Source organism: Sphingomonas sp. Leaf32, assembly GCF_001421765.1.
GTDB lineage: Bacteria > Pseudomonadota > Alphaproteobacteria > Sphingomonadales > Sphingomonadaceae > Sphingomonas.
Genome location: NZ_LMLA01000003.1, coordinates 55,588 through 110,592, shown reverse-complemented (window position 1 = coordinate 110,592; position 55,005 = coordinate 55,588). Strand labels below are relative to the sequence as shown.

59 protein-coding genes and 2 tRNA genes (2 of these 61 cut by a window edge) are annotated in these 55,005 nt (G+C 67.0%); 28 read left to right on the top strand and 33 right to left on the bottom strand.

What is annotated here, in order from left to right; all coding sequences use genetic code 11:
* Both glmS and glmU read right to left on the bottom strand, forming a co-directional pair.
* Positions 1–697, bottom strand: partial view of a glutamine--fructose-6-phosphate transaminase (isomerizing) gene (gene glmS / locus ASE83_RS06615; protein ID WP_055786248.1) — the beginning only. Its footprint begins 1,127 nt before the window's first position; 697 of the gene's 1,824 nt are visible here — the first part of the coding sequence; its start codon is at positions 695–697; the stop codon falls past the left edge of the window.
* A gap of 31 nt (positions 698–728) precedes the next feature.
* Positions 729–2,087 (bottom strand): bifunctional UDP-N-acetylglucosamine diphosphorylase/glucosamine-1-phosphate N-acetyltransferase GlmU, encoded by a 1,359-nt coding sequence (glmU, locus tag ASE83_RS06610; RefSeq protein WP_055786250.1) that lies wholly within the window; start codon positions 2,085–2,087, stop codon positions 729–731.
* A 62-nt stretch (positions 2,088–2,149) separates the two neighbouring features.
* Between glmU and ASE83_RS06605 the strand changes: the two genes are divergently transcribed.
* The 4 genes from ASE83_RS06605 to wecC all read left to right on the top strand — a co-directional run bounded on the left by ASE83_RS06605 (position 2,150) and on the right by wecC (position 6,220).
* Entirely contained in the window at positions 2,150–2,824 is a 675-nt protein-coding gene (locus ASE83_RS06605) for an HAD-IA family hydrolase (protein WP_055787624.1), read from the top strand.
* 26 nt (positions 2,825–2,850) lie between these two features.
* Entirely contained in the window at positions 2,851–3,636 is a 786-nt protein-coding gene (locus ASE83_RS06600) for an SDR family NAD(P)-dependent oxidoreductase (RefSeq protein ID WP_055786253.1), read from the top strand.
* A gap of 210 nt (positions 3,637–3,846) precedes the next feature.
* The gene (wecB, locus tag ASE83_RS06595) at positions 3,847–4,974 is read left to right on the top strand and encodes a non-hydrolyzing UDP-N-acetylglucosamine 2-epimerase (protein ID WP_443024310.1); all 1,128 of its coding nucleotides are present in this window, start codon (positions 3,847–3,849) and stop codon (positions 4,972–4,974) included.
* On the top strand, positions 4,967–6,220 hold the full coding sequence (gene wecC / locus ASE83_RS06590) for a UDP-N-acetyl-D-mannosamine dehydrogenase (protein ID WP_082443165.1): 1,254 nt from the start codon (positions 4,967–4,969) through the stop codon (positions 6,218–6,220). The genes wecB and wecC overlap by 8 nt, the downstream gene beginning before the upstream one ends.
* Before the next feature lie 164 nt (positions 6,221–6,384).
* Here wecC and ASE83_RS06585 read toward each other — a convergent pair whose 3' ends face one another.
* The 4 genes from ASE83_RS06585 to ASE83_RS06570 are packed head-to-tail and all read right to left on the bottom strand — an operon-like array spanning position 6,385 to position 8,921.
* A complete protein-coding gene (locus ASE83_RS06585) occupies positions 6,385–7,389 on the bottom strand; it encodes a nucleotidyltransferase domain-containing protein (RefSeq protein WP_055786256.1) in 1,005 nt (334 codons plus the stop codon).
* Positions 7,386–8,249: an HprK-related kinase A gene (locus ASE83_RS06580; RefSeq protein ID WP_055786261.1), complete on the bottom strand. Its 864-nt coding sequence runs from the start codon at positions 8,247–8,249 to the stop codon at positions 7,386–7,388. Before ASE83_RS06580 ends, ASE83_RS06585 begins: the two co-directional genes overlap by 4 nt.
* Positions 8,246–8,518, bottom strand: a complete 273-nt coding sequence (locus ASE83_RS06575; RefSeq protein WP_235513112.1) for an HPr-rel-A system PqqD family peptide chaperone — start codon at positions 8,516–8,518, stop codon at positions 8,246–8,248. Before ASE83_RS06575 ends, ASE83_RS06580 begins: the two co-directional genes overlap by 4 nt.
* Before the next feature lie 7 nt (positions 8,519–8,525).
* Complete coding sequence (locus tag ASE83_RS06570) at positions 8,526–8,921, bottom strand: hypothetical protein (protein ID WP_055786264.1); 396 nt, start codon at positions 8,919–8,921, stop codon at positions 8,526–8,528.
* A gap of 296 nt (positions 8,922–9,217) precedes the next feature.
* Here ASE83_RS06570 and ASE83_RS06565 point away from each other — a divergent pair, with 296 nt between their 5' ends.
* The 8 genes from ASE83_RS06565 to ASE83_RS06530 all read left to right on the top strand — a co-directional run bounded on the left by ASE83_RS06565 (position 9,218) and on the right by ASE83_RS06530 (position 16,834).
* Complete coding sequence (locus ASE83_RS06565; RefSeq protein ID WP_055786267.1) at positions 9,218–10,420, top strand: ATP-binding protein; 1,203 nt, start codon at positions 9,218–9,220, stop codon at positions 10,418–10,420.
* Positions 10,421–10,454: 34 nt separating this feature from the next.
* The gene (locus ASE83_RS06560; RefSeq protein WP_055786271.1) at positions 10,455–11,519 is read left to right on the top strand and encodes a substrate-binding domain-containing protein; all 1,065 of its coding nucleotides are present in this window, start codon (positions 10,455–10,457) and stop codon (positions 11,517–11,519) included.
* Entirely contained in the window at positions 11,519–12,901 is a 1,383-nt protein-coding gene (gene pstC / locus ASE83_RS06555; RefSeq protein ID WP_055786274.1) for a phosphate ABC transporter permease subunit PstC, read from the top strand. The genes ASE83_RS06560 and pstC overlap by 1 nt, the downstream gene beginning before the upstream one ends.
* A 79-nt stretch (positions 12,902–12,980) precedes the next feature.
* Positions 12,981–14,192: a phosphate ABC transporter permease PstA gene (pstA, locus tag ASE83_RS06550; RefSeq protein ID WP_082443169.1), complete on the top strand. Its 1,212-nt coding sequence runs from the start codon at positions 12,981–12,983 to the stop codon at positions 14,190–14,192.
* Positions 14,192–14,974 carry a phosphate ABC transporter ATP-binding protein PstB gene (gene pstB, locus ASE83_RS06545; protein WP_055786279.1) on the top strand — a complete coding sequence of 261 codons (783 nt, stop codon included), beginning with the start codon at positions 14,192–14,194 and terminating at the stop codon, positions 14,972–14,974. Before pstA ends, pstB begins: the two co-directional genes overlap by 1 nt.
* 10 nt (positions 14,975–14,984) lie before the next feature.
* A complete protein-coding gene (gene phoU, locus ASE83_RS06540) occupies positions 14,985–15,686 on the top strand; it encodes a phosphate signaling complex protein PhoU (RefSeq protein ID WP_055786282.1) in 702 nt (233 codons plus the stop codon).
* Positions 15,687–15,688: 2 nt separating this feature from the next.
* Positions 15,689–16,381, top strand: a complete 693-nt coding sequence (gene phoB, locus ASE83_RS06535) for a phosphate regulon transcriptional regulator PhoB (RefSeq protein ID WP_055786285.1) — start codon at positions 15,689–15,691, stop codon at positions 16,379–16,381.
* A 78-nt stretch (positions 16,382–16,459) separates the two neighbouring features.
* Positions 16,460–16,834 carry a hypothetical protein gene (locus ASE83_RS06530; protein WP_055786288.1) on the top strand — a complete coding sequence of 125 codons (375 nt, stop codon included), beginning with the start codon at positions 16,460–16,462 and terminating at the stop codon, positions 16,832–16,834.
* Positions 16,835–16,891: 57 nt separating this feature from the next.
* Here the strand turns inward: ASE83_RS06530 and ASE83_RS06525 are convergent, their stop codons facing one another.
* Complete coding sequence (locus ASE83_RS06525) at positions 16,892–17,467, bottom strand: nucleotidyltransferase family protein (protein WP_055786293.1); 576 nt, start codon at positions 17,465–17,467, stop codon at positions 16,892–16,894.
* A 141-nt stretch (positions 17,468–17,608) separates the two neighbouring features.
* Between ASE83_RS06525 and ASE83_RS06520 the strand changes: the two genes are divergently transcribed.
* Entirely contained in the window at positions 17,609–18,634 is a 1,026-nt protein-coding gene (locus ASE83_RS06520) for a hypothetical protein (protein WP_055786296.1), read from the top strand.
* Between the two features lie 165 nt (positions 18,635–18,799).
* Here ASE83_RS06520 and ASE83_RS06515 read toward each other — a convergent pair whose 3' ends face one another.
* Both ASE83_RS06515 and epsC read right to left on the bottom strand, forming a co-directional pair.
* Positions 18,800–19,141, bottom strand: a complete 342-nt coding sequence (locus ASE83_RS06515; RefSeq protein ID WP_055786298.1) for a DUF2794 domain-containing protein — start codon at positions 19,139–19,141, stop codon at positions 18,800–18,802.
* Positions 19,141–19,824, bottom strand: a complete 684-nt coding sequence (epsC, locus tag ASE83_RS06510) for a serine O-acetyltransferase EpsC (protein ID WP_055786301.1) — start codon at positions 19,822–19,824, stop codon at positions 19,141–19,143. The genes ASE83_RS06515 and epsC overlap by 1 nt, the downstream gene beginning before the upstream one ends.
* 150 nt (positions 19,825–19,974) lie before the next feature.
* Here epsC and ASE83_RS06505 point away from each other — a divergent pair, with 150 nt between their 5' ends.
* A complete protein-coding gene (locus ASE83_RS06505) occupies positions 19,975–20,736 on the top strand; it encodes a sulfite exporter TauE/SafE family protein (RefSeq protein WP_055786304.1) in 762 nt (253 codons plus the stop codon).
* Between the two features lie 211 nt (positions 20,737–20,947).
* Here the strand turns inward: ASE83_RS06505 and ASE83_RS06500 are convergent, their stop codons facing one another.
* Positions 20,948–21,469: a carboxymuconolactone decarboxylase family protein gene (locus ASE83_RS06500; RefSeq protein WP_055786307.1), complete on the bottom strand. Its 522-nt coding sequence runs from the start codon at positions 21,467–21,469 to the stop codon at positions 20,948–20,950.
* A 112-nt stretch (positions 21,470–21,581) separates the two neighbouring features.
* Entirely contained in the window at positions 21,582–22,124 is a 543-nt protein-coding gene (locus ASE83_RS06495) for a peroxiredoxin (RefSeq protein WP_055786310.1), read from the bottom strand.
* 125 nt (positions 22,125–22,249) lie between these two features.
* Here ASE83_RS06495 and ASE83_RS06490 point away from each other — a divergent pair, with 125 nt between their 5' ends.
* Positions 22,250–23,152: a hydrogen peroxide-inducible genes activator gene (locus tag ASE83_RS06490; protein ID WP_055786313.1), complete on the top strand. Its 903-nt coding sequence runs from the start codon at positions 22,250–22,252 to the stop codon at positions 23,150–23,152.
* Positions 23,153–23,258: 106 nt separating this feature from the next.
* Entirely contained in the window at positions 23,259–23,930 is a 672-nt protein-coding gene (locus ASE83_RS06485; protein ID WP_082443163.1) for a fasciclin domain-containing protein, read from the top strand.
* A 402-nt stretch (positions 23,931–24,332) separates the two neighbouring features.
* On the opposite strand, the gene ASE83_RS06480 is transcribed toward ASE83_RS06485, so the two are convergent.
* The 3 genes from ASE83_RS06480 to pgsA are packed head-to-tail and all read right to left on the bottom strand — an operon-like array spanning position 24,333 to position 25,599.
* Positions 24,333–24,779 (bottom strand): molybdenum cofactor biosynthesis protein MoaE, encoded by a 447-nt coding sequence (locus ASE83_RS06480; protein ID WP_055786317.1) that lies wholly within the window; start codon positions 24,777–24,779, stop codon positions 24,333–24,335.
* Positions 24,776–25,033, bottom strand: a complete 258-nt coding sequence (gene moaD / locus ASE83_RS06475) for a molybdopterin converting factor subunit 1 (protein ID WP_055786321.1) — start codon at positions 25,031–25,033, stop codon at positions 24,776–24,778. The genes ASE83_RS06480 and moaD overlap by 4 nt, the downstream gene beginning before the upstream one ends.
* Positions 25,033–25,599: a CDP-diacylglycerol--glycerol-3-phosphate 3-phosphatidyltransferase gene (gene pgsA, locus ASE83_RS06470; RefSeq protein ID WP_055786324.1), complete on the bottom strand. Its 567-nt coding sequence runs from the start codon at positions 25,597–25,599 to the stop codon at positions 25,033–25,035. Before pgsA ends, moaD begins: the two co-directional genes overlap by 1 nt.
* 125 nt (positions 25,600–25,724) lie before the next feature.
* Here pgsA and ASE83_RS06465 point away from each other — a divergent pair, with 125 nt between their 5' ends.
* Positions 25,725–27,029, top strand: a complete 1,305-nt coding sequence (locus ASE83_RS06465; protein WP_055786327.1) for an MFS transporter — start codon at positions 25,725–25,727, stop codon at positions 27,027–27,029.
* Between the two features lie 4 nt (positions 27,030–27,033).
* Here the strand turns inward: ASE83_RS06465 and ASE83_RS18785 are convergent, their stop codons facing one another.
* The 4 genes from ASE83_RS18785 to ASE83_RS06450 form a co-directional block, all read right to left on the bottom strand.
* Positions 27,034–27,186 (bottom strand): hypothetical protein, encoded by a 153-nt coding sequence (locus tag ASE83_RS18785; protein ID WP_162237159.1) that lies wholly within the window; start codon positions 27,184–27,186, stop codon positions 27,034–27,036.
* Positions 27,187–27,266: 80 nt separating this feature from the next.
* A complete protein-coding gene (locus ASE83_RS06460; RefSeq protein ID WP_200931505.1) occupies positions 27,267–27,971 on the bottom strand; it encodes a Crp/Fnr family transcriptional regulator in 705 nt (234 codons plus the stop codon).
* A 180-nt stretch (positions 27,972–28,151) separates the two neighbouring features.
* Positions 28,152–28,227 (bottom strand) — tRNA-Ala (locus ASE83_RS06455).
* A gap of 118 nt (positions 28,228–28,345) precedes the next feature.
* Positions 28,346–28,663, bottom strand: coding sequence for a TIGR02300 family protein (locus ASE83_RS06450; protein WP_055786330.1), 318 nt, complete (start codon positions 28,661–28,663; stop codon positions 28,346–28,348).
* A 101-nt stretch (positions 28,664–28,764) separates the two neighbouring features.
* On the opposite strand from ASE83_RS06450, the gene aroA reads away from it, so the two are divergent.
* The 5 genes from aroA to ASE83_RS06425 all read left to right on the top strand — a co-directional run bounded on the left by aroA (position 28,765) and on the right by ASE83_RS06425 (position 33,112).
* Positions 28,765–30,096 (top strand): 3-phosphoshikimate 1-carboxyvinyltransferase, encoded by a 1,332-nt coding sequence (gene aroA, locus ASE83_RS06445; RefSeq protein WP_055786333.1) that lies wholly within the window; start codon positions 28,765–28,767, stop codon positions 30,094–30,096.
* On the top strand, positions 30,093–30,716 hold the full coding sequence (cmk, locus tag ASE83_RS06440; protein WP_055786336.1) for a (d)CMP kinase: 624 nt from the start codon (positions 30,093–30,095) through the stop codon (positions 30,714–30,716). The genes aroA and cmk overlap by 4 nt, the downstream gene beginning before the upstream one ends.
* Before the next feature lie 378 nt (positions 30,717–31,094).
* Positions 31,095–31,937, top strand: a complete 843-nt coding sequence (gene nadC / locus ASE83_RS06435; protein WP_055786339.1) for a carboxylating nicotinate-nucleotide diphosphorylase — start codon at positions 31,095–31,097, stop codon at positions 31,935–31,937.
* Positions 31,938–31,964: 27 nt separating this feature from the next.
* Positions 31,965–32,396, top strand: a complete 432-nt coding sequence (locus tag ASE83_RS06430) for a hypothetical protein (RefSeq protein WP_055786342.1) — start codon at positions 31,965–31,967, stop codon at positions 32,394–32,396.
* Entirely contained in the window at positions 32,396–33,112 is a 717-nt protein-coding gene (locus tag ASE83_RS06425; protein ID WP_055786345.1) for a ribonuclease T2 family protein, read from the top strand. The genes ASE83_RS06430 and ASE83_RS06425 overlap by 1 nt, the downstream gene beginning before the upstream one ends.
* Here the strand turns inward: ASE83_RS06425 and ASE83_RS06420 are convergent, their stop codons facing one another.
* Positions 33,113–33,538, bottom strand: a complete 426-nt coding sequence (locus tag ASE83_RS06420) for a DUF4112 domain-containing protein (RefSeq protein WP_055786348.1) — start codon at positions 33,536–33,538, stop codon at positions 33,113–33,115.
* 5 nt (positions 33,539–33,543) lie between these two features.
* Positions 33,544–34,935 (bottom strand): ABC transporter substrate-binding protein, encoded by a 1,392-nt coding sequence (locus ASE83_RS06415; protein ID WP_055786351.1) that lies wholly within the window; start codon positions 34,933–34,935, stop codon positions 33,544–33,546.
* 240 nt (positions 34,936–35,175) lie between these two features.
* Between ASE83_RS06415 and ASE83_RS06410 the strand changes: the two genes are divergently transcribed.
* The 3 genes from ASE83_RS06410 to ASE83_RS06400 are packed head-to-tail and all read left to right on the top strand — an operon-like array spanning position 35,176 to position 39,074.
* Positions 35,176–36,204, top strand: coding sequence for a glycosyltransferase family 2 protein (locus ASE83_RS06410; RefSeq protein WP_055786354.1), 1,029 nt, complete (start codon positions 35,176–35,178; stop codon positions 36,202–36,204).
* Entirely contained in the window at positions 36,201–37,667 is a 1,467-nt protein-coding gene (locus tag ASE83_RS06405; protein WP_082443160.1) for a lipopolysaccharide biosynthesis protein, read from the top strand. The genes ASE83_RS06410 and ASE83_RS06405 overlap by 4 nt, the downstream gene beginning before the upstream one ends.
* A gap of 27 nt (positions 37,668–37,694) precedes the next feature.
* Entirely contained in the window at positions 37,695–39,074 is a 1,380-nt protein-coding gene (locus ASE83_RS06400) for a hypothetical protein (RefSeq protein WP_156352807.1), read from the top strand.
* A 68-nt stretch (positions 39,075–39,142) separates the two neighbouring features.
* On the opposite strand, the gene ASE83_RS06395 is transcribed toward ASE83_RS06400, so the two are convergent.
* From ASE83_RS06395 to ASE83_RS06355, 9 genes are all read right to left on the bottom strand, one after another.
* A tRNA-Leu gene (locus tag ASE83_RS06395) sits at positions 39,143–39,228 on the bottom strand.
* Between the two features lie 39 nt (positions 39,229–39,267).
* Positions 39,268–40,155: a 3-hydroxyisobutyrate dehydrogenase gene (gene mmsB / locus ASE83_RS06390; protein WP_055786363.1), complete on the bottom strand. Its 888-nt coding sequence runs from the start codon at positions 40,153–40,155 to the stop codon at positions 39,268–39,270.
* Between the two features lie 169 nt (positions 40,156–40,324).
* Complete coding sequence (locus ASE83_RS06385; RefSeq protein ID WP_055786367.1) at positions 40,325–41,101, bottom strand: enoyl-CoA hydratase; 777 nt, start codon at positions 41,099–41,101, stop codon at positions 40,325–40,327.
* Between the two features lie 122 nt (positions 41,102–41,223).
* Positions 41,224–42,264 carry an enoyl-CoA hydratase/isomerase family protein gene (locus tag ASE83_RS06380; RefSeq protein ID WP_055787639.1) on the bottom strand — a complete coding sequence of 347 codons (1,041 nt, stop codon included), beginning with the start codon at positions 42,262–42,264 and terminating at the stop codon, positions 41,224–41,226.
* A gap of 145 nt (positions 42,265–42,409) precedes the next feature.
* Positions 42,410–43,549, bottom strand: coding sequence for an acyl-CoA dehydrogenase family protein (locus ASE83_RS06375; RefSeq protein WP_055786370.1), 1,140 nt, complete (start codon positions 43,547–43,549; stop codon positions 42,410–42,412).
* The gene (locus tag ASE83_RS06370) at positions 43,546–43,941 is read right to left on the bottom strand and encodes a RidA family protein (RefSeq protein ID WP_055787642.1); all 396 of its coding nucleotides are present in this window, start codon (positions 43,939–43,941) and stop codon (positions 43,546–43,548) included. Before ASE83_RS06370 ends, ASE83_RS06375 begins: the two co-directional genes overlap by 4 nt.
* The gene (locus tag ASE83_RS06365) at positions 43,941–44,858 is read right to left on the bottom strand and encodes a polysaccharide deacetylase family protein (protein ID WP_055786373.1); all 918 of its coding nucleotides are present in this window, start codon (positions 44,856–44,858) and stop codon (positions 43,941–43,943) included. Before ASE83_RS06365 ends, ASE83_RS06370 begins: the two co-directional genes overlap by 1 nt.
* An 11-nt stretch (positions 44,859–44,869) precedes the next feature.
* On the bottom strand, positions 44,870–45,289 hold the full coding sequence (locus ASE83_RS06360) for a hypothetical protein (protein ID WP_156352804.1): 420 nt from the start codon (positions 45,287–45,289) through the stop codon (positions 44,870–44,872).
* A gap of 4 nt (positions 45,290–45,293) precedes the next feature.
* Entirely contained in the window at positions 45,294–46,823 is a 1,530-nt protein-coding gene (locus ASE83_RS06355; RefSeq protein ID WP_055786379.1) for a CoA-acylating methylmalonate-semialdehyde dehydrogenase, read from the bottom strand.
* Positions 46,824–46,960: 137 nt separating this feature from the next.
* Between ASE83_RS06355 and ASE83_RS06350 the strand changes: the two genes are divergently transcribed.
* A complete protein-coding gene (locus ASE83_RS06350) occupies positions 46,961–47,239 on the top strand; it encodes a DUF2798 domain-containing protein (protein WP_082443159.1) in 279 nt (92 codons plus the stop codon).
* Between the two features lie 90 nt (positions 47,240–47,329).
* Positions 47,330–48,562, top strand: coding sequence for a glycoside hydrolase family 27 protein (locus ASE83_RS06345; protein ID WP_082443158.1), 1,233 nt, complete (start codon positions 47,330–47,332; stop codon positions 48,560–48,562).
* A 126-nt stretch (positions 48,563–48,688) separates the two neighbouring features.
* On the opposite strand, the gene ASE83_RS06340 is transcribed toward ASE83_RS06345, so the two are convergent.
* Entirely contained in the window at positions 48,689–49,819 is a 1,131-nt protein-coding gene (locus ASE83_RS06340) for an SGNH/GDSL hydrolase family protein (protein ID WP_082443168.1), read from the bottom strand.
* Between the two features lie 113 nt (positions 49,820–49,932).
* Between ASE83_RS06340 and ASE83_RS06335 the strand changes: the two genes are divergently transcribed.
* Positions 49,933–50,952 carry a cupin-like domain-containing protein gene (locus ASE83_RS06335; RefSeq protein WP_082443157.1) on the top strand — a complete coding sequence of 340 codons (1,020 nt, stop codon included), beginning with the start codon at positions 49,933–49,935 and terminating at the stop codon, positions 50,950–50,952.
* 120 nt (positions 50,953–51,072) lie between these two features.
* On the opposite strand, the gene ASE83_RS06330 is transcribed toward ASE83_RS06335, so the two are convergent.
* The 3 genes in view from ASE83_RS06330 to ASE83_RS06320 are tightly spaced (each overlapping or abutting the next) and all read right to left on the bottom strand, a layout consistent with a single transcriptional unit that may run on beyond the window.
* Entirely contained in the window at positions 51,073–52,566 is a 1,494-nt protein-coding gene (locus ASE83_RS06330) for a tryptophan halogenase family protein (RefSeq protein WP_055786390.1), read from the bottom strand.
* Entirely contained in the window at positions 52,563–53,876 is a 1,314-nt protein-coding gene (locus ASE83_RS06325) for a tryptophan 7-halogenase (protein WP_055786394.1), read from the bottom strand. The genes ASE83_RS06330 and ASE83_RS06325 overlap by 4 nt, the downstream gene beginning before the upstream one ends.
* On the bottom strand, positions 53,873–55,005 hold the 3' portion of the coding sequence (locus ASE83_RS06320) for a tryptophan halogenase family protein (protein ID WP_055786397.1). It continues 361 nt past the right edge of the window; the window shows 1,133 of its 1,494 coding nt (coding positions 362–1,494); its start codon lies off the right edge, out of view — the gene reads right to left on this strand; its stop codon occupies positions 53,873–53,875. Before ASE83_RS06320 ends, ASE83_RS06325 begins: the two co-directional genes overlap by 4 nt.

The window sequence follows — 55,005 nt, the reverse complement described above, 5'->3', positions numbered from 1 at the left end:
CCGGACGGTCGACCGGATTATTGTCGCGATCGAAGATGTCGGTGCCGTCGCGGCGGCAGACGACCCAGTCGCCCTCCTCCAGATAGGCGATGCGCTGGGTCAGCGGCGCCAGCGCCAGCGCGTCAGAGCCGAGATACACCTCGCCCTCGCCATAACCCACGACCAGCGGCGAACCGAGCCGCGCGCCGATCAACAGGTCGTCATGCTGGCGGAACAGGATGGCGAGCGCGAAGGCGCCGTGTAGGCGCGGCAGGATCGCCTGCACCGCTTGCGTGGGCGACTTTCCGGCCTCGACCTGTTCGCTGACCAGATGGGCGACGACCTCGGTATCGGTCTCGCTGGTGAACACCCGGCCGCGCGCGGTCAGTTCCTCGCGCAGCGGCTTGAAGTTCTCGATGATGCCGTTGTGGACGACGGCGACTTCATCGGTCGCGTGCGGGTGGGCGTTGTCGGTGGTCGGGCCGCCATGCGTCGCCCAGCGGGTATGGGCGATGCCGATATGGCCGGGCAGCGGATGCTCGCCCAGTTCGGCAGCGAGGTTCTTGAGCTTGCCCGACGCGCGGCGACGCTCGATCGCGCCGCCTTCGACCGTGGCGATGCCCGCCGAGTCATAGCCGCGATATTCGAGGCGCTTCAGCCCATCGAGCAAGCGGTCGGCCACGCTTTCGGTGCCGATAATGCCAACAATTCCACACATATCCGTCTCTCCGGCGGGAAGGCCCGCTTGCTTATTTCCTGGCGGCCTTTGCAGCCGATTGCTTGTGGCGGAAACGCTGTGCCCAACCGGGCTGATCGACCCGATCCGCCCGGACCAGCGCCAGCGCGTCGGCATCGACATCGCGGGTGACGACCGAACCGGCGGCGACCAACGCGCCCTCGCCGATCCTGACCGGTGCGACCAAAGCGCTGTTCGACCCGATGAACGCGCCCGCGCCGATCTCGGTGCGGTATTTGAAGAAGCCGTCATAATTGCAGGTGATCGTGCCCGCGCCGATATTGACGTTCGCACCGACGGTCGCGTCACCCAGATAGGTCAGGTGATTGGCCTTCGCCCCTGTGCCCAGCGTCGTGTTCTTCACCTCGACGAAATTGCCGACGCGGCTACCCTCACCCAGCACCGCACCGGGGCGCAGGCGGGCATAGGGGCCGACATCCGCCTTCGTCGCCACGGTCGCGCCCTCCAGATGGCTGAAGGCGTGGATCGTGACGTTATCGGCGATGGTCACGCCGGGGCCGAACACGACGTTCGGTTCGATCGTCACATCGCGGCCGAGTTGTGTGTCGTGCGCGAAGAACACGGTTTCGGGCGCGACCAGCGTGACGCCATCGGCCATCGCCTGCTGCCGGCGCTTGCCCTGCCACGCGCTTTCCACCGCCGCCAATTCGGCGCGGCTGTTGATGCCAGCCACTTCGTCGGCCGCCGTCTCGATCACCACCGCGCCGCGCCCGTCGGCGATGGCGAGCATCACGATATCCGGCAGGTAATATTCGCCGGCGGCATTGTCATTGCCGACCCGCTCCAGCAGCGCCCACAGATCGGCCGAGCGCACCGCGGTCACGCCGCTGTTGCACAGGTCGACCGCGCGTTCGTCCGCCGAGGCGTCCTTATACTCGACCATCTTGGCGATGTTACCGGCATCGTTGGCGATGATCCGGCCATAGGCAGCAGCATCGGCGGGGCGGAAGCCCAGCACCGCGACCGCTGGCGCGTCCGCTTCGTCCAGTCGCGCGGTCAGCCGGGCGACGGTATCGGCCGACAGCAGCGGGGTATCGCCGAAACAGACCAGCACGATGCCGTCATGGTCGGCCAGCGTTTCCTTCGCCTGCAACGCGGCGTGCGCGGTGCCCAGCTGCTCGCGCTGCCACGCGATCTCCACGCAGCGCCCGGCGACCGCCTTTTCCACCTGTTCGCCGACCGCGCCGACGATCACCACCCGGCGGGTGACGTTCGCGGCGGACAGGCTGTCGAGCAGATGGAACAGCATCGGCTGCCCCGCCAGCGGGTGCAGCACCTTGTGCTTGCTGGACTTCATGCGGGTGCCCTGCCCGGCGGCGAGGATCACGGCGGCGATCGGTTGTGCGCTCATGGGGGCCGTCTGTGGCACACGACCCTTGCCAATTCCATATCGCCCGCGCCAATGCGGCGATGATGACAAAGATTTCATTCGATATCGTCGGCTTCGATCTCGACGGCACCTTTATCGACACCAGCGGCGACCTGACCGATGCGGTGAACCATGCGCTGCGCGATGCGGGCCGGCCGCTGCTGAGGCGCGAACAGGTCATCCCGATGATCGGCGGCGGCGCGAAGCACATGCTGCGCCAGGGGATGCAGGCGACCGGCGGCTGCGAAGAGGCGGAGCTGACCCGTCTCCACCGCCTGCTGCTCGATTATTACGAGGCGCATATCGCGGTCCATTCGCGGCCGTTTCCAGGGGCGATGGTGGCGCTCGATCAACTTGATGCGATGGGCGTGACGGTCGCGATCGTCACCAACAAGCTGGAAGGGCTGGCGCTGCGGCTGCTGGACGAACTCGACCTCACCCGCCGCTTCGCCTGCGTCATCGGCGGCGACACGCTGGGGCCGGGCAAGTCGAAGCCGAACCGCGCGCCGATCGACGCGATGATCGAACGCTGCGGCGGCGGGCGCGCGGCGTTTGTCGGTGATTCGCATTTCGACATCGACGCCGCGAAGAATGCCGGCATCCCAAACATCGCCTGCTCGTTCGGATTCCTGATGCAGCCGGTCGCCGAATTGGGAGCCGATGCGGTGATCGATCATTTCGACGAGCTTATCCCGACGCTGGTGCGTTTGTCGGCCTGAACTGTCCCTATCGCCAAGGAATTGCCATGTCCCGCCCCGTCGCCCTCATCACCGGCGCTTCGTCCGGTATCGGTCTCAGCTTCGCGCATCACCTGGCGCGTACCGGCCATGACCTCGTCATCGTCGCCCGGCGCGAGGACCGGCTGCGCGACCTCGCCGAACAGCTGTCCGCCGAACACGGTATCGACATCGAGGTAATCGCCGCCGACCTCGCCGACCCGGACGATCTCGATGTGGTCGAGGAACGGCTGGAGGCGGGCGAGCCGATCGCCCTGTTCGTCAATAATGCCGGCTTCGCCGCGATCGGCAAGGTCGGTGAAGGCGACCGGGACGACATGACCGACATGCTGCTCTTGAACGTCGTGGCGTTCAGCCGGCTGGCCGATGCGGCGATGGCCGGCATGAAGCGTAACGGGCAAGGCACGATCATCAATATCGGGTCGGGCACGCTGTTCACCAAGATGCCGACCTATGCCGGCTATGGCGCGACCAAGGCCTATGTCGCCTATTATACCCGCGTGATGCAGGCCGAGACGAAGGACGGCAACATCCGCGTCCAGCTGCTGATCCCCGGAGTCACCGCGACCGATTTCCACCATGTCGCGGGCAAGAGCGTTGACGACTTCCCGCCCGAGCGGGTGATGGAGCCGGACGATCTGGTCGTCGCCTCGCTGCGCGGGCTGGAGCTGGGCGAGGCGGTCTGCATCCCGTCGCTGCCCGATGTTGCGGACTGGGAAGCGCTGGAGGCAGCCGAGGCGAAGATCGCGCCGAACGCGTCGCGGGACAAGGTGGCGGAGCGGTATCACGGATGAGTTCCTCCCCGGCACGGGGAGGGGGACCGCCGCGAAGCGGTGGTGGAGGGGGATGGCGACGCAACGCAACCGGTCCGTACGCGGACACCCCCCTCCACCAGCTTCGCTGGTTCCCCTCCCCGTGCCGGGGAGTATTTGCACGCCCACCAATTATTAAGCTCCCGCGGCTAATTCCGGCGTGGTAGCGGCCAGTTCCGGTCGCGGGGGCGTATGATGGGCAAGCAGGTGCAGCGGATACTGGTCGTCTTCGGCACGCGGCCCGAGGCGATCAAGCTGTTTCCGCTGATCCATGCGCTCCGCGCCCACCCCGGCTTCGACACCCGCGTCGTCGTCACCGCGCAGCACCGCGAGATGCTGGATCAGGTGATGGAGTTCGCCGGGATCGTGCCCGACATCGACCTGAACATCATGACCGCCGGCCAGTCGCTGGACGGCCTGACCGCTCGATTGCTCCACGCGCTGGGACCGGTGTTCGACGCGGAGCAGCCCGATCGCGTCATCGTGCAGGGCGACACCGCCACCGCGATGGTCGCAGCCCTTGCCGCCTATTACCGCAAGGTGCCGGTCGCGCATGTCGAGGCGGGCCTGCGCAGCCACGACATCTATCATCCCTGGCCCGAAGAGGTGAACCGCAAGATCGTCGGCAGCATCGCCGACCTGCACTTCGCGCCGACCGAGACCGCCGCCGACGCGCTGCTGGCCGAAAACGTACCGGCCGAGCGCGTGCTGGTGACCGGCAACACCGTGATCGACGCGCTGCACATGGCGCGCGAGCGGATCGCCGCCGAGCCGCAGCGGACACAGGCACTCGATGCGCTGGCGGAGCGCTTCGCCGGCAAGCACATCGTGCTGGTGACGACCCACCGGCGCGAGAATTTCGGCGGCGGCATGGAGAATATCGCCCGCGCCATCGCCCGTATCGCCGAACGCGAAAAGGTTGGCGTGATCTTTCCGGTCCATCCCAATCCGCAGGTGCGCTCCGTCATGGACGCGATTCTCGGCGACAATCCCCGCGTGGCGATGATCGCCCCGCAGGATTATCCGCATTTCGTCCGCCTGCTCGACCTCTGCCACCTCGTCCTGACCGATTCGGGCGGGGTGCAGGAGGAAGCGCCGGGTCTGGGCAAGCCGGTGCTGGTGATGCGCGAGACGACCGAGCGTCCCGAGGGCGTGATGGCCGGCACCGCGAAGCTGATCGGATCGGACGAGGACCGCATCGTCGCCGAGGTCGCGACGCTGCTCGACGACCCCGCCGCCTATGCCGCGATGGCAAAGGCGCACAACCCCTTCGGAGACGGCCATGCGTCCGCCCGCATCGTGGAGACCCTCTATGCTTGAACAGCGCATCGCCGCCGCCGACACCTATGACGTCTGCGTCGTCGGGCTGGGCTATATCGGCCTGCCGACCGCCGCCGTCGTCGCCCGGTCGGGCGCGCGGGTCATCGGCATCGACGTCAGCCAGCATGTCGTCGACACGGTGGCGCGCGGCGACATCCATATCGAGGAGGCCGATCTCGATACGCTGGTGCGCGACGTCGTGCTGCTCGGTCGCCTGACCACTGCGACGACCCCTGCCCCGTCCAATATCTTCGTCATCGCGGTACCGACGCCGTTCGGGCCGGGCCATGTGCCGGACCTCAGCTATGTCCTGAACGCCACCCGCGCCATTGCGCCGGTGCTGGCCAAGGGCAATACGGTGATCCTCGAATCGACTTCGCCGGTCGGGACCACCGAACAGATTCGCGACCTGCTGGCGGAGCTGCGCCCCGACCTCGCCCTGCCCGGCGTGTCGGACACGCCCGACATCGCCGTCGCCTATTGCCCGGAGCGGGTGCTGCCCGGTCGGATCATCCTCGAACTCGTGTCGAACGAACGCTCGATCGGCGGGATCACGCCGGCGTGCGCGGAGGCCGCCTGCGGCTTCTATCGCCGCTTCGTGGAGGGCGCCTGCACCGTCACCACCGCGCGGACGGCGGAAATGGTCAAGCTGGTGGAGAATACCAGCCGCGACGTCGCCATCGCCTTCGCCAACGAATTGTCGATCGTGTGCGACAAGATGGACCTGAATGTCTGGGACGTGATCGAGCTGGCCAACCGCCATCCGCGCGTCAACATCCTGAAGCCGGGTCCGGGCGTCGGCGGGCACTGCATCGCGGTCGATCCGTGGTTCATCGTCGATGCCGCGCCCGAACAGACGCCGCTGATCCGCACCGCGCGCGAGGTGAACGACGGCAAGGTCGACCATGTCGTCACCCGCGCCGCCGCAATGCTCGACGCGTCGCCGGATGCGCGCGCGTCGCTGCTGGGGCTGGCGTTCAAGGCCGACATCGACGACCTGCGCGAAAGCCCGGCGGTGAAGGTCGCCCAGGCACTGATCGCCCGCTACGGCGACCGGATCGATCTGGTCGAGCCGTTCGTCACCGCCCTCCCCCGGTCGCTCGACGGCGGGCGGCTGGTGTCGCTCGACGAAGGGCTGTCGAACGACATCCTCGTCGTGCTGGTCGACCATAGCGTGTTCAAGACGGTGCCGGTCGAGGCGCGCGCCGACAAGCAACTGTACGATACGCGGGGGATGTGGCGGTAAGAAGATAGGGGTTCGCGCGGAGACGCGGAGGGGTTGCGCTTGGCGCGACGTCCCCCGCGCCAGCGGCTTCAGCACTCGGCCGCAGCGGGAATGACGTCTTCCGTTCGCGAAGGTCCCGCCCGGTGCGCACCCTCTCCGCGTCTCCGCGCCTCCGCGCGAACCCCCTACTTCTTCTTCCGAAACTTTGTCCAAAGATGCCGCGCCAGCATGGCAGGCGGCATCCGCAGCCAGTGCGAGCGGACATAGAAACCGAACTCGGTGCCCTTGTGCCGCAATCGCCCCCAGCCATCGCGCGCCAGCAGCCGCCGGGCGAACAACGCATCCGACGCCACCGGCTCCCCACCGCCCGGCGTCCCATAGATCCGCCGCGCCAGCCTGAGCGCCCGCGCCACCGCGTCCGACAGTTGATGCCGCGCCGCCCGCTCGGTCAGCGCCGCGACGAACCCGGCATCCCGCTCGACAAACTCGCGCACCAGCCGGTCGATGTCCCACAAATTGCGCAAGCCACCCTGCAGGTCGCCATCGGCGAACAGATGCGCAGCGGCATGGACCACCATGTCCTCCGGGCACAGCACCGACAGCCCGCCCGCCAGCAGCACCGCATCGGCGATCAGCGCCGCCACATCGGGCGTCGGCCGCGCGGTCGGCGGGAGGATGGTGTGATGGACGTCGATCATCCGGTCCCGCTCCCGGTGGATCAGCGGCGGCAGTTCGTGCATCCAGCGGCGATAATAGGCGTCGTCATAGGGGTCGGGCTTCACCCATTCCCACCCCGCCGCCAGCAACGCCGCCTCCACCGCGTCTAGGGTGTAGCGCGGCACGAGGATGTCGAGGTCGCCGATCGCCCGCCCCCGCCCCGCGTCCAGCCCGGCGGCGACGAAGGCGGTGCCCTTCAGCAGCACGACCGGCACATTGAGCGAGGCGAGCGCCCGCCGCGCCGCCTCCGCCTCCCACAGCGCCGCCACCCGGCCCTGTTCGGCCGACGCGCGCGCATCGGCCAGGATGCGCGCGGCGGCGGGCGGAACCGGCAGTCCTTCCAGCCGTGTCGCGACGCTGCCGATCAACTGTTCCGCCCGCGCCGCCGCGATCAATGCGTTCCACTGATCGGCCGTCAGCGTTTCCGCCCGCGCCGGATCGGTCAGCACCGCAGCGACCAGCGCGCCGCTCATGCGAGGTCGCTCCACAAGCGCTCGACCAGCGCCAGCGCGGTGTCGGTGTCTGGATAATCGATCGCCCGCACCGGCAGCCGCCCGACCAGGCCGGTCAGCGCATCGAAGCCGCGCTCACCCATCGCGACGTAATTGGTCGACGCCTGGGTCAGCCGCACGAAGGTTTCGGCCGGCGCGACCACGCGCACCTCGCCTGGCCGTCCGAAGGTCGGGAACAGCAGCAGCGCAGGCGTGGCGGGCCGGTCCATCGCGGCGATCGCGGCGGCATCGGGAACGAGGTGGCGGATATCCCCCTTCGGCGTGGCCGGCAGCAACGGCCCGAAGCGCCCCTCCGGCGCGGCGCGCTCCATAACCCCGATCGCCGCATTCTTCAGGCTGATGAGCCGGGGAAAGGCATGGATCAGCCCGCTCGCCGGATCGAGCAACGCGAATTCGTCGCCCATCAACCGCCAGCCGCGCGTCATCAGCAGTGCGGCCAGTGTGGACTTGCCCGCCCCGGACTCGCCGGTCATCAGCAGCGCGCGACCGTCGCGCTCGACCGCCGAGGCGTGGAGCAGCAGGTAGCGGCGCTGCGCCAGCGCCATCTGCAGATTCATCCCCATCTCGGCGGCGAGCAGCCCTTGGGCCAACGGCAGGGGCGCGGCGTCCGAGATGGTAAAGTCGCCGCCGATCATCACCGATGGCCGCACGACCCGCCGCCATGGTCGCGCGGCGAACAGGCGGACGTTGAAATCGACGATCCCGTCCTCGGGCTGCGGATAGTCACGGTACAGGGTGCGCAAACCGTCGATCGGACCACGCCAGTCGCTGCCGATGCGAAACCCGACCGGCCCGATGCGCAGCGTCGTGCCGTATCTCATAGCCGCTCGACCAGCCCGGTATCGGCCAGTTCGTCCAGCCGCGCGGTGAGCGCCGCCACATCGCCGTCAGGCAGGTCGAACCGCTCGGCCAGCGCCGCCAGCAGTTCGTCGGCGGTCATCGCCCGATCGGCTAACAGGTCGAGCATCTCGGGCACCGGCGGGGCGACTACATGGGTCTGCCCCGACGCGCGGTGATAGATCGCGCTGAGCCGGTCGAGCGCCACGACCCGCAAGGCAGCAGCCGGCGGCGCGCGATAGCGTGCCGGCACGCTACCGTCAGCCGCGCGGCATCTGGAGCGAGGCGAAGCAGGTGAAGCCGCTGGTCCCGTTCTGCAACCGCTGGACATATTTCAGGTACGCGCGGGTGGTGTCGCCATCGGCGCCGGGCAGATTCTGCCCCTTCATCGCCAGCTTGACCTGTTCGCCGGTGAAGGGACGGTTGGCACCGGGGAACGCGCCGGGCGTGCCGGGGGCGACGACCTGTCCGTCCGCCGCGATCAGCTGGCCCGCGCGGGCGCGGTCGGGGATCGGGATTTCGCAGGTCATGATCGACGCCTGGGTCTGCGCCAGGGCCGGGCGGATCGACACCACCGCCGACGCGCCGGCCGCGCCGATCAGCAGCGTGCGGCGCGCGAGCTTGCCATCAGGCGAGGGGTTGGGCGTGTCGGTCATGCGCCATCTTCCCCAACCCTGCGGAATTCGCAATCGCAAAGAGGGTTAACCCGTCCAATCGCGGGGCATTGCCGGCGGCTGCGACCACAAGCGGTGTCACCCCGGACTCGTTCCGGGGGCCACCACGCCGCAAACGCCGACGATAGAAGCTCGAAAAGCATCGATTGCCGCGCCGTGGACCCAGGAACCAATCCGGGGTGACGATGGGGGCGGGAATGTCGATTTGTCCCGATGAGCCACGCCCTTCCTAGGTCACGGTCCTTGTTCCGGACCGCTTTGGCCCCTAATCGGAGGCGATGGACGAATTCGGCCCCCGCCTGCCCCTCGCGCTCGTCATCGCGATCGGTGTCGCCCTGCTGGCGCTGCTGCTGGGCGCCGGGATCAACGCCAGTGCGGTCGTGGCTGTAGGCGCGGTCGCCGCCGTGCTGGTCGCCGGACTGCACCCACCCGAACGGGGGACGAGCGAATCGACCGATACCGCGCGCCAGCACGTCGCCCACGCGACGCAGGCGGTGATCGATGCGGTCGACGAACCGATCCTCGTCATCGCCGCCGGCCATGTGGAGACCGCGAACCCCGCCGCGCTGGCGCTGCTCGGCCAGCATATCGTCGGCGGCGACGTTCGCCTCGCCATCCGCCACCCGGCCGCCGCCGAACGGCTGTTCGGCACGCGCGACGACCGCGAACCCGTCGGGTTGGTCGGCCTTGGCGCGCGGGACCAGAGCTGGGAAATGCGCATCCGTCCGCTCGCCGATGATCGCCGATTGGTGCATTTGGTCGATCGCACCGGCAACCGCGCGACCGAACGGATGCGGGTCGATTTCGTCGCCAATGCCAGTCACGAACTGCGCACCCCGCTCGCCTCGCTGCTGGGCTTCATCGAAACGCTGCGTGACGAAGCGGGCGAGGACGCGGGCGTGCGGGAACGCTTCCTGAAGGTCATGAACGACGAAGCGCGGCGGATGCAGCGGCTGATCGACGACCTGATTTCCTTGAGCCGGATCGAGGCGGAGAAATACCGCCCGCCCGACCAGATGGTCGACCTGTCGGCGATGGTGCCGGCGGTGCGCGACGAACTGGCCGCGACCAACCCCACGCGCGGCGCGGACATCCTATTGTCGGTCGCGCCTGGCGTGGTCGTGATCGGCGACCGGGCGCAATTGTCGCAGCTGCTGCACAACGTCATGGGCAATGCGATGAAATATGGCCGCGCCGGAACGCCGGTCGAAATAAGTCTGACGCCCAGCGACATGATGGGCGCGCTGGTGGTGCGCGACCATGGCGAAGGGGTGGCGATCGAGCATTTACCGCGCCTGACCGAACGATTTTATCGGGTGGATTCAGGGCGAAGTCGCGCATTGGGCGGCACCGGTCTGGGCCTTGCCATCGTCAAGCATATCGTCGAACGCCATCGCGGCCGGCTCGATATCGGCAGCGTGGTGGGCGACGGCACGACGGTTTCCGTCCTGCTGCCCCTGCACGGTGTCATAAAGCCGTAACGCCATGGTAACACAGGACGGCGGAGCGTCGCGAATGACCGTATACGCCGATGGAAACTGGAACCGCATGACCCGCCGGATCGCGTCCGTCCTGGCCCTCGGCCTCGCGCTCACTGCGTGCGAGCCGCAGACGTCGCGCGACCATATCCGCGTCGTCGGGTCGTCGACCGTCTATCCCTTCACCACCGCCGTCGCCGAAATGCTGGTCAATGCGAATCCCGACCTGCGCGCGCCTTTGGTCGAATCGACCGGCACCGGCGCGGGCGCGGCGCTGTTCTGCGCCGGGATCGGCCCGCAGCATCCCGACATCCTCGACGCGTCGCGCCGGTTGAAGAAATCGGAATATGCGACCTGCGCGTCGCACGGCGTTAAGGACATCATGGAGGTGCAGGTCGGCGTCGATGGCGTCGCGCTGGCCGAATCGAACAACGGGCCGAAGCTGAAACTCAGCAAGCGCGACGTCTACATGGCGCTCTCGGCCAATCCGCTGGGCAAGCCCAACACCGCGCGGATGTGGAACGAGATCAACCCGGCACTGCCCGCGATTCCCATCCAGTTCTTCGGTCCGCCCGCCACCAGCGGCACGCGCGACGCGCTGGTCGAACTCATCATGGTCCCGGCCTGCGAGGCGGCGATGCCCGAGGTCAAAGCGATCAAGACCAGCGACAAGGACCGGTACGAAGACATCTGCACCCGCATCCGCGAGGACGCGGCCTATGTCGACAAGGGCGAGAACGACAATCTGATCGTCCAGAACCTGTCGACCAACCCCAACGCCATCGGCATCTTCGGCTATTCCTATCTGGAGGAAAACAAGTCGCGGCTGCACGGCGTGCCGATCGACGGGATCGTGCCGACCTATGACAGCATCGCCGATGGCAGCTATCCCGGCGCCCGGCCGCTGTTCATCTATGTCAAGAAAGCGCACATCAAACCCGTGCCCGGCATGATCGACTTCCTGACCATGTATGCGAAGTCGTGGGACCCGGACGGGCCGCTGACCCGGCGGGGCATGATCGCCGCGCCCGCCGCCGTCCGCGCCGAATCGACCGCCGAGATCAAGGACCAGACCCCGATGAACCCGGCAGGGCTGCACTGATGCACGGCCTGACCCTCGTCCTGATGATGCTGGGCCTTGGCGGGATCGGCTGGATGGTCGCGCGTGCGCGGGCCGCCCGCTTCGCCAAGCCCGCCACCGCCGCCGATCGCCCCAATTCGCTACCCAGCCAGCATGGCTGGCACATGGCGATCTGGATCGCCGCGCCCGCGCTGCTGTTCCTCAGCATCTGGAGCGCGGTGTCGCCTGCCTTGGTGCGCGACGCGGTGCTGTCGACGCCCGCTGCCGCCGGACTGCCCGGCCCCGGCTTCGAACGCTCAGCGATCCTGGCCGAGGCGCGCTCGCTGGCGCTGGGCAACGCCTATGGGGCGTTCAACCCGCAGGCCGAGGTGCTGGCCCCGGCCTATGCCGCCGCGCAGAGCCGCTATGACTGGATCGGCACCACGCTCGCCGTCCTGCTCGCTTTTGCCGGCGGTGCGTTCGCCTTTACCCGCATCCGCCCCGATTACCGGGCGCGCACGCAGGTCGAACGCGCGGTGATGCTGGCGCTGCTGGTCGCGTCGCTGATCGCGATCCTGACCACGCTCGGCATCTTCCTGTCGCTGGTGATCGAAAGCTGGCGCTTCTTCCGCATCGTGCCGGTCACCGATTTCCTGTTCGGCACCAACTGGAGCCCGCAGGTCATCCGCTCGAACGATCCGGGTGCGACGCTGGGCGCGGTGCCGCTGTTCTGGGGCACCTTCTTCATCGGCGCGGTGATCGCGATGATCGTCGCCATCCCGTTCGGGCTGATGAGCGCGATCTACCTGACGCAATATGCCCGGCCGACCGTCCGCAAGTGGATGAAGCCGATCCTCGAGATCCTCGCGGGCGTGCCGACCGTCGTCTATGGCTATTTCGCCGCGCTGACCGTCGGGCCGGCGATCCGCGACCTCGCGGTGATGCTGGGGATGCCGTTCGCCAGTTCGGAAAGCGCGCTTGCCGCCGGACTGGTGATGGGCGTGATGATTATCCCGTTCGTCTCCTCGATGGCCGACGATTCGATCGCGGCCGTGCCGCAATCGATGCGCGACGGCAGCCTCGCGATGGGGGCAACCACCAGCGAGACGATCGCCAAAGTGCTCCTGCCCGCTGCGCTGCCGGGCGTCGTCGCGGGCGTGCTGCTCGCCGTTTCCCGCGCGATCGGCGAGACGATGATCGTCGTCATGGCCGCCTCGGGTGCGGCGTCGATCACGCTCAACCCGTTCGAAAGCGCGACCACCGTCACCAAGCAGATCGTCGACCTGCTGACCGGCGAGGCCGAGTTCGACAGCCCGAAGACGCTCGCCGCCTTCGCGCTGGGCCTCACGCTGTTCGTGATTACCTTCCTCCTCAACGTCGTCGCGCTGCGCGTCGTGAAACGGTATCGGGAAGCCTATGAATAGTCCTGCCAACGTCGCCGGATCGCCCGCGATCGATCGCGACGTGCCGGAACGCGTGCCGACCGACTGGAAGACGGGGGTCATGCAGAAGCGCATCCGCCGCCGCTATGCCGCCGAACGCCGCTTCCGCTTCTTCGGGCTGGCGGCCGTCGTCCTGTCGGGCGGGTTCCTCGCCTTCCTGCTCGTCACGATGTTGATGAGCGGGATCGGCGGATTCCAGCGGACGTTGGTCACGCTGCCGATCGACTTCCCCGCCGCCGGGCTGGAGGTCGACCGCGCGCAGCTGAAGACGCGCGGCGCCGATCTGGCGCTGGCCGGTGCCGGTCTCGAAAACACCGTCAACGGCACGGCGGCGGCCGCGTTCGGCGAGGACAATCGCGTCATCTCCGACAGCGCGTGGCTGACGGTGCGCGAGGCGATCAAGGCCGACCCGTCGATCCTGTCGCGTAAGGTCAGCATCCCCGTCCCCGCCGCACCGGGGATCGAGGAAGCAGCGAAGGCTGATGGCGAGCCGGCGGACGAGGCGCTGGTCGCCCGGCTCGAACGGGCCGGCACGATCTCCACCGGGTTCAACACCGACTTCTTCCAATCGGCCGATTCGACCGATCCGACCGCGGTCGGCATCTGGGGCGCGCTGAAAGGCTCGCTGATGACGATGCTCGTCACGCTGCTGATCGCCTTTCCGGTCGGTACGCTGTCGGCGTTGTATCTAGAGGAATATGCCCCGCGGAACCGCTGGACCGATCTGATCGAGGTATCGATCAACAACCTCGCGGCGGTGCCCTCGATCATCTTCGGCCTGCTCGGCCTGGCGGTGTTCCTCGGCACGCTCAACCTGCCGCGCTCCGCGCCGATCGTCGGCGGCCTGACGCTGGCCCTCATGATTATGCCGGTCATCGTCATTGCCGCGCGCAACGCGATCAAGGCGGTGCCGCCCTCGATCCGCGACGCGGCCTTGGGCATCGGCGCGTCGAAGGTGCAAGTGGTGTTCCACCATGTCCTGCCGCTCGCCCTGCCCGGCATCCTGACCGGCACGATCATCGGCATGGCGCGTGCGCTGGGCGAGACCGCGCCGTTGCTGATGATCGGGATGCGCGCCTTCATCAGCCAGCCGCCGCAGGGCTTTGCCGACCCGGCGACCGTGCTGCCGGTGCAGATCTTCCTGTGGTCCGATCAGGTCAGCCGCGGCTTCATCGAAAAGACCAGCGCGGCGATCCTCGTGCTGCTGGCGTTCCTCCTCGCGATGAACGCGCTCGCCATCTATCTCCGCAATCGCTTCGAGACCCGCTGGTAATGACCGACACCCATCTCCCCGCCGCCGTGCCGAAGCTGTCCGCGCGCGGCGTCGACGTATTCTATGGCCAGAAACAGGCGATCAAGGACGTGTCGATCGACATCGACATGGAACATGTCACTGCCTTTATCGGCCCGTCGGGCTGCGGCAAGTCGACCTTCCTGCGCACGATGAACCGGATGAACGACACCGTGTCGTCGGCCCGCGTCACCGGCGACATCCGGCTGGATGGCGAGGACATTTATTCGCCCGCGATGGACGTGGTGCAGTTGCGCGCGCGCGTCGGCATGGTGTTCCAGAAGCCGAACCCCTTCCCCAAATCGATCTACGAGAACGTCGCCTATGGCCCACGCATCCACGGGCTGGCAGGATCAAAGGGCGACATGGACGGCATCGTCGAACGCTCGCTGACCCGCGCGGGCCTGTGGAACGAGGTCAAGGACCGCCTGACCGACAGCGGCACCGCATTGTCGGGCGGACAGCAGCAGCGGCTGTGCATCGCCCGCGCGATTGCGGTCGACCCCGAAGTGATCCTGATGGACGAGCCGTGCAGCGCGCTCGACCCGATCGCGACGGCCAAGATCGAGGAGCTGATCCACGAATTGCGCGGCCGCTATGCCATCGCGATCGTGACGCACAACATGCAGCAGGCGGCGCGCGTGTCGCAGCGGACCGCCTTCTTCCACCTCGGCACGTTGGTCGAATATGGACGGACCTCGGACATCTTTACCAACCCCCGCCAGGAGCGCACAAAAGACTATATTACGGGCCGATATGGCTGAGGGGACGGACATGGCGACGGGCCACGAACACACGGTCAAGGCGTTCGATCGCGACATAGGCCATCTGCGCGCGCTGATTTCGCAGATGGGCGGCCTTGCCGAACAGGCGATCCACGACGCGATGCTGGCGCTGTCGCGCAACGACCCGGCGCTCGCCAAGCAGGTCCGCGCGAAGGACAAGGCAATCGACGCGATCGAGGCGGAGGTCGAAAAGCTGGTCGTCCGCGTCATCGCGCTGCGCGCGCCGATGGCCGACGACCTGCGCGAGGTGGTGGCGGCGCTCAAGATCGCGGCGGTAATCGAACGCATCGGCGACTATGCCAAGAACATCGCCAAGCGCGTGTCGTCGATCCATGGCGAAACCCACGATCCGCGCATCGAACCGCTCAGCATCCTGCCCGCCATGGCGCAGCTCGCCTCCGACATGGTTCACGACGTGCTCAACGCCTTTTCGGCGCGCGATGCGCAGGCGGCGGTCGAGATCTGCAAGCGCGACAATGCGCTCGACGATTATTACAACAGCATCTTCCGCGTACTGGTGACCTATATGGTCGAAAATCCCAAGACGATCAGCCAGGTTGCGCATCTGTTGTTCGTGGCCAAGAATCTGGAACGGATCGGCGACCATGCGACCAATGTCGCGGAAATGGTCTATTTCGCCGCCACTGGCCAGACGATGGCCGAGCGTGAAACCCAGGATTTCGCAGGATAATCATGAGCAAGGCACGCATGTTGCTGCTGGAAGACGACGCGGCGCTGGCCGAACTGATCGCCTTCCATTTCCAGCGCGAGGATTTCGAGGTCGTCCGCACGCACGAGGGCGAGGAGGCGCTGCTCCTCGCGCGCGAGGCGACGCCCGACATCGTGCTGCTCGACTGGATGGTCGAAGGGCTGTCGGGGATCGAGGTCTGCCGCCAGTTGCGCCGGCAGGCGGAGACGCAGAATGTCCCGATCATCATGCTGACTGCGCGCGGCGAGGAAGAGGACCGGGTCCGTGGCCTCGAAACCGGGGCGGACGATTATGTCACCAAGCCGTTTTCGCCGCGCGAACTGGTCGCGCGCGTCAATGCGGTGCTGCGCCGCGTGCGTCCGGCGCTGGCGGGCGAGGCGCTGACCTACGCCGATATCGAGATGGACACGGTGGGTCACCGCGTCCGGCGTGGGGGCGAAGTCGTGCCGCTCGGACCGACGGAATTCCGTCTTCTCAAACACTTCCTCGAACATCCCGGTTGGGTTTTCTCGCGCGAACGGCTGCTCGACGCAGTGTGGGGCCATGATTCGGACATCGAATCGCGTACCGTCGACGTACATATCCGGCGGCTGCGAAAGGCCATCAATGTCGGCGACCGGCCCGATATTATCCGGACCGTACGGTCGGCAGGATATGCTCTGGACGCGGCGGGCTGAAAACTTCGTCGGAAACCTTTTCGTGCTTGCACGTTTGGTTCGCAGCCTAAACGAAACAAGTCGAAAAGGAGTTTTCCGATGAAGACTGTCGCTTTCATGGCTGCCCTGCTGATGGGCAGCGCCGCCGTCGCACAGACCACCCCGCCGACGACGCCGCCGGCCGATGCCACCATGCAGCCGGGTACGACGACCGCGCCGACGCCGCCGGCCGACAACATGACCCCGCCGCCGGCCCCCGATGCGCCGGCAGCCCCGGCCGATCCGGCAGCGACCACCGCTGCCCCCGCGCCGATGGCCCCCCCGGCCCCGCCCGCCCCGATGGCAGGCGCACCGGCCGCCGGCCAGATCCAGTTCGCCCCGCCGCAGGTGACCCCGCCGCCGCCGGCGAAGGAAAGCTACCCGGTGTGCACGCGCACGCTGAAGGACGGCTGCCGTAATCCGGGCGGTCGCTAAGACCCTCCGGCCTGCGGGCAGATAACGGCGCCCCGCCCATCCGGCGGGGCGCCTTTTTCATGGGCATGGTCCAGCCGATCGCTCCGCCTCGCGCAACGACGGCCATGCCGTCAGCCATCCCTTCGATTGCACCCGGTCGGCATAGGCGGCGCGCTTGCTCGCGTGGAAGCGCGGTCCGGGCCGCAGGATCAGGTGCAGCAGGTCCGCCAGTCCCAGCGGAGCGGCCAGCTCGGCATCGTCGGTGCCGACTCTACGCACGGCCACCGCGGTCGCGGTTTCCGGCCAATATCGCATCGCCTCCGTCGCCGACGCATAGGGCGCGTCGCCATTGCGACGGTGCATTCTTGCCTGGTTCTTAACCGACCATGCAACATCCGGTGCCGTGGCGCGCAGCGCGGCTTCGTGCTGCCGATCGACCATCGCATCGTTGCAACACGGGTCGTACCATATCACGTCGACGTCTCCTGCCGGAGCGGACGGCGCACGACCGTGCAGGCGATCCCACACCGCGTTCCGGACGAAGCCCGCGCCGATCCAGCCATCGGGCAGATCGATGTCGCGGACGATCCCGAGTAGATGCCAGCGCAGCGGATCGTTCCGGAGCATGTTGATGACGTCGGCGGCGGTCTTCATCGGGCGATGCTATCGTGGCCGCCACCGATCCCGAACCGCAAATTTCGGGCGGGGTGGCGATCCGTGGCAGGTGCTCTGCCGATGTGTATTGCATAGCCAATACACACGTGTCATACTCAACCAATACAGGGAGGTAATGGCATGTATAGCGAAAGCGATCTGAACGGCGCGGTGGAGGCGGGGGCACTGTCGCGCGACGCCGCCGATGCGCTGCGGACGCATATCGCGCGGCAACGCGCGACCCCGGTGGTGGACGAGGAGCATTTCCGCCTGCTGACCGGGTTCAACGACATTTTCGTCTCGGTCGCACTCGCATTGCTGCTGGTGTCGCTCGCGTGGATCGGCGGCACGATCCTGACCCCACTCGGTGGGCTGGGCGTGGCCGGCGCGGCGTGGTTCCTTGCCGAATATTTCACCGCGCGCCGTCGCATGGCGCTGCCCAGCATCCTGCTGCTGCTCGCCTTTGTCGGCGGGGTCGCCGCGACGCTGGTCGGGGTCGTCGTCGAACTCGATCCGCAGAACCTGCCCGATCGCACGACCGCGATGATCTTCGCCGGCATCGGCGTCGTCTCGGCCGGCGCGGCATGGTTGCACTGGCGGCGGTTCATGGTGCCGATCACGGTCGCGGCGGGGGCAGCGGCACTGGTCGCGACCGTGGCCGCGTTGCTGGTCGCCGCCTTTCCGGCGCTCAAGGACAATGTCTACCCGGTGACGCTGCTGGGCGGGGTCGCGGTGTTCGCCGCCGCGATGCGCTGGGACCTGTCCGACCGCGACCGGCGCACGCGCCGCAGCGACGTCGCCTTCTGGCTGCACCTCGTCGCCGCACCGCTGATCGCGCATTCGCTGTTCCAGCTGCTCGGCGTGTTCGGGCCGAGCGTGACCCCACCGATGGCGGCGGTGGTGATCGCGCTCTACGTGGTGTTCGGCGTGGTGGCGCTGGCGGTCGATCGCCGCGCGCTGCTGGTGTCCAGCCTCGCCTATGTCCTCTACGCGCTCTACGCCCTGTTCGAGAAGGCGGGCGCAGTCGAGCTGTCGGCGGCGTTCACCGCCTTCGTCATCGGGTCCGCGCTGCTCACCCTGTCGGTTTTCTGGCAACCGATGCGCCGTACGGTGGTTGGGCTGCTGGGCGGCATCGGCGAACGCCTGCCGCCGGTGGCGATGGCCTGAATCCATTTCCTTACGAAGCGAACCTTGCGGCTCCGGGCAACCGGGGCCGTTTTTTTGTGTCCTCCCCTCGCCGCGAACGTCATCCCAGCGCAGGCTGGGATCTTCCTGTAACGGCGCGCGCACCTCGCCGCACGATGCCCCAGCCTGCGCTGGGGCGACGAAAGATCACTCCTCGACCAGCTTCATCAGCCGACGTTCGACCGGCGCCAGCACCGGCCCCAGCTCAGCACCCCGCTTCACGATCGCACCGGCCTCGCCCACCAGTGCCCACATGCCCTGCTTGTTGCGCAAGGCGGGGCGCTTCTCGATACGGAACTCCGGCCGTTCGGCGGCACGGCGGAATGCGCTGAACACCGCCGCATCGCGCCCCAGATCGATCGCATAGTCGCGCCAATGCCCGGCGGCGACCATCCGGCCATAAAGGTCGAGGATGCGGGTCAGTTCGGCGCGGTCGAAGCCGACCTGTCCCGGCTGGCGCTGTTGGGGAAAAGGAGTGACGATTCCCATCAGGCGCGATCGCGATGGTCCTGTTGCTCGGCGAGCAGCGCGTCGAGCTGCCGCTTGAGCGTTTCCACCTCGCACCGCAGCAGTTCGACCCGCTGCGTCTGGGGATCGAAATTGTCGCGGCATGGCGTGCCGTAGGGGACGAAGCGCGGATCGGCCGCCTGCCCGCCCTCGACCACCGTCGGGCGCGCCGGGATGCCGACGACCGTCGTTCCCTCCGGCACGTCCTTCGTCACCACCGCATTGGCGCCGACGCGTGCGCGCACGCCGATGGTGATCGGCCCCAGCACCTGCGCGCCCGACCCGATGATCGCGCCATCGCTGATCGTCGGATGCCGCTTGCCCGCGATGCCGTTGTCGGGGCTGGTCCCGCCCAGCGTCACATTCTGATAGATGGTCACGCCGTCGCCGATCTCGGCCGTCTCGCCGATCACGACGAAGCCATGGTCGATGAAGAAATGTCGGCCGATCGTCGCGCCCGGATGGATGTCGATCGCGGTCAGGAAGCGCGAGAAATGGTTGACCGCCCGCGCCGCGAAATACCACCGCGCGCGGAACAGCCGGTGCGACACCTTATGGAACGCGACCGCCCATACGCCGGGATAGGTCAGGATTTCGGCGCGCGACCGGGGCGCGGGATCGCGCGCCTTGATCGAATCCAGATAGCGCAACAGCCGCGCAACCATGGGCAGTCCCCTTTGTCTCGACCTGTGATGTAGGCGGCCTGCCCCCCATCGCCAAGTCGTACTGTAGGCGCAACAAACCCTATGTATCTTGTAGGCATTGTCGTTTGCCGCCATCACTGACCGCCGCTGCGCCATATCGAAGGGAATGGGATGTTCGAGAATATCGACTGGGTGCGTCTGGCCGAGTTCGTAGCCGCCGGATTTGCCGCCCAGATCGTCGATGGGGCGTTGGGCATGGCGTTCGGGGTAATTTCGTCGACCCTGCTGGTGAGCGTGCTGGGCGTGCCGCCCGCGACGGCATCGGCCAGCGTGCATGTCGTCGAATGCTTTACCACCGGCGTGTCGGGGATCAGCCATGTGCTGCACCGGAACGTGAACTGGAAGCTGTTCTGGCGACTGTTGCTGCCGGGTGTCGCCGGCGGCGTTACGGGCGCGTATCTGCTGTCGTCGCTCGACGCGTCGGTGACGCGGCCGTTCGTGATGACCTATCTGGCGGGCATCGGCCTGTACCTGTTGTGGCGCGGCCTGCGGAAGCCGCCGGAACCGAAGGAGCCGAAGGTCATCGCCCCGCTCGGGCTGGTCGGGGGATTCCTCGACGCGGCGGGCGGTGGCGGCTGGGGACCAGTCGTGACCTCCAACCTGCTGGTGCAGGGCGCCACCCCGCGCACGACGATCGGCACGGTAAACACGGTCGAATTCTTCCTGACCGTCAGCATCTCGGCGACGTTCCTGATCCATCTCGGGCTGGAGGCGTTCACCACCGCCGTCGCCGGGCTGCTGATCGGCGGCATCGTCGCCGCGCCGTTCGGGGCGATGTTCGCCAAGCATATCCCGGCACGCACGTTGCTGATCCTCGTCGGCATCGTGCTGACCGCGACCAGCCTGTACAGCGTCTACCGGGCGCTGTCGTAGCAGAAGAAGAAAAGAGAGATTGGTTCGCGCGGAGGCGCGGAGGCGCAGAGAGGTTGTGGCGTACGATCGTCCCGCGACAGCGGGTTTCCTGCGCTCGTCGCAGCGAACGAAAAGGCGGATCGCTACGCGATCGGTTTCCACGACCGCCCCCTCTCCGCGCCTCCGCGCCTCCGCGCGAACCAATATCCCTTCCTTCTACGGCAGTGTCCGGTTACGCCACCGCCGCGTGAACGGTAGCGACCGCCGCCAGCACCGCGCCGATCCGCACCGCGCCCTGAATGACCTCGGCCTTCACGCCGTGCTTCTTCAGCACGTCCTCATGCGCATCGATGCACATGCCGCAGCCGTTCATCGCCGACACCGCCAGGCTGAACAGTTCGAAATCGACCTTCTCGATCCCCGGCGCGGCGATGACGTTCATCCGCAGCTTGGCCGGCAGATTGCCATATTCCTTGTTCTTCGCGAGGTGGACGAAGCGGTAATAGACGTTGTTCATCGCCATCACCGCCGCCGCCGCGCGCGCCGCATTGGCCGCCTCGGGCGACAGCTTGTCGGCGACTTCCGCCTCGGCCGCCTCGACCAGCGGCTTGTGGCCGGTGGCGTGCGCGCAGGCCAGCATCGTGCCGAACTTCTTCTGCGGGTCCAGCACGGTTTCGTTCAGCAGCGAGCCGACGTTCAGGCGGATGTCCTTGGCGAAATCGGGCAGAGCGCCCGCAAATTCCTTGAGCGACATAGGTTCAATCTCCGTCAGATACACGACACCCCAGCCGACCGGGCAGGACGCCCGAATCCGCGCTGGGGTGCCGGAAAGTGGCGGGCGGGACGAATGCCCCGCCCGGATAAGATTACGCCGCGACCTGAAGGACGTCGTCGCCCTTGTTCCAGTTGCACGGGCACAGCTCGTCGGTCTGCAGCGCGTCGAGCACGCGCAGCGTCTCCGCCGGGTTGCGGCCGACGTTCAGGCCGTTGACCTGCACCGCCTGGATCACATTGTCCGGATCGATGATGAAGGTCGCGCGGAACGCGACATGCTCGTTCTTGTCGAGGATGCCGAGCGCATTGGCCAGCACCGCGCCATTGTCGGCGATCCACGGGAAATCGGCGGCGGCCAGATCTGGGTCCGACTTGCGCCACGCCAGATGGACGTGCGCGGTGTCGGTCGACGCACCGATCAGCACGGCGTCGCGATCGGCGAAGTCGTCCTTCAGCTCGCTATAACCGACGATCTCGGTGGGGCACACGAAGGTGAAGTCCTTCGGCCAGTAGAACAGCACCTTCCACTTGCCCGGGAACGCGTCGTGGCTGAGCGTCTCACCGGCCGGAAGGGCGCTCGTGCCCTGCTGCACGGGAACGGTGAATTCGGGGAGCTTGTCGCCAACGGTCAGCATGGAATGCCCTTTCAAATGGTGCGATGCGCACCGTGAATTGCTGCACCGCGATATAGGGTACGGTCCGCACCGATCCAATCGAATTTGCCCTTGGGATTGATCGATCGAGTGAATAAGTAGGCAGCATGTCGGTGTACCTGCCCACGCTGAAACAGCTCCAATATCTCGTCGCGCTACGCGATGCCGGTCATTTCGGTCGGGCGGCGGAGGCGTCGTTCGTCACCCAATCGACCCTGTCGGCCGGGATACGCGAACTGGAGACGCTGATCGGCGTCGTACTGGTCGAGCGCACCCGCCGCGTGGTGCGCTTCACCCCGCTCGGCGACAGCATCGTCGCCAAGGCGCGGACCGTGCTGCGCGAGGCGGAGGAACTGACCGACATGGCCCGCGCCGCCGGGCGGCCGCTGTCGGGCGAGATGCGGATGAGCGTCATCCCGACCATCGCCCCGTTCCTGTTGCCGCAGCTCCTCCCCCGCCTGCGCCGCGACTATCCCGAGCTGAAGCTGTATCTGCGCGAGGAACCGAGCGCGGCGGCGTGCGAGGGGCTGCACCATGGCCGCACCGATTGCGTGCTGCTGGCGCTGCCCTATGCCTGTGGCGAGGTGGAGACCGCGCCGCTGTTCGACGACCGGCTGTTCCTGGCGGTACCGGGCAACGATGCCGTTGCCGATACGACGCCGATGGTCGCCGACGACATCGATGCCGAACGGCTGCTGCTGCTCGAAGACGGCCATTGCCTGAAGGACCATGCCCTGCGCGCGTGCGAACAGCCGGAGGCGCGGGGGCAGGCGATGATGATGGGCACGTCGCTGCACACGATCGTCCAGATGGTCGACAACGGGCTGGGCACGACGATGCTGCCGCAAATGGCGATCGATGCCGGCATCCTCGACAATACCGGCGTCACCGCGCGACCGATCGAGGCGCAGAACGCGTCGCGTCGCATCGCATTGGTATGGCGGCGGGCCTCTCCGCGGGAGCGGGATTTTCGGCTGCTGGCAGAGGTACTTGCCGCGCACCGGACCTGACCGTTCGGGCGAGCCGGGAACCCTTTGCCCCGGAAAACCGTATTTCCCCGGTCGATGCCGCTCCCGGCATCGGATGTGTTCCTATCGCAACCACCGGAGAAAACCGATGATTCGCGCAACGATTTCCGCCGCCGCGCTCACCCTGTCGCTGACCGCCGCCGCCCATGCCCAGACCACGACGGCTCCGACCGCGCAGACCGGCGTGCAGACCGGCACCACCGCCACCGTACGAACCCCCGTGGGCGGCGTGACCGCCGGCGTACAGGCCGATGCAAACGCCACCGCCAAGGCACCGGTCATCGTCGGTGGCGCGCCGATGCTGCCGACCGCGACCATCGTCGCCAATGCGTCGAAGGCGAGCAACCTGACCACGCTGGTCAAGGCGGTGCAGGCCGCCGACCTGACAGCGACGCTGTCGGGACCGGGTCCGTTCACCGTGTTCGCGCCGACCAACGAAGCATTCGGCCGTCTCGCCCCCGGCACGCTCGACCAGTTGCTGAAGCCCGAGCAGAAGGCGTCGCTCTCCAAGCTGCTGACCTATCACGTCGTGGCCGGCAAGCTCGACGCGGCGGCGCTCAAGTCGCAGGTCGAAGCTGGCGGCGGCACCGCCACGCTGACCACCGTCGAGGGCCAGCCGCTCAAGGCGACACTGGAAAACGGCGCGCTGGTGCTGACCGATGTCGGCGGCGGCAAGAGCTATGTCACGCAATATGATGTCGAACAGTCTAACGGCATCGTTCATGTCGTTAACGGCGTGCTGGCCCCCAAGCTCGGCTGATCCGGGTTTACGGTTGACCTACGAAACCGGGCGGGAGCGATCCCGCCCGGTTTTCGTTTGGGGCCACTCCCTTCCCCGCCCACTCCGTTCGGTTCGAGCAGCTTCGAGGTTGTCGAGAAGAGTGTTGGGTGGACCATGCCCCGCATGGTCCAGGATTGTTCGGGGGACAATCCGACCCAACGCTCGTCGAGAACGCGTGCAGCAGGCGAAACCTCAGCAGGTCAGGTCCAGCGGAACCGCGTTCTCGATACGCGCTCTCGACTACGCTCGATCGCTACTCGAACCGAACGGATGAGAATGGGGATGGGCCGGAAGCCTTACGGGGAAGCACAGGAAACCCGTTCGTCCTGAGTAGCCATTGAGCGAAGTCGAAAGGGCGTATCGAAGGACCGGCCCCAAACGCTACGCCCCGCCTCCCCACCGCGCCGCCGCAACATCGTCGCTCGCCCGCGCCTCGACCCACCTCGCATCAGCACCCCGACGTTCCCGCTTCCAGAACGGCGCGCCGGTCTTCAGCCGGTCGATCAGGAACGCACACGCCTCCAGCGCCGCCCCGCGATGGCGCGCGGTCGTGGCGACGAACACCACCCGGTCGCCCGGCACCATCGGCCCGACCCGGTGGACGATCACCGCCTTCGCCAGCGTCCAGCGCCCGACCGCCTCTTCGCACAGCGCCTCCAGCGCGCGTTCGGTGGCACCCGGATAATGCTCCAACGCCAGTTCGGTGACGCCGTCGTCGCCGCGCACCAGCCCGGTGAAGGTCGCCACCGCCCCCGCATCGGCCACCTCGGCCGCAGCGAACTCGGCCGCCAGGTCGATCGGCGCGTCCTGCACGACAACGCGGATCATCCGCCGGTCACAGGGGGAAAGATCGCCACCTCGCGCGCGCCGGCCAGCGGCGTATCGAGCGGCACGAACGCCTGATCGACCGCCGCGCGCAGCCGCTGCCGGTCGGCGAACGCGGTCGCATAGCCGCCGCCTCGCGCACCGAGCCAGTCGACCAGATCGGCGACGGTCGCGACCCCGGCCGGCGGATCGACGCGCTCACTCGCCTGCCCGATCGCCTCCCGCACCCAGGCGAAATACAGCAGCTCGATCGCCATTACGTGTCCATGTGCTTCAGGCCGATGCGCAGATAGTCCCAGCCGGTGATCGCGGTCAGCACCGCCGCGCCCCACAGGCACACCAGCCCGGTGACGTGCACGAACGCGTAATTTGGCACCGCGCCCGCAAGGATCAACGCGCCGAACGCGACCAGCTGCAGCGTCGTCTTCCACTTGGCGAGCTGCGACACCGGCAAGGACACCTGGATCCCCGCCAGGAACTCGCGCAGCCCCGACACCGCGATCTCGCGCAGCAGGATGACGAGCGCGGCGATCAGGTGGATGCCGGTAATGATCGCGACGTCGTGCCGCGTGCCGACCAGCATCAGGATGACCGCGGCCACCATGATCTTGTCGGCGATGGGATCGAGGAACACGCCCAGCTTCGACACCGTGCCCTGCGCCCGCGCCAGATAGCCGTCGAAATAGTCGGTGATCCCCATCAGGCAGTAGAGCGCGAAGGCGATCGCATAGCCCGCCTCCCACATCGGCCACCACAGGAACGCGACCAGCAGCGGCACCGCCAGGATTCGCGACAACGTCAATATGTTGGGAAGCGTCAGCACGATGCTGCGCTTAGCATCCCCGGCGGGGCGGGCGAAAGCGGCAAAACGGCGTTGAAGCGGGCGGACGTGCTGGCTACACCCGAACCAACCAAGCCGACAGGCACGTAGATCAGGTCGTACCCGGAATGAATAATGCGCTGGGGTTGCTGAAGCAGCGCCGTTTCCTGCCGCTGTTCGTCACCCAGTTTCTGGGCGCGTTCAACGACAATCTGTTCAAGCACGCGATGGTATTGTTCGCGACCTATCAACTGTTCAAGGACCCGGCGAGCGAACAGAATTTCAATGCGCTCGCCACCGGCCTTGCGATTCTACCCTTCGTTTTGCTCTCCGCGCTGTCGGGACAACTGGCCGATACGCATGACAAGGCGCGGATCATCCGCATCGTGAAGACCGCCGAAATCGGCATCATGATCTATGGCGCGGCCGGGATGCTGGTCGCGCGGACGGGCTATGTCACGACCGGCGTGGTGATGATGCTGAGCGCCGTCGTCTTGCTCGGCGTCCATTCGACCTTTTTCGGGCCGATCAAATACGCGATCCTGCCGCAACATCTGGAGGATCATCAGGTGCTGGGCGGTACCGGCCTGATCGAGGCGGCAACGTATCTGTCGGTGCTGACCGGCACCATCGTCGCTGGCTGGATCAGCGTCGAATGGGCCGCCGGACTGGTGGTGGTCGTCGCGATCATCGGCTGGTTCACCGGGCGACAGGTGCCGCCGGCACCACGCAGCGGCCCCGAACTGGTCATCAACTTCAACCCCTTCACCTCGTCCTGGCACCTGATCGCGGCGACGATGCACATTCGCCGCCTGTTCCTCGCGATCATCGCCATCAGCTTCTTCTGGACGATCGGATCGGTGCTGATCGTGATCTTCCCGGTGCTGGTGAAGAACGTCCTGACCGCCGACCAGCAGGTCGCCTCGCTCACCATCGCGATCTTTTCGATCGGGGTCGCGATCGGATCGGTCATCATCAACGCGCTGCTGAAGGGCAAGATTTCGGCGCGCTATTCGCCCGCGTCGGTCATCGCGATGGCGGTGTGCGTGCTGGCCTTCGCGTTCGAGGCAAGGGCATGGACGCCCGCGCCGGGCGGCACGCTCTATGGCGCGCTCGACTTCGTCACCCATCCGCAATCGCTGCTGCTGCTGGCCACGCTGGCGCTGATCGCGATCTTCGGCGGCATGTTCGTCGTGCCGCTCTATGCGTTCCTGACGACGACCGTGACCAAGGACCAGACCGCGCGAACGGTGGCGGCGAACAACGTCGTCAACTGCGCGTCGATGACGGTCGGCGCGGTCAGCGTGATCCTGCTGACCAAGGCCGGGCTGGGTCCGACCGACATGCTGCTGATCGTCGCGGGCATGTGCCTCATATCTGCGTGGCTCGCATGGCGGCTGCACCGCGCCTGCGACGAAGGCTGCCCGGCCTGAGGTCCTATAGGAAGAACGTGTAGAAGCAGATGAAGAAGGCCGTGAAGCTGACGGTGAACAGCTTCAAGTCGCTATCTTCGCTGCGCACGGGCACGGCGGTCAGGCGCGGCAGCGTGGCGCGGAACGGGTGACGCGGGCGGGGGGCGTTCGGCTTCATCATGCCCCCGTTAACGCATTCTTTACTATTTCGTCGCCTGCCTCAAACGCAGGCAATTGTCCGATTGCGGGACGCCCGTGTCAGCCGACCGGTACCGCCCGGTCGAGATGCAGATAGGCCGGGGTGAACGACGCCACCGCGCACAACCGGTCGAGATCGAGAATGGTCAGCGTCCGCCCGCCCCATTCGATCAGCCCGTCGCGCCGCAATTCCTGTACCATGCGGTTGACGTGCACCGGGGTCAGGCCGGTCGCTTCGGCCAGATCCGCCTGCGTCAGCGGAAATTCGCACGTCGCCCCGGTGCACCGCCCGATTGTCCGCAACCGGAAATAGACTTCGCAGAACAGCAGCGCGATTCGCTCGCGCGCGCTGCGCAGGCCCAGGCTGGCGATCCATTCGCGCTGCGTGCCCATCACGACATGGCTGTTCCACCACAGCGCACGGGCGATGGCGCGATGCTCGCGGCCGAGCGCGTCCAGCGCGTCGGGCGCGACCTCGGCCACGGTCATCGCCGTGATCGTGCCGACCGCATGGTCGGTCCGCACCACCGCCTGCGGATGCGGATCGAACAGGTCGCCCGGCAGCAGCAGCGACAGCATCAGCCGCCGCCCATCGGACAATTGCCGATAGTGACAGCCCCACCCCTCCAGCACGAAATGCGCGAATCGCGGCACCTCGCCCTCCGCCACCACGTCGCGACGCGGCGCGATGACGCGCTGGCGCTGATCGAGCAGTGCGTCGATCGCCCGTCGGTCGGCATCGGTCAGTTCGGAAAATGCAAGCAATCGCGAACGAAAGCGCAGGTCACGGCCCCCAGTCATAGGGGCGTTCAGCTAGCCGCTATCGCGACGCCGCACGATATACTGGTTTAATCACGGAAAAATCGGGTCGCTTTCGCAACGCGGTCGCAACGCCCGGCGCGATGGACAACAAAAAACCCCGCATCGCTGCGGGGTTCTTGGAAATGGTGGAGCCGAGGGGGATCGAACCCCTGACCTCTGCAATGCCATTGCAGCGCTCTCCCAGCTGAGCTACGGCCCCGTCCATTTTATCGAAGCCGCCGCTGGTCGGCGGCCCCGCTTCCCCGTTGGGGAGGAGCGCCCTCTATGCGGAGGGCGCTGGTTTGGCAAGCGGCTTTTGTGGCCGCCGCGCCAAAAAATCAACGCTCGGCTTCGTTGTCCTCGTCGGACGTATCGACACCCAGGTCGTCGTCGCCGCCCAGGTCGACATCGTCGTCCGCCGACGGCTCGTCGTCGCCCTCGATGTCCAGATCGGCGTCGAGATCGGTGTCCTTCTCGGCCTTCTCGCTGACCTTGACCTGCTCGAACGGCAGGGGCTGCTTCGACTTCAGGATCGGCTCCGGGTTCCAGTGCACGCCGCAATTGATGCAGGTGACCGGCTCGTCATTGCCAAGGTCGTAGAAGCGCGTCGCGCATTTCGGGCAGGTACGCTTCGTACCCCATTCCGGCTTCACCATGTGTAGCCAAACCTTTCGGTGTTGTGGAGGAACGGGGCGAAAACCCCGGATGGGGCCGCGCCTTGCCATAGCGGGCACGCGCTGTCAAAGCCGCCGGTCATATGCACGACGCCACCCCCACCCCGCTTTCCGTCGCCGCCAGCGGTCCGCTGACCGGCACCGCGCCCGTTCCCGGCGACAAGTCGATCAGCCATCGTTCGCTGATGCTGTCCGCGCTGGCGGTCGGCACCAGCCGCGTGACCGGGTTGCTGGAGGGGGAGGATGTCCTGTCCACCGCCGCCGCGATGCGGGCGATGGGGGCGACGATCGAACGCGGCGACGACGGCGTGTGGACCATCGACGGCGTGGGTGTGGGCGGACTGCTGCAACCGGCGACCGCGCTCGACATGGGCAATTCGGGCACCTCGACCCGGTTGCTGATGGGGCTGGTATCGTCCCACGCGATCACCGCGACCTTCACCGGCGACGCCTCCTTGAGCAAGCGGCCGATGGGCCGGGTCATCGAACCCCTGTCGCAGATGGGCGCGGAGATCACCGCCAGCCCGGGCGGTCGCCTGCCCCTCATGCTGCGGGGAATCGTCCCCGCCGTGCCGATCGACTACACGCTGCCGGTCGCCTCGGCCCAGGTGAAGTCGGCGATCCTGCTCGCCGGACTGAACACCCCGGGCATTACCCGCGTCGTCGAACCGGTGCCGACCCGCGACCATAGCGAGCGGATGCTGAAGGGCTTCGGCGCGAAGCTGACCGTCGAGGTCACGCCGGCGGGTCGCGTCATCGAACTGCACGGCGAGGCGGAACTGAAGCCCCAGACGATCACCGTGCCGGGCGATCCGTCGTCGGCGGCCTTTCCGGTCGTGGCCGCGCTGCTGGTGCCGGGCAGCCATGTCACGATCACCAATGTCGGGCTGAACCCGACCCGCGCCGCGCTGTTCGACGTACTGCGCGCGATGGGCGGCGACATCGCCTTCGAAAACCCGCGCGATGTGGGCGGCGAGCCGGTCGCCGACCTCGTCGTCCGCGCCTCGTCGCTGACGGGGATCGAGGTCGATCCGGCGGTCGCCCCATCGATGATCGATGAATTCCCCATCCTGTTCGTGGCCGCCGCGCTGGCCCGGGGTCGCACCGTCACCCGTGGCCTTGAGGAGCTGCGCGTAAAGGAAAGCGACCGCATCACGACCATGGCCGAAGGGCTGCGCGCGATCGGTGCGCGGGTCGAGGAGACCGAGGACGGCCTCATCATCGACGGCACCGGCGGCGATCCGTTGCCCGGTGGCGGCACCATCACCGCGAAGCTCGACCACCGCATCGCGATGAGCTTCGTCGTCGCCGGCCTCGTGTCGCGCGAACCGGTCACCATCGACGACATGGCTCCGGTCGCGACCAGCTTCCCGACCTTCACCACGCTGCTGCGTGGCCTCGGCGCGCCATTGTGATTATCGCGGTCGACGGCCCGGCAGCATCGGGCAAGGGCACCATCGCGCGGGCGCTGGCGAAGCATTACGGCCTGCCGCACCTCGACACCGGGCTGCTCTATCGCGCGGTCGCGACCCGCGTCCTACGCGACGGCATGGACCCGACGCGCGAGGCGGACTGCGTCGCCGCCTGCGATTTTTCCGACACGCTGCTGGACGACCCCTGGCTGCGCACCGATGAGGCCGGGCAGACCGCCTCGATCGTTTCCGCCCATCCGCTGGTGCGCTCGGCGCTGCTGCGGCGCCAGCGCAAGTTCGCGCAACAGCCCGGCGGCGCGGTGCTCGACGGGCGCGACATCGGCACGGTCATCGCGCCCGATGCCGATGCCAAGCTGTTCGTGAAGGCCACCCCGGCGATCCGCGCCCGCCGCCGGCACACCGAACTGGCCAAGGCCGGGTCGGGCGTCACCTATGACCGGGTGCTGGCCGACATCCGCGCCCGCGACGAACGCGATTCGGGCCGCGCGACCGCCCCCCTGACCATGGCCGCCGACGCCGCCCCGCTCGACACGACCACACTGTCGATCGAGGTCGCGATCGAACGCGCCATCGCTATCGTCGAGGGGCAGCGGCGGAAATAGGGCGCAACCTTCACCACACGTCACCCCGGACTTGTTCCGGGGTCCACCGGGCTGCGAACGCTGTCGATAGCGCCTCCCGCCAGACCGATCGCCGCGCCGTAGACCCCGGAACAAGTCCGGGGTGACGAGGGGAGAGGCCTGCCCGTGCCAATATCCATGGATCGCTTTCCTACATGGCAGTCACCTGCCATCGTCGGTGGGTCGCCCCATTGCCCTACGCCGCCCGACCCGTTCATCGTCCACCGCACCAACCGCGCAATAACGCCACTAGTGTGAACTTAGTGAACTTTGGCCGGCAGAACCGCCCTCAAACGCCCTGTCACCCACCCCCGCCCCCCTCTATAGCCAAGCCTCCTTACCCCAGCCCGGACCCTGCCCATGATCCCCGGTTTCGATCTCGCCGCCTTCGTCGCCACGACCCTTGCCGAGGATATGGGCGATGCCGGCGACATCACCGCCGCCGCCGTCATCCCGGCCGATGCGGTCTTCACCGGGGTCATGGACAGCCGTGACGCGATCACCGTCGCGGGGATCGACATCGCCGCCGCCTTCTTCCACCAGCTCGACCCGACCGTTACCATCGAAGCGCTGGTGGCCGATGGCGATTCGGTACCGGCCGGCACCGCGCTGCTGCGGCTGCGCGGCAATGCCCGTGCGTTGCTGACCGCCGAACGCTCGGCGCTGAACACCGTCCAGCATCTGTCGGGCATCGCCACGCTGACCGCGACCTATGTCGCCGCGATCGCAGGCACGGCTGCGACGCTGCTCGACACGCGCAAGACCATTCCCGGGCTGCGCGTGCTGGAGAAATATGCGACCCGCATGGGCGGCGCGACCAACCACCGCATGGGGCTGTGGGATGCGGCGATGATAAAGGACAACCACGTCGCGGTCGCGGGGTCGGTCGGCGAAGCCACCGCCCGCGCGAAGGCGGCGGGGATCGACCGGATCATCGTCGAGGTAGACTCGATCGACCAGATCGAACCCGCGCTCGCCGCCGGCGCGACCCACCTGCTGCTCGACAACATGACCCCGCCGATACTGCGCGAAGCCGTGGCGCTGATCGCCGGGCGCGTGCCGGCGGAGGCATCGGGCGGCGTCCGGCTCGACACCATCCGCGCCATCGCCGAAACCGGCGTGACCTATGTCAGCGTCGGCCGCCTGACCCAGTCGGCACCCGCCGCCGATATCGGGCTGGATTTCACCCTCGACGCCGCATAACCCATCGGTACCATCAGGGGAGCCTCCATGCGTCCGTCTTCCATCGTCCGGTTCGACCGGCTCTATCTCGCCTCGATCGCCGTCGGGCTGATCGGCAACATCCTCGAATGGCCGCTCACCATGGCGCGGCTGGCGGAAAATCCCGATACGGCGGCATTGGGGTCGACCGCCACGGTCGCGGCCGGCGGCATGATCGTGGTCGGCGTAGCCATCGCGCTGCTGCTGTGGTTTTTCATCGCCCGGCGCGGCAGCGTCGTCGCGAAATGGATACTGGTCGTCTTCACCGTCTTCGCGATCGGCAGCCTGGCTGTCGGCTTTTCCACCGGCGCGGTGATCCTCGACGTCGGCGGCATCGTCCGCATCGCCGCGGTTGCGTTGCAGACGGCAGCGGTCGTCTTCCTGTTCCGCCCCGACGCCGCCGCATGGTTCGCCCCTGCCATCGTCGACGAGGACATCTGATGCGCCTCGCCCTCACCCTCGCCGCGCTGCTGGCACCCGTCGCGGCACAGGCGCAGACGCTGCAATGCTCCGTACCCGCGCAGGTCGAACGCCCGCGCGCCGACCTGCCGACCCCGCAACAGCCGCGCCGCGTCCTGCCGATCGGCAGCTACACGCTCGCCATCACCTGGAGTCCGGAATATTGCCGCACCCGCCGCGACGATGCGCGCAACGCCTTCCAGTGCGGTGGCGGCAACCGCTTCGGCTTCACGCTGCATGGCCTGTGGCCCGATGGCGAGGGCAAGGACTGGCCACAATATTGCACCGGCACCCCGATCCTGCCCGACGCGGTGATCGCGAAGAACCTGTGCGTCACGCCCTCGGCGCAGCTGCTCCAGCATGAATATGCCAAGCACGGCACCTGCATGGGCGTCTCCCCCGCCGCCTATTTCGACGAATCGCGTACCCTGTTCCAGCGGTTGCGCTTCCCCGACATGATGGCCCTGTCGCGCCGGCCCAACCTGACCGCCGGACAGATCGCCGGCGCCATCGCCCGCCTGAACCCCGGCATGACTGCGCAGTCGATGCGGATCACGACCAACAAGCGTGGCTGGCTGGACGAGATTTGGCTCTGCCTCGACAAGCGCCGCCGCTACACCAACTGTCCGGCGCATCAGGGCGGCGTAACGCCCAATACCCGCGTCAAGATCTGGCGCGGCGGGCGTCAGGCCGGCTGATTACCCCTCGACCGTCACCGTCGCGGGATGGTGACGGTCGAGATGCTTGCGGATGATCCGCAGGTTGCGGGTATTCGACCGGAAGAAGAAGTCCGGCACCGCGCCGACGATCGGGATCAGCCCCAGCGCCCAGTCGGTGCCGACATTGCCGGCCATCCGCGCCATCTGCCACTTCGACATGCCCAGGTTACGCGCTTCCCACAGCATGTAGCTGCCCATCGCCGCACCGATGAAGCTGCCGATAACGGGGATGAAGTTCAGCAGGAAGTCGAGGCCCACCGGATGCTTCGTGCCGGGGATGGTCATCGACCGTTCCATCAACCGCTCGATCGCCACCACGCGGCGACGCACGGCTTGCGGGTCCTTGTCGAGATGCCCGGCGATCTGATCGAACAGTTCGGGCGAGATGCGGTTGGGCTTTGCCATGCCCCCTATCTGGGATCGCCGCGCAGATGGTTCAACGGATGCACCGCGCGGGCATTGGCCTGAAACGCCCGCAGGCGAGGCGCGACCAGCGACCAGCGCCACGGCCGCGCGAGGGAGACGAACGCGACGTCCGCCGCCATCGCGGCATCGGCGACCGCCAGTCGTTGCGCGCGTTCGGGCAGGTTGTCGGCATCGCGCGCCGCCGCGATCAGCGTCATCGCCTCCATCGAACAACTGCGACACGCGGTCGCCAGATACCAGCGCGCACTGTCATATGGTGCCACCCGGTCGATCAGCCGCAGGTCGGCGGGCGCGGTCATCGCCACCCGTTCGCCCGCAATCCCGATCCGCGACAGCGCGACTGCGACCCGACCCCACAGCAACGTTGCCCCCGGGCCGGCCGGCAACGCGATACGCAACCGCACCGGTCGGCCATAAGCGGCCACCTGTGCGCGGGCGGTCGTCCAGCGCTGTTCCTCGGTCAGGTTGCGCCACGGCGGTAGCGCCGGGTCCGCCGCCGAATCGAGCCGTTCGGGCAACAGCGTGTCCGCCGGTCCCCATGCCGGGTCGATCGCGCCGGGCACGTTGGCGCCCTGCACCGCCATCGCCACCGCCGCCCGGCCGAGCGCGGTCGCCAGGAAGCCGTCCCGCGTGACGAACGCGAAGCCGAACAGCCCGCGCGCCGGATCGATCCGGACGTCGGCCGGCCGGGGACCGGCGGCAGCGACCAGCGGCCAGTCGGCGAAATCCCCGCCCAGCACCAGGTCGCTGCGCTTCTCGGCATAGCGCGCCACCGCCAGCGCCGCGCGGCCCCCACGCAACCGGACCTCGTCGGCGGCGACCGGCGGCGGCCCTTCCGGATCGGCCGGCGCGCGCAGACGGATGCCGCTCCCCTGCAACCGGCGCAGCGGCCCGGTGCCCTGCGTGCCACGGATCACCGCCAGTTCGGGTTGGGCGAGCAGGGTCAGCAATTCGGTATTGGGCCGCTTCAGCCGCACCTCGATCACCTGCGGCGTCATCGCGACGATCTCGTCGATCGATCGCAGGAATGGCGTCAGCCGATGGCCGGCATCCGCCCGCACCGCGCGGCGAAGCGCCGCCACGACCTGTTCGGCGGTGACGGGCCGGCCGTCGCTCCACGTCGCATCGCCCAGCCGAAAGATATAGCTGCGCCCGTCATCGACCATGTTCCAGCGTTCGGCGAGACCCGGTTCGACCTGGCCGGCGGCATCGAAGCGTACCAGCCCCTGCGCCAGCGCGCTGCGCAGCAGGACCCGCTCGACATCGCCCTTCGCGCCGTCCTCGATCGCATCGACCACGACCCGCCGCTCGTCGCCCTTGCCGTCGCAGGCGACCAGCATCAGCGGAAGGAGAGCGGAAAGGAGGAAACGACGCATCGCTCTTCCATGCCACGAAAGCCCGTCGACCGGCCAGAGGGCCGTGCGGGGTGATCGGAGCGTCGCCGGCCGCTGAAAACGCGGATGCGGTTGTATGTTGCAACGCGGCAAAAACCATCTAGAGCAGCGTGGAATCGATCTGCTATGGTCCAACCGGTCCGGACGAGGCAAGCTGCCGTGCCATGGTTGTGTCGAACAGCAGCTGATCCAACGTCGTCCTGCCACAGTGGGAATTGAACCATGTTGTCCGAGTCCGCCAGCGGTCCATCCGACGCGACCGCGCCACCCCTGGTATCGGTCATCATCGCCGCCTACGATGCCGCACTGTTTATCGAACGCGCGATCCGGTCGGTCCAGGCACAGACCCTGTCGGACGTCGAAATCATCGTCGTCGACGACGTATCCCGCGACGATACGGTCGCGGTCGTCACGGACCTCGCGAAGCTGGATGCGAGGATCAGACTGGTGCGTTCGCCGAAGAACGGCGGCCCGTCCGCCGCGCGCAACCTCGGCATCGCGGCAGCGCGCGGCCGGTGGATCGCGATCCTCGACGCCGACGATGCGTTCAAGCCCGATCGCCTCGACACGCTGGTACGAACGGCGGAAGAACGGTCGCTCGACATGATCGCCGACAACGTAACCTATTATGACGCGACGGCGCAGGCAGAAGCGGGCCATGGCAACCTGGAACTGAACGGCGCCTTCGAGGTCGTCGACATGAAGCGCTTTCTTCGCGCTTCCCTGTTCCGCCGCCCCTTGAGCGACGTCAGCGGTCGCGGCTACCTGCAATTTGCCCTCCTGAAGTTCGTCTTCCGCCGGTCCTTTCTTCTGGAGCAACGGTTGCGGTATCCCGAGACGATCCGCGACAGCGAAGATTTCTATTTCTACGCAAGCTGCCTGGCACATGGCGCGAAGGCGGGACTCGTTGCCACTGCGGGCTATCTGTACACGCAGCGCATCGGCAGCCTGTCGGGCAAGGCATCCGGTCAGACGCGGACCGTCGTCGACCGTGGTCAGGTGATCCGCGGAGTCGAGGCATTGCTGGCAGAACATGCTCGCGCCTTCGATGCGGTCGACACCGGCTTGTTACGACAGCGCCAGGAACAGGCCCGCGGACTTCAGGCCTATGAAACCGCCCTGGTCCATAATCGCAGCCGGGATCGTATCAGGGCGCTCAAAACTCTTGCAGCGGCTCCCCCATCCTGGGCCTTTCTCTGGCAGGGCATCGTGCAACGCGTGCGTCGCGACCGGCAGGGAACTCGCGCATGAGTTCGTCTTCGCTCTCTGGTCGCACCGCCTCCGGCGCTTTCTGGATGATGCTCGGTTCGGGTGGTCAGACCGTCTTCCAGTTCGTCCTGTTCATCGTTCTTGCGCGCCAGTTGGGACCGGAAACCTTCGGCCTGATCGGCATCGCGGTCGTCTTCATCGAACTCAGTTCGACCGTCGGCCGCGCGGGCCTGACCGAAGTCGCCATCCAGCGGCCGACGCTGGACGACGACGATGCCAGTACCGCCTTCTGGTCGAGCCTGGCGATCGGCTTGCTGTTTACCGTGGCATTGCTGCTCGTCGCCGGCCCGCTGGCGGTCGGTTTCGACGAACCCCTGCTGCGACCGGTCATGCAATGGCTCGCGCCGGTTTCCGCGCTTTACGCCGTGGGGGCCGTGTATGAGGCGAAGTTGCGGCGCGACTTCGGCTTCAAGGCGCTGGCCGCGCGAAACGTCACGGCCACCATGGCCAGCGGCATCGTCGCGCTGGTCCTCGCCCTGACGGGCTTCGGCGTGTGGAGCCTTGTCATCCAGCGTCTGATCTATGTGGTCTGGCTGCTGGTGGCGATGGTGTACTCGACGCGCTGGCTGCCGCGTCTGACGTGGAAGCGCGACACCGGCGTCGCCCAGCTGCGCGATGGCAGTGTGATCGCGCTGTCCTCCGTGCTGGGCAGCGGCAATCAGCGGATCATCGACCTGATCGTCGGCTATGTCCTGGGCGCGACGGCGCTCGGCTATCTGCGCATTGCGTGGCGCGCGCTCGACCTGCTGCAGGAACTGTCGATCCGGCAGATCACCAGCGTGACGCTGACGTCCCTGTCACGCCTGCAGGACAACCGGGAAGCGTTGATCGCGGGATACCTCAAGCTGGTGAAGACGACCGCGCTCTTCGCCTATCCGATGTTCCTCGGCGCGGCCGTCGTGGCACCCGAGATCATCACCTTCATGTTCGGCAAGCAATGGCAGCTGAGCATCCTGCCGATGCAGGTCCTGACGCTGACGGCGATCTTCATCCCGCCGCTGTTCTTCAAATCGAACGTCCTCATGGCCGCGGGGCAGATGCGCGTGGTGTTGGCGGTGAACATCTTCGAATTCGTCGCCAGCACGATCGTGGCGTATCTGTTCGCCCGCTATGGACTGGTCGCCGCCGCCGCCGGCAACGTCGCGCGGCTGGCGCTGGTATCGCCGGTCATCTTCGTCATCCTGAAAAGCCGGATCGGGATTCCGATAGGCGAAACGATTTCCGGCGTCTTGCCCCCACTGCTCGCGTCAGGGGTGATGGTGGGCGCGCTGACCCTGTTGAAACCGCAACTGCCCGACCTGCCTTCGCTGGTAACGATCGCCATCATGGGCAGCATCGGCTTGTTGATCTATCTCGGTATGCTTCTTGTGGTACAACGCGATCAGGTCATGGAGATCGTTGCGGTTGTAAGGCGCTTGATGCGCCGCAGCCCGACAGCAGAATGATGCGCCAAGCCTTTCAAGGGTTCAATTATGCCGGCATTTGATACGACCCCCTTACCCGAGATGCGGCCGTGGCGTCGGGCATTTGGCCAACATCGAAAAATTGCTTCCATCCCCGTGCGAGACGACGAATTGCAACGGTCGCTCACGCGATCGGCAGAACTATCACGGCTGAAGCTCACACTCCTGGCAATTGCGTTCGTTTCCTACGGATTCCGTGATGCTTTCACCGGACCGGTTCGATACTATTTGGCTCACGCCAAGTTGGCGTTCATCTGGTTTGTTCCAGATATGATGGCCTTTGCCGCTGTAGCGTACTTCGTTTGGTATATCGCGATACGCCGAAACTCGGCTTGGGGTATTTTATTCAGCGTCAACATATTTTTGTCGTTGATAATCGGCTGGCTCTTCATGTCTGCCAACGCTGCCGCCCTATTTTCCGCAGTGAAAATGATGTCTCCAATCTTCCTCGGATTTGCATTTGCGGGGCGCTCGATAAACGAGCTGCGCTGGGCGCGGTATTCTTTCCTGTTGATGTCGGCACTATCTGTACTCGGATTGCTGCTTTCGCCTTATGTCGATTACCCTTGGACCGGGATGTCCGTCGAAACTTTTGGACAGACCAAGGCTGTGGGTCGGGTTTGGTGGTCTGGCGGTGCGGTGCGTTACGGCGGTTTCGCAGGCGACAGCACGATGGCGGCCTATATGGCGCTTTTCCCCTTTATCCTCGTATGCACCCACTATCGTAAGTGGTTCACGTTTCTCGCCACGCCCATCATCGGCTATGCCTTGTATCTGTCGACGAATAAGACCGCGATGGGCTGCGGCATCATATTCCTTGCATATTATCTTATCTTTGAAGTTCTAACCGACCCCAAGAACAATGAACTTTATCGGAAAAAGCTGACGCAATACTCGTTTGCCCTGGTTCTGGTACCGTTTATCCTGATGATTGCCTTGAGCGGTATCGATCTACAGAAAATAAATCCTAGCCTGTTCAGTATGCAGGATCGCATCAATTCTACTTGGGTTTTTCCGTTCATCTATCTGTCCAACATATTCCCGGCTGGACTCATCACAGGGTGCGGCCTGGGTTGCTTCGTCTACCCGATGGACTACACGTCCCTTGGCTATCTGCGAGTTCCCGTAGATAATTTCTATGTTTCAACGTATATCATGCTTGGGTTTCCGTTCGCGATTTTTGTAATCGGTGCTTTTCTGGGAGTGCCCAATTACAAAACACGAGACAAAATCCTCCTGATGTTCTTAATGAACATCTACGCGGTAACCGTACAATGCTACGGACCTTCAACGATAACGGTTTTCATGGGATATTGCTTCAGCGATATGTTTCTTACCAGCGTCAAGAACTGGAAAAGAAGATATTTGGCCCCATCCGGACCGAACTAATGCCAAACAGGTCGACATGGCTAGGCACCCATGGGGATGCCTAGCCGCTCAACGCCATTCAAAACCGTTGGTACGGACGGCGGGACTTGAACCCGCACTCCCGATGGGAAGCGGATTTTAAGTCCGCTGCGTCTACCGATTTCGCCACGTCCGCAGGCAAGGCTAGCGTTCCAAGCGGATCGCCGCCCCGCCGTCAAGCGGCTCCTTTGCGCAACGTCTCGATGATGCCGGAGAAATCGGTCGCGGCGTTGCCGTCCTCGACGAAGCGGGCATAAAGTTCGGCGGCACGCGCGCCCATCGGCGTGTCGGCTCCCGCGCCCGCCGCCGCCTGCATCGCGAGCCGCAGGTCCTTCAGCATCAACCCGGCGGCGAACCCTCCCTGATAGCCACGATCGGCCGGGGTTTCCGGCCCTACGCCCGCCACCGGGCAATAGCTGGTCATCGACCAACACTGGCCCGAACTGACCGACGAGATGTCGTAGAAGGTCTGCGGGTCGAGGCCCAGTCTCTCGGCCAGCGCAAACGCTTCGCACGTCGCGATCATCGATGCGCCGAGCAGCATGTTGTTGCACATCTTGGCGGCCTGTCCCGCGCCGCTCGCCCCGGCGTGGATCACCGCCTTGCCCATGTCGGACAGGAACGGTTCGGCCTTGGCGAAGGCCGTGTCGCTGCCGCCGACCATGAAGGTCAGCGCGCCGGCATTGGCCGCCGCGATCCCGCCCGACACCGGCGCATCGACCGCGTGCAGCCCCCTGGCGCGTGCCGCGTCGGCGACCTGCCGTGCGGTATCGACGTCGATCGTCGAACAATCGATCAGCACCGCCCCGGTATCGACCGCAGCGAACAGCGCGTCGTCATATACCTGGGCGACATGGGCACCGGCGGGCAGCATCGTCACCACCGCCTGCGCTCCGGCCGCGGCCTCCACCGCGTCGGCGACCGGCAGGCATCCCGCCGCCTTCGCCCGCGCCAGCGCGTCGGCCGACAGGTCGAACGCACGGACGTCATGCCCCGCCTTCGCCAGATTGGCCGCCATGCCGCCGCCCATATTGCCAAGGCCGATAAAGCCGATGCGTGCCATCCGAAACTCTCCTGTGACGCAATAACGTCAAACCACCCCGTTCGTCCTGAGTAGCCACTGAGCTTGTCGAAGGGGCGTATCGAAGGACCGCCACAGGTGCTTCGATACGGGTCTTCGACTTCGCTCAGCCCCTACTCAGCACAAACGGTTCGGCTCATGCGTTGCAACTCTACCGCCCGGTCCAGTTACCGGGGCGCTTCTCGACGAAGGCGGTCATGCCTTCCTTCTGGTCCGCCGTGCCGAACAGGCCGTGGAACAGGCGACGTTCGAACTGCACGCCCTGGGTCAGCGTCGTGTCGAACGCGGCGTTGACCATTTCCTTGTTCGCCTTGACCGCCAGCGGGGCCATGGCGGCGATGGCGGCGGCGGTCTTCACCGCGTCCTCGACCAGATCGTCGGCGGGCACGATTCGCGCGACCAGGCCGCAGCGTTCCGCCTCTTCCGCGCCGATCATCCGGCCGGTCAGGCACATTTCCATCGCCTTCGCCTTGCCCACCGCACGCGCCAGCCGCTGCGACCCACCCATGCCCGGCGTCACGCCCAGCTTGATCTCGGGCTGGCCGAACTTCGCGGTGTCGGCTGCCAGGATGAAGTCGCACATCATCGCCAGTTCGCACCCGCCGCCCAGCGCAAAGCCCGCCACGGCGGCGATGATCGGCTTGCGGGTGCGGGTGAACGCGTCCCAGCCGCTGAAATGGTCGCCGCCATACATGGCCGCGAAGTCCATCTCCTGCATCTCCTTGATGTCCGCCCCGGCGGCGAACGCCTTGGCCGATCCGGTGATGACCGCGCAGCCCTGCGACGGGTCGGCGTCGAACGCACGCATGGCGCCCAGCAGTTCGGACAGGATCTGGCCGTTCAGCGCGTTCAGCGCCTGCGGCCGGTTCAGCGTCACCAGCGTCACGGCACCGCGGCGTTCGACGAGGATGGATTCATGAGTAGACATCGAAACTCCCTAACGGATCGTCATTCCGGCGCAGGCCGGAATCCATGGGCAGGCAAAGCTGTCGAAGCAGTCGCGACGTCCCGACACAATGGATTCCGGCCTGCGCCGGAATGACAGAAAAATCATCGCGGCCGCCATTCGTCGGCGGCAGGAAGCGGGGCAAAGATGCGGTCGATCATATGGTCGCTGACCGCCTCCGGGGTGGCCGGGTCCCATATTGGCGCGTGATCCTTGTCGACGATCACCGCGCGCACGCCCTCGACGATGTCGGGGCGCTGCACGATGCGGGTGACGACGGCATATTCCTGCCGCATCTCATCCTCGAAGGTCGGCATGGCCGCACCGTCGAGCAGCAGCTTGAGCGACACCTTGCACGACAGCGGCGATCGTTGCCGGAGCGTCGCCAGTTGCGCCTGCGCCCAGTCCGACCCATCGCCTTCCAGCGCGGCGAGTATTCCCTCGAAATCGTCGCTGGCGAACAGCCGGTCGATCGCCTCGCGCTGCGCGAGGATCGGTGCATCGCCGGGGGCGGTCGCATGGTCGGACAGGATCGCCTCCGCCGCCTGCGGATCGGCGGCGATCGCCTGCTTCACCGCGTCGAGCCTGTCGGCGGGCAACAGATGCGTCGCCAGCCCCAGCGCCAGCATCTCGTTCCCGTCCAGCCGCGCGCCGGTCAGCGCCAGATACTGGCCGATCCGGCCCGGCAGGCGCGACAGATACCAGCCACCGCCGACATCGGGGAACAGCCCGATCGCCGTCTCGGGCATGGCGAAGCGACTATTCTCCGTAGCCACCCGGATCTTGCACGGCTGCGAGATGCCGACCCCGCCGCCCATCGTCACCCCGTCCATGAAGGCGATGGTCGGCTTGGCATAGGTGAACAGCCGATGGTTCAGCCGATATTCGGTCGCGAAGAAGGCGCGGGCATCGGCACCATCCGCCCCGCTGCTCTCCGCGATCATGCGGATGTCGCCGCCGGCGCAAAATCCGCGCCCCTCGGCATGATCGATCAGGATGGCATGGACGGCCGGATCGGCGCGCCATTGCTCCAGTGCGGCGAGCATCGCCTCGCACATATCGTGGTTCAGCGCGTGGAGCGCCTTGGGCCGGTTCAACCGGATGCGGCCGAGATGGCCGTCGACAGAGGTGAGGATCAAACCAATCCTCCCCGTGCCGGGGAGGGGGACCGCCGCGAAGCGGTGGTGGAGGGGGGTGTCCTTCTCCACATCGGCTGTGGTCGGGGATACCCCCCTCCACCATGCTGCGCATGGTCCCCCTCCCCGTACCGGGGAGGATTTGATCGCGCCATCACTTCACCAGCTCCCGCCCGATAATCATCCGCATCACCTGGTTCGTACCCTCCAGGATCGAATGGACGCGCAGGTCGCGCCAGAAGCGTTCGATCGGATAGTCCATCAGATAGCCATAGCCGCCATGTAGCTGCAGCGCCTGATCGACCACCTTCGATCCCGTGTCGGTGGCGAAGCGTTTCGCCATCGCGGCAAAGCGCGTCTTGTCGGGCGCGTTGGCCGTCACCTTGGCAGCGGCGGTATAGAGCAGCGCCCGCGCCGCCTCCAGCTCGGTCGCCATGTCGGCCAAAGTGAACTGGGTGTTCTGGAAATCGGCAATCGGCTTGCCGAACTGCTGCCGCGCCTTGGTATAGGCGATGGCTTCGTCGAGGCAGCGCTGCGCCCCGCCCAGCGAACAGGCACCGATGTTCAGCCGCCCCCCGTCCAGCCCCTGCATCGCGATTGAAAAACCCTGCCCCTCCGCGCCGACCAGATTGGCGGCGGGCACCCGCACCTGATCGAGAATGACCGCGCGGGTCGGCTGCGAATGCCAGCCGAGCTTGCGCTCGTTCGCGCCGAACGAGACGCCGGGCATGTCCTTTTCGATCAACAGGCAGGAAATGCCTTTCGGCCCGTCGCCGCCGGTGCGGACCATCACCAGATAGACGTCGTTGTCGCCCGCGCCGGAAATGAACTGCTTGGTGCCGGTCACGATATAGTCGTCGCCGTCACGCACCGCCCTGGTCTTCAGCGCCGCCGCGTCCGATCCTGACGACGGCTCGGTCAGGCAATAGCTGGCGAGTTTGTCCATCGTCACGAGGTCGGGGAGGAAGCGTGCCTTCAGTTCGGCCGACCCGAACGCGTCGAGCATCCATGCCGCCATATTGTGGATCGAGATGAAGGCGGAGGTCGACGGACAGCCATAAGCCATCGCCTCCATGATGAGCGCCGATTCCATCCGGCCGAGGCCGATGCCGCCCGATTCTTCCGACACATAGATCGCGGCGAAACCCAGCTCGGCGGCCTGCCTGATCGTGTCGCGCGGGAAGATGTGTTTTTCGTCCCATTCGGCGGCGTGCGGCGTGATCGCATCCGCCGTGAACCGGCGCGCGAGCTCCTGAATCTCGCGCTGATCGTCGGTAAGGTCGAACTGGGTCATGCTTTACGCTCCACTATCGCTTCGGCCTCGATCTCCACCCGCCATTCGGGGCGAAGCAGCGCGGCCACCACCAGCATCGTCGCGGCGGGCCGGACGGTGCCGAAAATCCTTCCATGCACCCGCCCCACCGCATCGGCATCGGCCGGATCGGTCAGGTACATGCGGGTGCGGACGACATCATCCATCCGCCCGCCCAGTTGCTCGATCGCCTGCGCGATGATCGCGAAGCATCGCTCCGCCTGGGCGGCGGCATCGCCCGGCGTGCTGCTGCCGTCCGGCTCGACGGGCGCAGTGCCCGATACGAGGATGCGATCGCCGACGCGCACGCCCCGCGCAAAGCCGATCGCCGCTTCATAGGGCGAGGCGGAGGCCGTGTGCCGCCGCGCCGTCATCATTGCGCCTCGTGCAGCACCCGCTGCCGATAGAGCGGGGTCGCGATCGACAGCGTGTTGCGGTCGTACCAGCGCGGCGCCGGCACGCCCTTCTCCCACGCCATCGCCTCCAATCGGTTGCCCTGTGCCGAGGGGGTGTCGGGCTGCGCCTTCGCGATCGGATCGCGATAGGCCACATCGGCGGTCACGATCTCCCATCCCTTCTTGCGCAGGCCCGCAACCAGATCGGCGATCCAATAGGCGGCAAGATCGGTTTCGTGGAGCAGCATCACCTGCACCGGCTGACGCCCCAACGCCTTGCGAGCGAGCGCGTCGGCGAACTCGGCCGATTCAACGTGCGTCTCGACATACAGATCGCGCAGCGCCGCCATGTCGATCGGCTTGCCGGCATTACGCGCCTCGGCGGTCAGTCCCTCGATATTCCAGTCCGACCCGTCGACCGTGACATAGCCGTTCGACAATTTGCGCGCCGTGAGGCCCGCGCGCACGGCATCGCGCTTTGCCTTGTCGCTGCCGCCTTCGTCGAGAAAGGGAAAGCGGAACCAGGGCCGCAACCCCTTGCGCCCCATCAGCCACCCGCTCGCCCGGTCGATGTCCGCCAGATAGGCGTCGGCGATCATCGACTTGAGCGCCGGATGGCTGAAGCTGTGATTGGCGATCACATGCCCCGCCTTGACATAGGCCGCGATCCGCCGCTCGCCGCCGGCCCCGTCGGGCGCGGCCAGATTGCCGGGCACGACGAAGAACGCGGCCTGCCGCACCTTCGCCTTGCGCAAGCCCGCGATCAACCGTTCGGTGCGCTCATCCGGCGTCAGGAACGGCCCGCGCGCACGCGGCGCATCGTCGAACGTCAGCGCGATCCGCTTCTGCGCGGCGGCGGGCATTGCCGCCAGCAGTGTCGCGAACATCCCGAGCATCAGGCTTCGTATCATCTTGGCAGTTTCCCCCGTCGTGCGGCGACCATGAAGCCGGTCGCGGCTGCACCGAGATTCGATATCGTCCATAGCCAGAACCCCGGTCCAGCCCCTTTGAACGCCCAGAACGCCGGCCGAAGGAACAGGTCGAACGCCTGCAATGTCGTTAGCAGCAGCAATGCGGACCACCCGATCAGCCAGCGCCACCCCATGCCCCAGAACGACAGCCCGGCGAGGACCCCGAACAGCGCGAAATTGGCCAGCCAGCCGAATTGATACGCCGGCAGCGCACGATAGCCGTTCAGCAGCAGCGCCCAGCCGCTCAGCATCGGCATCGCGCTCCACATCCCGACATCGATCGCCGGCAGCCACAGGCTGATCGCCCAACCGAGCAGGAACGGCATCGTTCGCATCAGTGCCGGGGAACGCCGCACCGCGTCACCCCATCGTCGGAATGACGAACGCATCCTGCGTCCGCGCCGCTGCGCCGTCCTCGGCCTGCACGCCGAGTGCCGATCCGTCGGGCCAACGCTGGGTGATCGTCTTGACCCTGGTCCAGAAGCGCACGCCTTCCTCGCCATGCTGGTTCACGTCACCGAATGCGCTGCGCTTCCACCCACCGAAACTGTGATAGGCGACCGGCACCGGGATCGGCACGTTGATGCCGACCATGCCGACATTGACCCGCGCGGCGAACTCCCGCGCGGCATGGCCGTTGCGGGTGAAGATCGCGACGCCGTTGCCATATTGGTGCTCGCTCGGCAGGCGGACGGCGGTTTCGAAATCGTTCGCTCGGACGATCTGGAGCACGGGACCGAAGATTTCCTCGCGATACGATTCCATCTGCGGCGTCACATGGTCGAACAGCGTCGGGCCGATGAAGAAGCCGCGCTCATGCCCCTGCAGGCTAAACCCGCGTCCGTCGACTACCAGCTCGGCGCCTTCCTCGACCCCCTTGGCGATCCAGCCCTCGACCCGCGCCTTGTGCTGGGCGTTGACCACCGGACCGTAATGGGCGTCCGCGTCGGTCGATACGCCGACACGCAGCGCCGCGATCGCCGGAATCAGCTTTTCGCGCAGGGCCATCGCCGTCTTTTCGCCGACCGGCACGACCACCGGCAGCGCCATGCAGCGCTCGCCCGCCGATCCGAACGCCGCGCCGGCCAGGTCGGCGACGACCTGATCGAGATCGGCGTCGGGCATGACGATGCCGTGGTTCTTCGCCCCGCCCATCGCCTGTACGCGCTTGCCCGCCGCGACGCCGCGCCGATAGACATAATGCGCGATGTCGCTCGACCCGACGAAGCTGACCGCGCCGATCGCCGGATGGTCGAGGATCGCATCCACCACCGTCTTATCGCCATGCACGACCTGCAAAATGCCTTCGGGCGCGCCGGCCTCCAGCATCAGTTCGGCAAGGCGCACCGGCACCGACGGATCGCGCTCGCTGGGCTTCAGGATGAAGGCGTTGCCGCAGGCGATGGCGACACCGAACATCCACATCGGGATCATCGCCGGGAAGTTGAACGGGGTGATCCCCGCGCCGATGCCGACAGGCTGCCGCATCGAATAGACGTCGATCCCCGGCCCGGCCCCTTGCGTATAATCGCCCTTGAGGAGGTGCGGCACGCCGCAGGCGAATTCGATGACGTCCAGCCCGCGCTGGATGTCGCCCTTGGCATCGGCGATCACCTTGCCATGCTCGCTCGACAGCAGTTCAGCCAGTTGCTGCATGTTCGCTTCGACCAGCTGCTTGAACGCGAACAGCACGCGGGCGCGCTTCTGCGGATTGGTCGCCGCCCAGCCCGGCTGCGCCGCCTGCGCCGCCGCCACCGCCCGGTCGAGATCGGCGGCGGTGCCGAGCCGAACATGCGCCTGCACCTCGCCGCGATTGGGATCGAACACCGCGCCCGTCGCGCCGTCCGTGGTACTCAAACCGCCCGCGATCACATGATCGATGACCCGCATATACTCTCCTGTCGGCTCGCGGTGATCGGTCTGTCGCCGACTCATCCGCGTGTAATTTTATTGCTTTTGGCATAGCGGCGCGGCGCTGTCAGCGGGCAATCGTCGGAACCTTGGGTCCTATCGTCCGCTTGGAGGCGATGAACGACGCTTCCCAAAGGACACGCGCGCAAGAGACGGTGAAGGTCCGGTCGCGCTTCCGCTATCGCCTGACGTCCTCGGTCATCAACGCGCTGATCTTCTCCTCGCTGATCGGTGCGGTCAGCGCATTGGTGCGGGTCGGGCCAGCGGGATTTTGGAGCGCGTTCGCACAGGGCGCGCCGATCGGCTTCATGACTGCGCTTCCCGCGTCGCTGCTGGTCGTGCCGATGGTGCAGCGGCTGGTCGACCACCTGTTCGGGATCGACCCGCCCGAATGACCGGTGTCATCCGGTTGACAACGCAGTCATATTAATAAGATAAATTGCTTGTATAAAGCCGGGCGACATTGGTCCGGTCGGGGAGAGCACATGCCGGCACGTTTTTCGACCATCGTCGCAACGCTTTGCGCAGGGCTGTGCGCCATCCAGCCGGTCGCGGCGCAGGAGGTGCTGGACACCGATCCCAACACGCTGGCCCCGTCCAAGGACCCCAAGCGCGTCGCCAACGGCTTGGCGCAGACGCCGCCGATGGGGTGGAACAGCTGGAACAAGTTCGCCTGCAACGTGAACGAAGGCGTCATCCGCGCCACCGCCGATGCCATCGCGTCGAACGGCATGAAGGCCGCCGGGTATGAATATGTCGTCATCGACGATTGCTGGCACGGCGCCCGCGACGCCAACGGCTTCATCACCGAGGACCGGCAGCGTTTCCCCAGCGGCCTGAAGGCGCTGAGCGACTATATCCATTCGAGGGGGCTGAAGTTCGGCATCTATTCGGATGCGGGCACCAAGACCTGCGGCGGTCGCCCCGGCAGTCAGGGGCACGAATACCAGGACGCGATCCAATATGCCCGCTGGGGTGTCGACTATCTGAAATACGACTGGTGCTCGACCGGCGTCCGCAATGCCGAGGAAGCCTATGCCACCATGGCCGATGCGCTGAAGGCCAGCGGACGGCCGATCCTGTTCTCCCTGTGCGAATGGGGCAATTCGAAGCCGTGGCTGTGGGCGTCGAAGATCGGCAACATGTGGCGCACCACCGGCGACATCACCGACAAATGGATCGGCAAGTACAGCTATAGCTGGGGTGTCGCGTCGATCGTCGACCTGAACGAACCGCTGTGGCCCTATGCCGGGCCGGGGCACTGGAACGACCCGGACATGCTGGAGGTCGGCAATGGCGGGTTGAACGACACCGAATATCGCGCGCATTTCTCGCTCTGGGCGATGATGGCCGCGCCGCTGATCGCGGGCAACGACGTCGCCACCATGAACCAGGCGACGCGCGACATCCTGCTCAACCGCGAGGTGATCGCGGTCGACCAGGACAAGCTGGGCAGCCAGGGACACCGCGTCGCGCGCGACGGCACCAGCGAGGTGTGGGTGAAGCAGATGGCCGATGGCGGGCGCACGCTGCTGCTGTGGAACCGGGGCGAGACGCCGGCACGGATCACCGCCGACTGGACGACGCTCGGCCTGCCGGCCGCGACCCGGCTGAAGGGCCGCGACCTGTGGGCGCACAAGGATCTGGGGCGGTTGTCGGGACGCTACAGCGCGGACGTCGCACCGCACGGCGTGGCGATGGTGCGGCTGAATCCGTAGGGGCGGAATACTCCATTCGTCACTCCCGCGAAGGCGGGAGTCCATATACGCTGGCGTCGCGGATCGAGCCGAACCGTCAGGGTCTATGGATTCCCGCCTTCGCGGGAATGACGATCGGGCGTCCGTTCACCGTCCCCAAACCCCCTTGCGCCCGTCGATCACCTTGCCGATCGCGGCGGCGATCTTCACGTCATCGGCGACGTTCGGGTGGAAATGGCACCCGCCGAAGCTCAGGCCCGTCATCGGCACGATGGCGAAGCGGGTTTCGCCCCCTGCGCGCAGCCGGTCGCCGACCTTCGCCACTTCGCGCGCGATCTCGCCATCGGCCAGGTCGGTCGCCCACAGCACGAAGAACGCGCGCGGGCTGCGCCGCCGCAAGTCCTGCACGAAGCGGACATAGCGCGCCTCGTAATCGGCATGGAGTGCGTCGCGGCTCTTCCAGCGTTCCTCGGGCTTCAGCGGCGTGGTGAAGTCGTTGGTGCCGAGCGAAATGACGATCACCTGCGGCTGCCACCCGGCATCGTTCGCGGGCGTCTTGCCGTCGAACAGCGCATAGGGATAGGCTTCGGGCACGGTCGGCGCGGCGAACCCGCCATAGTTGCGCACGATGCCCCGGCCGGAAATAGCGTTGACGCGGTACGCCGCGTTATAACGGCGCGACAATTGCCCGGCGACCCCCTGCGACGTGTCGGTCGTCTCCCACACCTGCCCTTCGGTACAGTCGCGGCTGGTCGAGGTGTTGCCATAGCCGACGGTGTGCGAATCGCCGATGAATTCGATCGCGCGCGGCAGGGCGGCCGGGGCGGCGAGCGGGGTCGATCCGGCAGGTACGAACAGCCCGCCGAACGCGGTCGCCCCGGCCTGCGATTCGCTGACCACATCGACGCGGACCCGGTGCCGGCCGGCATTGGGCGCGGTCAGCCGGTAGCGGCCGGGTGCCGGGCGGACCAGCGCGACCGGGGCAGCATCGTCGATCCGGACACGCAGCGACACCTCGCCCGGTCCGACCGCGACATCGACCGCCTTCCCCTGAAAGCTGCCCTCGAAATAGGTGCCCGGCCATTGCCGGCGATAGCGCGACAGGTCGCCCTCGCCCGCCGCCACCCGGCCACTGATGCGCAGCGGCAGCGCGCGGCCGGGCGCGGCATCGGCGGGCAGCGGGCGAAGGCCGATGTCGGCCGGCGTCTGTGCCGGAACGGCGACCGCAGCGGATACCAGCATCAGCGGCAGACCCGCACGCAACAGGGACGGAACCATCGGCTTCTCCTTATGCCCGCGCGCACCGGTCGCGCACGAAAACGGTGTATTTTGCCGGCCATAGCTGGCACGCACGCCTGGTCCAGCGAAAAGACGAGCGACGGAAACAGACCATGAGCGACTGGATCGACAACGCGCCGCGCGTCACCGAAGCGGCGATCCCGCACGATGCCGCCGGGTTCGACGCACTGCTCGACGCCGCGCGTCCGGTGGTGTTGCGCGGGCTGGTCGCCGACTGGCCGGCGGTTGCGGCGGGGGCGCAGGGGCACGCGGCGATGGCGGCCTATCTGCGGCGCTTCGACGGCGGACGGCCGCTGGGGCTGTTCGCTGGTCCGCCAGCGATCGACGGGCGCTTCTTCTACCGCGACGATATGCGCGGGTTCAATTTCGAACGCGGCAACATCCCGCTGCCCGTGCTGCTCGACGCGCTGCACAAGGCGGCGGCCGAGGACGTGCCGCCCGCCTTCTACGCCGGGGCCAGCGCGGCGAAGGACCATTTTCCGGGCTGGACCCGCGACAACGTCCTGCCGCTGCCGACCGGCGATGCGACCGCGCGGCTGTGGATCGGCAATGGCAGCCGCGTGTCGGCGCATTTCGACATGGCGAGCAACGTGGCGGTGGTCGTCGCCGGGCGGCGGCGGGTGGTGCTGTTCCCACCCGAACAGGTCGCCAACCTCTATATCGGCCCGCTCGACGTCACGATGGCGGGACAGCCGGCGACGATGGTCGACATCGAACGCCCCGACCCGACGCGCTTCCCGCGCTTTGCCGAGGCGCAGGCCCATGCGATCGTCGCCGATCTGGGGCCGGGCGACGCGGTGCTGATCCCGACCCTGTGGTGGCATGAAATTCGGGCGACCGGCGCGTTGAACGTACTGGTCAATTATTGGTGGACGCGCGGCACGTCCGATGCGCCGTTCCTGGCGCTGGTCCACGCCATCCTCGCGGTGCGCGACCGGCCGGCGGCGGAACGCGCGGCGCTAAGGACGTGGTTCGACCATTATGTGTTCGGCGACGATGCCCCGGCGGTGGCCGACCATTTGCCGGTCGCGGCGCGCGGGATACTGGGCGCGCCCGGCCCGGAACGGGATGCGCGCATTCGGGGCTATCTGCGGCAGATGCTGGGGGGTTGAGAAACACCAACGTCATTCCCGCGCAGGCGGGAATCCATAAACGCTGCCGATCCGGCTTGATCCCCGTCGTCAGCGCATATGGACTCCCGCCTGCGCGGGAGTGACGAAGGTGGTAGCAGTTCACCCCAGCCGTGCCAGCACCGCCCCATGCGGCGGCAGCTCGGCGACCGCCGCCTGCGTCGCGCCCCGCATCTGCCGGAGCGCACCGGCCAGCCGCGCCTCGTCCAGCGCATCGGCGACCGGATCATACCCGACCGGATCGACCCCCTGCCCCAGCAACACCGCGACCCAGCTCGGCGTGGCGAACAGCTCGTCCTCATAGCGGAATATCCGCCCCTTGTGGCGGAACAGGTCCAGCTTGCGCGTCAGGCTGTCGGGCACCTCCATCGTGCGAACATGGTCCCAGAACGGCGAATCGTCGCGCGCGGTGGCGTGGTAATGCAGGATGATGAAGTCGCGGATCGATCGATAGTTGTCCGCCATCTGCCGGTTATATTCGTCCCGCTCCACGCGGGAGAAATCGCGGTCGGGGAACAGCGCGAACAGCTTCGAAATCCCCTGCTGGATCAAATGGATGCTGGTCGATTCGAGCGGTTCTAGGAACCCGCCCGACAGGCCGATGGCGACGACATTGCCCTCCCACATCCGTTCCCGCTGCCCCGCCTTGAACGACAGGCGGCGGGGAGCTGCGGTGGCTACGGAATCGAGACGGGACAGCAGCAGCTTCTCAGCCGCGTCGTCGTCGAGGAAGCGGCTGCAATAGACGACGCCGTTGCCGGTGCGATGTTGCAGCGGGATGCGCCATTGCCACCCCGCCTGATGCGCCGTCGCGCGGGTATAGGGCAGCACCGGCTCGGTCCGCTGTGTCGGCACCGCGATCGCCCGGTCGCACGGCAGCCAGTGCGACCAGTCCTCGAACCCGACCCCCATCGTGTCGCCGAGCAACAGCGAGCGAAAGCCCGAGCAATCGATGAACAGGTCGCCTTCGACCCGGCGGCCATCGTCCAGCACCACCGCAGCGACATGGCCGTTGTCGGCGCGCTCGACCGCGACGATCCGGCCTTCGACCCGCGCGACGCCATTGGCCTCGGCCCGGCGACGCAGGAACGCGGCATAGAGCGTCGCGTCGATATGATAGGCATAGGCCATGCCCGACAAAGGCGAGCGCGGATCGCCGACCGGCGGCCCGAACGCGGCGGCGCGCGCGGCGACGATGCTCGGCGAATAATCGGCGATCGGGCCGATCCCCGCCTCCCCGCGCAGCTTCAGCCAGAGCTGGTGGAAATTGATCCCCTCGATATCGCGGCCGAAGCTGCCGAAGGGATGGAAATAGCCGCTGTCGGGACGGTGCCAGCCGGCGAACTCGATGCCCAGCTTGAAGCTGCCCTTCGTCTCGCGCAGGAACTCCGCCTCGTCGATGCCGAGCAGCTTGTTGAAGTTCAGGATCGACGGGATCGTCGCCTCGCCCACGCCGACGGTGCCGATGGCGTCGGATTCGACCAGGGTGATGCGGCGCTGTCCGTCGTCGAGGAAGCGGCCGGCGGCGGCGGCGGTCATCCACCCGGCGGTGCCCCCGCCGACGATGACGACTTGGGCGATACGGCGGTCGGTCATGCGGGATAATCCAGTGCGGCAAGACGGGTGGCAAGATCGTTCAGCAGGCGGGCGGCCTGCGCGGGCGCGACCGACAGCACGATCGGATCGGGGCGCTCGGGGACCATCCCCTGCCCCAGCAGCACCGCCGTCCACGCGTCACGCTGCACCAGTTCCTCGTCGGCCGGCACCACCTGACCCCGCCGCGCGAACTGCGCCAGCAGCCGGTCGAGCGACGCCGGGCGGGTGACGGTCCGCAGACGGTGCCAGAACGGCCCCTGCATCCGACCGCCGCCACGGTAATGCAGGCCCAGGAAGTCGCGCATCCGGTCGGCCTGCAACCCTGCGCGGCGGTTATATTCGGCCTGCAACAGCGGTTCGGGGTCGCGGGCGGGCAGCAGTTCGAGCAGCAGCGCCAGTTGCCCCAGCGCGAGGGTGAAGCTCGCGCGGCCGAGCGGCCCCGGCTGCACCGCCGCATCGCCCAGCACGACGACCCGCCCGGCAAAGGCTTCGGCCACGCGACCGGGCGCGATGGCGGTCCCCTCGCCACCGGCCACGACCCGCACGCCCGGCCATGTCGCCTGCCAGCCCTGCGCCGTCGCGCGGTAGCGGTCGCAGGTGCCGGGGTCCTCCTCCGCCGCGCCGAACGACACGCGGTCGCACGGCAGCGCGTCGCGCCAATCTTCGAACGTTCCCGCTCCGCTCAAAAGTCGCGCCGGGCCGCTGGCATCGACCATCAGGTCGGCCTCGACCCGCGTGCCGTCCTGCAGCCGGATCGCACCGTCCGGCCCGATCCCGGCAAAGGGCGCGGCGAAGCGCACGCCGGCCTGCCCGCCGATCGACGCCAGTGCCTGCGCCAGGCGCGCGGGGTCGAGGTGCAGCGCCGGCTCGACGCGCGGATCGGCGATCCCCGCCGCCGCCGCGACACAGCCGGGGTTGAGCGCGTGGAACGGCGGCACCCGTTCCCGAGCGTCGCGCGCGCGCAGCCAGAGCGCGGACAGCCGCCCTTCGGCCAGCGTCGCGGCGGCATCGTCACCGACCATCCAGTCCGAACCGTCGCGGCTCCAGTCGGCAAACACGCTGGCGTAACGCGGCCGTGCCACCCCGCGCGCCAGCAGCAGGTCCGGCGCCATCCCGACCCGCGCCAGCACGTCATGCACGGCGGGCAGCGCCAGCGGAAACCGGTCGGCCAGCGCGTCGGCGGGCACCGGCGCGGGGACCAGCGTTACGCCGGCACCCGGCAATGCCTGTTGAAGCGCCACCGCGCTCATCAACGCGACCGGACCACCACCGACGACCGCGACCGATCGCAATGCCGTGCGCGCGTTCATGCCAACCGCTCCAGCGCCGCATCATGGGTCGGCATCGCCGCCACCCGGTCGGCGATCGCCCAGGCGAGCGATCCCAGCGCGCGGTCCAGCCCGGCGGCGTCGGGCAGGTCGGCGCGCGGGTCCCACCCGTCGGGCACCACCCGCTGCCCCAGATATACCGCGACCCAGCTGGGTTCGAGGAACAGGCCGTGGCTGTATTTCGACACCTGCGCACTGCCCCGCCACAGCGCCAGCTTATCGGCCAGCGTCTCCGGAATCGCCATCGTCCGCACATGGTTCCAGAACGGCGAATCGTCGCGGGTCGTCGCATGGTAATGGAGGATCAGGAAGTCGCGGATGCGGTCATATTCGGCATCGATCGCCGCATTGAACCCGTCGCGATCGACATCCGCCACCCGCCCGTCGGGAAAATGTTCGATCAACGCGGTGATCGCCGCCTGCACCAGATAGATGCTGGTCGATTCGAGCGGTTCGAGAAACCCCGACGCCAGGCCCACCGCCACCACATTCCCCGCCCAGCTGCGCCGGCGCCGCCCCGCGCGAAACCGCAGGAAGCGCGGATCGGCCAGCGCTTCCCCATCCAGCCCGGCGAGCAACGCCGCGGCGGCTTCGTCGTCGGACACATGGCCACTGGCATAGACATAGCCGTTGCCCACCCGGTGCCGGAGCGGAATGCGCCAGCGCCACCCCGCCGGCATCGCCGTCGCGCGGGTATAGGGTTCGATCACGCCCTCCGGGCTGGCGCACGGCACCGCCACCGCCCGGTCGCACGGCAGCCAGTGCGACCAGTCCTCCCACGGCTCGCCCAGCGAATCGCCCAGCAACAGCGACCGGAAGCCGGAGCAGTCGACGAACAGGTCGCCCTCGATCCGCTGCCCGTCGTCCAGCGTCACCGACCGCACCGTATCGCCCGCGCGCTCTACGGCGACGATCCGCCCTTCGATCCGGGTGGCCCCGCGCGCCTCCGACCAGTCGCGCAGGAACGGCGCGAACCGGGTCGCATCGAATTGATAGGCATAGCCGAACGAGGTCGTCGGATCATGGGGATCGCTGCCCGGCCGTTCGAACCGGCGCTGCTCGGCGGCGGTCACCCCGGCGGAAAAGGCGCCGATCGGCGGCATCGCCCCTG

Excerpts from the sequence above, each read along its gene's own strand:
- ASE83_RS06365 (WP_055786373.1), bottom strand. The coding sequence starts at position 44,858 with ATGCTCGGGATGTTCGCGACACTGCTGGCGGCAATGCCCGCCGCCGCG.
- pstC (WP_055786274.1), top strand. The coding sequence starts at position 11,519 with ATGCACGGCCTGACCCTCGTCCTGATGATGCTGGGCCTTGGCGGGATC.
- ASE83_RS06430 (WP_055786342.1), top strand. The coding sequence starts at position 31,965 with ATGCGTCCGTCTTCCATCGTCCGGTTCGACCGGCTCTATCTCGCCTCG.
- ASE83_RS06465 (WP_055786327.1), top strand. The coding sequence starts at position 25,725 with ATGAATAATGCGCTGGGGTTGCTGAAGCAGCGCCGTTTCCTGCCGCTG.
- ASE83_RS06400 (WP_156352807.1), top strand. The coding sequence starts at position 37,695 with ATGCCGGCATTTGATACGACCCCCTTACCCGAGATGCGGCCGTGGCGT.
- ASE83_RS06605 (WP_055787624.1), top strand. The coding sequence starts at position 2,150 with ATGACAAAGATTTCATTCGATATCGTCGGCTTCGATCTCGACGGCACC.
- ASE83_RS06415 (WP_055786351.1), bottom strand. The coding sequence starts at position 34,935 with ATGCGTCGTTTCCTCCTTTCCGCTCTCCTTCCGCTGATGCTGGTCGCC.
- ASE83_RS06350 (WP_082443159.1), top strand. The coding sequence starts at position 46,961 with ATGAACGACGCTTCCCAAAGGACACGCGCGCAAGAGACGGTGAAGGTC.
- ASE83_RS06480 (WP_055786317.1), bottom strand. The coding sequence starts at position 24,779 with ATGATCCGCGTTGTCGTGCAGGACGCGCCGATCGACCTGGCGGCCGAG.
- pstB (WP_055786279.1), top strand. The coding sequence starts at position 14,192 with ATGACCGACACCCATCTCCCCGCCGCCGTGCCGAAGCTGTCCGCGCGC.
- pstA (WP_082443169.1), top strand. The coding sequence starts at position 12,981 with ATGCAGAAGCGCATCCGCCGCCGCTATGCCGCCGAACGCCGCTTCCGC.
- ASE83_RS06560 (WP_055786271.1), top strand. The coding sequence starts at position 10,455 with ATGACCGTATACGCCGATGGAAACTGGAACCGCATGACCCGCCGGATC.
- wecB (WP_443024310.1), top strand. The coding sequence starts at position 3,847 with ATGATGGGCAAGCAGGTGCAGCGGATACTGGTCGTCTTCGGCACGCGG.
- phoU (WP_055786282.1), top strand. The coding sequence starts at position 14,985 with ATGGCGACGGGCCACGAACACACGGTCAAGGCGTTCGATCGCGACATA.
- ASE83_RS06405 (WP_082443160.1), top strand. The coding sequence starts at position 36,201 with ATGAGTTCGTCTTCGCTCTCTGGTCGCACCGCCTCCGGCGCTTTCTGG.
- ASE83_RS06345 (WP_082443158.1), top strand. The coding sequence starts at position 47,330 with ATGCCGGCACGTTTTTCGACCATCGTCGCAACGCTTTGCGCAGGGCTG.
- ASE83_RS06370 (WP_055787642.1), bottom strand. The coding sequence starts at position 43,941 with ATGACGGCGCGGCGGCACACGGCCTCCGCCTCGCCCTATGAAGCGGCG.
- ASE83_RS06340 (WP_082443168.1), bottom strand. The coding sequence starts at position 49,819 with ATGGTTCCGTCCCTGTTGCGTGCGGGTCTGCCGCTGATGCTGGTATCC.
- ASE83_RS06450 (WP_055786330.1), bottom strand. The coding sequence starts at position 28,663 with ATGGTGAAGCCGGAATGGGGTACGAAGCGTACCTGCCCGAAATGCGCG.
- mmsB (WP_055786363.1), bottom strand. The coding sequence starts at position 40,155 with ATGGCACGCATCGGCTTTATCGGCCTTGGCAATATGGGCGGCGGCATG.
- ASE83_RS06525 (WP_055786293.1), bottom strand. The coding sequence starts at position 17,467 with ATGAAGACCGCCGCCGACGTCATCAACATGCTCCGGAACGATCCGCTG.
- ASE83_RS06570 (WP_055786264.1), bottom strand. The coding sequence starts at position 8,921 with ATGACCGACACGCCCAACCCCTCGCCTGATGGCAAGCTCGCGCGCCGC.
- wecC (WP_082443165.1), top strand. The coding sequence starts at position 4,967 with ATGCTTGAACAGCGCATCGCCGCCGCCGACACCTATGACGTCTGCGTC.
- ASE83_RS06330 (WP_055786390.1), bottom strand. The coding sequence starts at position 52,566 with ATGACCGACCGCCGTATCGCCCAAGTCGTCATCGTCGGCGGGGGCACC.
- ASE83_RS06490 (WP_055786313.1), top strand. The coding sequence starts at position 22,250 with ATGTCGGTGTACCTGCCCACGCTGAAACAGCTCCAATATCTCGTCGCG.
- glmU (WP_055786250.1), bottom strand. The coding sequence starts at position 2,087 with ATGAGCGCACAACCGATCGCCGCCGTGATCCTCGCCGCCGGGCAGGGC.
- ASE83_RS06485 (WP_082443163.1), top strand. The coding sequence starts at position 23,259 with ATGATTCGCGCAACGATTTCCGCCGCCGCGCTCACCCTGTCGCTGACC.
- ASE83_RS06420 (WP_055786348.1), bottom strand. The coding sequence starts at position 33,538 with ATGGCAAAGCCCAACCGCATCTCGCCCGAACTGTTCGATCAGATCGCC.
- nadC (WP_055786339.1), top strand. The coding sequence starts at position 31,095 with ATGATCCCCGGTTTCGATCTCGCCGCCTTCGTCGCCACGACCCTTGCC.
- phoB (WP_055786285.1), top strand. The coding sequence starts at position 15,689 with ATGAGCAAGGCACGCATGTTGCTGCTGGAAGACGACGCGGCGCTGGCC.
- ASE83_RS06515 (WP_055786298.1), bottom strand. The coding sequence starts at position 19,141 with ATGGGAATCGTCACTCCTTTTCCCCAACAGCGCCAGCCGGGACAGGTC.
- ASE83_RS06385 (WP_055786367.1), bottom strand. The coding sequence starts at position 41,101 with ATGTCTACTCATGAATCCATCCTCGTCGAACGCCGCGGTGCCGTGACG.
- ASE83_RS06410 (WP_055786354.1), top strand. The coding sequence starts at position 35,176 with ATGTTGTCCGAGTCCGCCAGCGGTCCATCCGACGCGACCGCGCCACCC.
- ASE83_RS06355 (WP_055786379.1), bottom strand. The coding sequence starts at position 46,823 with ATGCGGGTCATCGATCATGTGATCGCGGGCGGTTTGAGTACCACGGAC.
- ASE83_RS06425 (WP_055786345.1), top strand. The coding sequence starts at position 32,396 with ATGCGCCTCGCCCTCACCCTCGCCGCGCTGCTGGCACCCGTCGCGGCA.
- ASE83_RS06335 (WP_082443157.1), top strand. The coding sequence starts at position 49,933 with ATGAGCGACTGGATCGACAACGCGCCGCGCGTCACCGAAGCGGCGATC.
- ASE83_RS06530 (WP_055786288.1), top strand. The coding sequence starts at position 16,460 with ATGAAGACTGTCGCTTTCATGGCTGCCCTGCTGATGGGCAGCGCCGCC.
- ASE83_RS06520 (WP_055786296.1), top strand. The coding sequence starts at position 17,609 with ATGTATAGCGAAAGCGATCTGAACGGCGCGGTGGAGGCGGGGGCACTG.
- ASE83_RS18785 (WP_162237159.1), bottom strand. The coding sequence starts at position 27,186 with ATGAAGCCGAACGCCCCCCGCCCGCGTCACCCGTTCCGCGCCACGCTG.
- ASE83_RS06505 (WP_055786304.1), top strand. The coding sequence starts at position 19,975 with ATGTTCGAGAATATCGACTGGGTGCGTCTGGCCGAGTTCGTAGCCGCC.
- ASE83_RS06500 (WP_055786307.1), bottom strand. The coding sequence starts at position 21,469 with ATGTCGCTCAAGGAATTTGCGGGCGCTCTGCCCGATTTCGCCAAGGAC.
- ASE83_RS06565 (WP_055786267.1), top strand. The coding sequence starts at position 9,218 with ATGGACGAATTCGGCCCCCGCCTGCCCCTCGCGCTCGTCATCGCGATC.
- ASE83_RS06600 (WP_055786253.1), top strand. The coding sequence starts at position 2,851 with ATGTCCCGCCCCGTCGCCCTCATCACCGGCGCTTCGTCCGGTATCGGT.
- ASE83_RS06580 (WP_055786261.1), bottom strand. The coding sequence starts at position 8,249 with ATGAGATACGGCACGACGCTGCGCATCGGGCCGGTCGGGTTTCGCATC.
- ASE83_RS06325 (WP_055786394.1), bottom strand. The coding sequence starts at position 53,876 with ATGAACGCGCGCACGGCATTGCGATCGGTCGCGGTCGTCGGTGGTGGT.
- ASE83_RS06495 (WP_055786310.1), bottom strand. The coding sequence starts at position 22,124 with ATGCTGACCGTTGGCGACAAGCTCCCCGAATTCACCGTTCCCGTGCAG.
- moaD (WP_055786321.1), bottom strand. The coding sequence starts at position 25,033 with ATGGCGATCGAGCTGCTGTATTTCGCCTGGGTGCGGGAGGCGATCGGG.
- ASE83_RS06375 (WP_055786370.1), bottom strand. The coding sequence starts at position 43,549 with ATGACCCAGTTCGACCTTACCGACGATCAGCGCGAGATTCAGGAGCTC.
- epsC (WP_055786301.1), bottom strand. The coding sequence starts at position 19,824 with ATGGTTGCGCGGCTGTTGCGCTATCTGGATTCGATCAAGGCGCGCGAT.
- aroA (WP_055786333.1), top strand. The coding sequence starts at position 28,765 with ATGCACGACGCCACCCCCACCCCGCTTTCCGTCGCCGCCAGCGGTCCG.
- ASE83_RS06585 (WP_055786256.1), bottom strand. The coding sequence starts at position 7,389 with ATGAGCGGCGCGCTGGTCGCTGCGGTGCTGACCGATCCGGCGCGGGCG.